52 protein-coding genes are annotated in these 55,796 nt (G+C 71.6%); 25 read left to right on the top strand and 27 right to left on the bottom strand.

Going from position 1 to position 55,796, the window contains the following annotated elements; all coding sequences use genetic code 11:
* From ACFFRH_RS41010 to ACFFRH_RS40995, 4 genes are all read right to left on the bottom strand, one after another.
* Positions 1-941, bottom strand: a 941-nt coding sequence (locus ACFFRH_RS41010; RefSeq protein ID WP_386163280.1) for a hypothetical protein, incomplete at its 3' end; no start/stop codon positions are given.
* Positions 942-1,617: 676 nt separating this feature from the next.
* Entirely contained in the window at positions 1,618-1,803 is a 186-nt protein-coding gene (locus ACFFRH_RS41005) for a hypothetical protein (RefSeq protein ID WP_386163277.1), read from the bottom strand.
* 99 nt (positions 1,804-1,902) lie between these two features.
* Positions 1,903-2,703: a hypothetical protein gene (locus ACFFRH_RS41000; RefSeq protein WP_386163275.1), complete on the bottom strand. Its 801-nt coding sequence runs from the start codon at positions 2,701-2,703 to the stop codon at positions 1,903-1,905.
* Positions 2,700-3,014 (bottom strand): PadR family transcriptional regulator, encoded by a 315-nt coding sequence (locus ACFFRH_RS40995; RefSeq protein WP_386163272.1) that lies wholly within the window; start codon positions 3,012-3,014, stop codon positions 2,700-2,702. Before ACFFRH_RS40995 ends, ACFFRH_RS41000 begins: the two co-directional genes overlap by 4 nt.
* A 488-nt stretch (positions 3,015-3,502) precedes the next feature.
* Between ACFFRH_RS40995 and ACFFRH_RS40990 the strand changes: the two genes are divergently transcribed.
* Positions 3,503-3,922: a PPOX class F420-dependent oxidoreductase gene (locus tag ACFFRH_RS40990; protein WP_344747805.1), complete on the top strand. Its 420-nt coding sequence runs from the start codon at positions 3,503-3,505 to the stop codon at positions 3,920-3,922.
* 126 nt (positions 3,923-4,048) lie between these two features.
* Here ACFFRH_RS40990 and ACFFRH_RS40985 read toward each other — a convergent pair whose 3' ends face one another.
* The 3 genes from ACFFRH_RS40985 to ACFFRH_RS40975 form a co-directional block, all read right to left on the bottom strand.
* Positions 4,049-4,768 (bottom strand): spermidine synthase, encoded by a 720-nt coding sequence (locus ACFFRH_RS40985; RefSeq protein ID WP_344747804.1) that lies wholly within the window; start codon positions 4,766-4,768, stop codon positions 4,049-4,051.
* A 342-nt stretch (positions 4,769-5,110) separates the two neighbouring features.
* A complete protein-coding gene (locus tag ACFFRH_RS40980; protein WP_344747803.1) occupies positions 5,111-5,998 on the bottom strand; it encodes an LLM class flavin-dependent oxidoreductase in 888 nt (295 codons plus the stop codon).
* Between the two features lie 194 nt (positions 5,999-6,192).
* Positions 6,193-6,738, bottom strand: a complete 546-nt coding sequence (locus ACFFRH_RS40975; protein ID WP_344747802.1) for a MarR family winged helix-turn-helix transcriptional regulator — start codon at positions 6,736-6,738, stop codon at positions 6,193-6,195.
* Between the two features lie 183 nt (positions 6,739-6,921).
* On the opposite strand from ACFFRH_RS40975, the gene ACFFRH_RS40970 reads away from it, so the two are divergent.
* Positions 6,922-8,547, top strand: coding sequence for an LLM class flavin-dependent oxidoreductase (locus ACFFRH_RS40970; protein ID WP_386163267.1), 1,626 nt, complete (start codon positions 6,922-6,924; stop codon positions 8,545-8,547).
* A gap of 172 nt (positions 8,548-8,719) precedes the next feature.
* Here the strand turns inward: ACFFRH_RS40970 and cydB are convergent, their stop codons facing one another.
* Together cydB and ACFFRH_RS40960 are read right to left on the bottom strand one after the other, a co-directional pair.
* The gene (gene cydB / locus ACFFRH_RS40965; protein ID WP_344747812.1) at positions 8,720-9,661 is read right to left on the bottom strand and encodes a cytochrome d ubiquinol oxidase subunit II; all 942 of its coding nucleotides are present in this window, start codon (positions 9,659-9,661) and stop codon (positions 8,720-8,722) included.
* An 11-nt stretch (positions 9,662-9,672) separates the two neighbouring features.
* A complete protein-coding gene (locus tag ACFFRH_RS40960) occupies positions 9,673-11,118 on the bottom strand; it encodes a cytochrome ubiquinol oxidase subunit I (RefSeq protein WP_386163264.1) in 1,446 nt (481 codons plus the stop codon).
* 663 nt (positions 11,119-11,781) lie between these two features.
* Between ACFFRH_RS40960 and ACFFRH_RS40955 the strand changes: the two genes are divergently transcribed.
* Positions 11,782-12,306 carry a hypothetical protein gene (locus ACFFRH_RS40955; RefSeq protein ID WP_344747800.1) on the top strand — a complete coding sequence of 175 codons (525 nt, stop codon included), beginning with the start codon at positions 11,782-11,784 and terminating at the stop codon, positions 12,304-12,306.
* 88 nt (positions 12,307-12,394) lie between these two features.
* Here the strand turns inward: ACFFRH_RS40955 and ACFFRH_RS40950 are convergent, their stop codons facing one another.
* Positions 12,395-14,644: a P-loop NTPase fold protein gene (locus ACFFRH_RS40950; protein WP_344747799.1), complete on the bottom strand. Its 2,250-nt coding sequence runs from the start codon at positions 14,642-14,644 to the stop codon at positions 12,395-12,397.
* A 109-nt stretch (positions 14,645-14,753) separates the two neighbouring features.
* Positions 14,754-15,728: a polysaccharide deacetylase family protein gene (locus ACFFRH_RS40945; protein WP_386163260.1), complete on the bottom strand. Its 975-nt coding sequence runs from the start codon at positions 15,726-15,728 to the stop codon at positions 14,754-14,756.
* A 228-nt stretch (positions 15,729-15,956) separates the two neighbouring features.
* On the opposite strand from ACFFRH_RS40945, the gene ACFFRH_RS40940 reads away from it, so the two are divergent.
* The 9 genes from ACFFRH_RS40940 to ACFFRH_RS40900 all read left to right on the top strand — a co-directional run bounded on the left by ACFFRH_RS40940 (position 15,957) and on the right by ACFFRH_RS40900 (position 25,693).
* Positions 15,957-17,039 (top strand): fatty acid desaturase family protein, encoded by a 1,083-nt coding sequence (locus ACFFRH_RS40940; RefSeq protein WP_386163257.1) that lies wholly within the window; start codon positions 15,957-15,959, stop codon positions 17,037-17,039.
* Between the two features lie 191 nt (positions 17,040-17,230).
* Positions 17,231-18,013: an SRPBCC family protein gene (locus ACFFRH_RS40935; protein WP_386163254.1), complete on the top strand. Its 783-nt coding sequence runs from the start codon at positions 17,231-17,233 to the stop codon at positions 18,011-18,013.
* 257 nt (positions 18,014-18,270) lie between these two features.
* Entirely contained in the window at positions 18,271-21,060 is a 2,790-nt protein-coding gene (locus ACFFRH_RS40930; RefSeq protein WP_386163251.1) for a Na+/H+ antiporter subunit A, read from the top strand.
* Entirely contained in the window at positions 21,057-21,878 is an 822-nt protein-coding gene (locus ACFFRH_RS40925) for a Na(+)/H(+) antiporter subunit C (protein WP_344747807.1), read from the top strand. Before ACFFRH_RS40930 ends, ACFFRH_RS40925 begins: the two co-directional genes overlap by 4 nt.
* Before the next feature lie 118 nt (positions 21,879-21,996).
* Complete coding sequence (locus tag ACFFRH_RS40920) at positions 21,997-23,628, top strand: Na+/H+ antiporter subunit D (RefSeq protein WP_344747794.1); 1,632 nt, start codon at positions 21,997-21,999, stop codon at positions 23,626-23,628.
* A gap of 14 nt (positions 23,629-23,642) precedes the next feature.
* Complete coding sequence (locus tag ACFFRH_RS40915) at positions 23,643-24,185, top strand: Na+/H+ antiporter subunit E (protein ID WP_344747793.1); 543 nt, start codon at positions 23,643-23,645, stop codon at positions 24,183-24,185.
* On the top strand, positions 24,182-24,442 hold the full coding sequence (locus ACFFRH_RS40910; protein ID WP_344747792.1) for an MrpF/PhaF family protein: 261 nt from the start codon (positions 24,182-24,184) through the stop codon (positions 24,440-24,442). Before ACFFRH_RS40915 ends, ACFFRH_RS40910 begins: the two co-directional genes overlap by 4 nt.
* Positions 24,439-24,768, top strand: coding sequence for a monovalent cation/H(+) antiporter subunit G (mnhG, locus tag ACFFRH_RS40905; protein WP_344747791.1), 330 nt, complete (start codon positions 24,439-24,441; stop codon positions 24,766-24,768). The genes ACFFRH_RS40910 and mnhG overlap by 4 nt, the downstream gene beginning before the upstream one ends.
* A 25-nt stretch (positions 24,769-24,793) precedes the next feature.
* On the top strand, positions 24,794-25,693 hold the full coding sequence (locus tag ACFFRH_RS40900; RefSeq protein WP_344747789.1) for a hypothetical protein: 900 nt from the start codon (positions 24,794-24,796) through the stop codon (positions 25,691-25,693).
* A 34-nt stretch (positions 25,694-25,727) separates the two neighbouring features.
* Here the strand turns inward: ACFFRH_RS40900 and ACFFRH_RS40895 are convergent, their stop codons facing one another.
* Both ACFFRH_RS40895 and ACFFRH_RS40890 read right to left on the bottom strand, forming a co-directional pair.
* Positions 25,728-26,708 carry an MBL fold metallo-hydrolase gene (locus ACFFRH_RS40895; protein ID WP_386163244.1) on the bottom strand — a complete coding sequence of 327 codons (981 nt, stop codon included), beginning with the start codon at positions 26,706-26,708 and terminating at the stop codon, positions 25,728-25,730.
* Positions 26,709-27,032: 324 nt separating this feature from the next.
* Positions 27,033-27,914, bottom strand: a complete 882-nt coding sequence (locus tag ACFFRH_RS40890) for a serine hydrolase (RefSeq protein ID WP_386163241.1) — start codon at positions 27,912-27,914, stop codon at positions 27,033-27,035.
* 145 nt (positions 27,915-28,059) lie between these two features.
* Here ACFFRH_RS40890 and ACFFRH_RS40885 point away from each other — a divergent pair, with 145 nt between their 5' ends.
* The 4 genes from ACFFRH_RS40885 to ACFFRH_RS40870 all read left to right on the top strand — a co-directional run bounded on the left by ACFFRH_RS40885 (position 28,060) and on the right by ACFFRH_RS40870 (position 31,374).
* Positions 28,060-29,058 (top strand): LysR family transcriptional regulator, encoded by a 999-nt coding sequence (locus tag ACFFRH_RS40885; protein ID WP_386163238.1) that lies wholly within the window; start codon positions 28,060-28,062, stop codon positions 29,056-29,058.
* Positions 29,059-29,567: 509 nt separating this feature from the next.
* Positions 29,568-29,762: a DUF5999 family protein gene (locus ACFFRH_RS40880; RefSeq protein WP_386163235.1), complete on the top strand. Its 195-nt coding sequence runs from the start codon at positions 29,568-29,570 to the stop codon at positions 29,760-29,762.
* Positions 29,759-30,211, top strand: a complete 453-nt coding sequence (locus tag ACFFRH_RS40875) for an ATP-binding protein (protein WP_386163232.1) — start codon at positions 29,759-29,761, stop codon at positions 30,209-30,211. The genes ACFFRH_RS40880 and ACFFRH_RS40875 overlap by 4 nt, the downstream gene beginning before the upstream one ends.
* 464 nt (positions 30,212-30,675) lie before the next feature.
* Positions 30,676-31,374, top strand: coding sequence for a DsbA family oxidoreductase (locus ACFFRH_RS40870; RefSeq protein ID WP_386163229.1), 699 nt, complete (start codon positions 30,676-30,678; stop codon positions 31,372-31,374).
* 97 nt (positions 31,375-31,471) lie between these two features.
* Here the strand turns inward: ACFFRH_RS40870 and ACFFRH_RS40865 are convergent, their stop codons facing one another.
* Together ACFFRH_RS40865 and ACFFRH_RS40860 are read right to left on the bottom strand one after the other, a co-directional pair.
* The gene (locus ACFFRH_RS40865; RefSeq protein WP_386163227.1) at positions 31,472-32,104 is read right to left on the bottom strand and encodes a thymidine kinase; all 633 of its coding nucleotides are present in this window, start codon (positions 32,102-32,104) and stop codon (positions 31,472-31,474) included.
* Between the two features lie 337 nt (positions 32,105-32,441).
* Positions 32,442-33,080 carry an SRPBCC family protein gene (locus tag ACFFRH_RS40860; protein WP_386163224.1) on the bottom strand — a complete coding sequence of 213 codons (639 nt, stop codon included), beginning with the start codon at positions 33,078-33,080 and terminating at the stop codon, positions 32,442-32,444.
* Between the two features lie 304 nt (positions 33,081-33,384).
* Between ACFFRH_RS40860 and ACFFRH_RS40855 the strand changes: the two genes are divergently transcribed.
* The 5 genes from ACFFRH_RS40855 (at position 33,385) to ACFFRH_RS40835 (ending at position 38,907) form a co-directional block, all read left to right on the top strand.
* Complete coding sequence (locus ACFFRH_RS40855) at positions 33,385-33,831, top strand: hypothetical protein (protein WP_386163221.1); 447 nt, start codon at positions 33,385-33,387, stop codon at positions 33,829-33,831.
* A 222-nt stretch (positions 33,832-34,053) separates the two neighbouring features.
* Entirely contained in the window at positions 34,054-36,258 is a 2,205-nt protein-coding gene (locus tag ACFFRH_RS40850) for a hydantoinase/oxoprolinase family protein (RefSeq protein WP_386163218.1), read from the top strand.
* Between the two features lie 108 nt (positions 36,259-36,366).
* The gene (locus ACFFRH_RS40845) at positions 36,367-38,268 is read left to right on the top strand and encodes a hydantoinase B/oxoprolinase family protein (RefSeq protein WP_386163215.1); all 1,902 of its coding nucleotides are present in this window, start codon (positions 36,367-36,369) and stop codon (positions 38,266-38,268) included.
* Positions 38,269-38,298: 30 nt separating this feature from the next.
* Positions 38,299-38,475 carry a hypothetical protein gene (locus ACFFRH_RS40840; RefSeq protein WP_386163212.1) on the top strand — a complete coding sequence of 59 codons (177 nt, stop codon included), beginning with the start codon at positions 38,299-38,301 and terminating at the stop codon, positions 38,473-38,475.
* 228 nt (positions 38,476-38,703) lie between these two features.
* Entirely contained in the window at positions 38,704-38,907 is a 204-nt protein-coding gene (locus ACFFRH_RS40835) for a cold-shock protein (RefSeq protein WP_049562746.1), read from the top strand.
* Positions 38,908-39,136: 229 nt separating this feature from the next.
* On the opposite strand, the gene ACFFRH_RS40830 is transcribed toward ACFFRH_RS40835, so the two are convergent.
* The 6 genes from ACFFRH_RS40830 to ACFFRH_RS40805 form a co-directional block, all read right to left on the bottom strand.
* Positions 39,137-39,676 (bottom strand): DUF1062 domain-containing protein, encoded by a 540-nt coding sequence (locus ACFFRH_RS40830; protein WP_386163207.1) that lies wholly within the window; start codon positions 39,674-39,676, stop codon positions 39,137-39,139.
* Positions 39,677-40,112: 436 nt separating this feature from the next.
* Positions 40,113-41,276 carry a glycoside hydrolase family 68 protein gene (locus ACFFRH_RS40825; RefSeq protein WP_386163204.1) on the bottom strand — a complete coding sequence of 388 codons (1,164 nt, stop codon included), beginning with the start codon at positions 41,274-41,276 and terminating at the stop codon, positions 40,113-40,115.
* A 158-nt stretch (positions 41,277-41,434) separates the two neighbouring features.
* Positions 41,435-42,337 (bottom strand): ROK family protein, encoded by a 903-nt coding sequence (locus tag ACFFRH_RS40820; RefSeq protein ID WP_386163202.1) that lies wholly within the window; start codon positions 42,335-42,337, stop codon positions 41,435-41,437.
* Positions 42,338-42,342: 5 nt separating this feature from the next.
* The gene (locus ACFFRH_RS40815; protein WP_386163199.1) at positions 42,343-43,167 is read right to left on the bottom strand and encodes a carbohydrate ABC transporter permease; all 825 of its coding nucleotides are present in this window, start codon (positions 43,165-43,167) and stop codon (positions 42,343-42,345) included.
* Entirely contained in the window at positions 43,164-44,090 is a 927-nt protein-coding gene (locus tag ACFFRH_RS40810) for a carbohydrate ABC transporter permease (RefSeq protein ID WP_386163196.1), read from the bottom strand. Before ACFFRH_RS40810 ends, ACFFRH_RS40815 begins: the two co-directional genes overlap by 4 nt.
* 8 nt (positions 44,091-44,098) lie before the next feature.
* Positions 44,099-45,457 (bottom strand): ABC transporter substrate-binding protein, encoded by a 1,359-nt coding sequence (locus ACFFRH_RS40805; RefSeq protein WP_386163193.1) that lies wholly within the window; start codon positions 45,455-45,457, stop codon positions 44,099-44,101.
* 147 nt (positions 45,458-45,604) lie between these two features.
* Here ACFFRH_RS40805 and ACFFRH_RS40800 point away from each other — a divergent pair, with 147 nt between their 5' ends.
* The 3 genes from ACFFRH_RS40800 (at position 45,605) to ACFFRH_RS40790 (ending at position 49,706) form a co-directional block, all read left to right on the top strand.
* A complete protein-coding gene (locus tag ACFFRH_RS40800) occupies positions 45,605-46,678 on the top strand; it encodes a LacI family DNA-binding transcriptional regulator (RefSeq protein ID WP_386163190.1) in 1,074 nt (357 codons plus the stop codon).
* Between the two features lie 318 nt (positions 46,679-46,996).
* Positions 46,997-48,160, top strand: coding sequence for a CaiB/BaiF CoA transferase family protein (locus ACFFRH_RS40795; RefSeq protein WP_386163188.1), 1,164 nt, complete (start codon positions 46,997-46,999; stop codon positions 48,158-48,160).
* 49 nt (positions 48,161-48,209) lie between these two features.
* A complete protein-coding gene (locus tag ACFFRH_RS40790; protein WP_386163185.1) occupies positions 48,210-49,706 on the top strand; it encodes a carboxyl transferase domain-containing protein in 1,497 nt (498 codons plus the stop codon).
* 234 nt (positions 49,707-49,940) lie between these two features.
* Here ACFFRH_RS40790 and ACFFRH_RS40785 read toward each other — a convergent pair whose 3' ends face one another.
* Entirely contained in the window at positions 49,941-50,129 is a 189-nt protein-coding gene (locus ACFFRH_RS40785; protein WP_344749109.1) for a type II toxin-antitoxin system Phd/YefM family antitoxin, read from the bottom strand.
* 23 nt (positions 50,130-50,152) lie between these two features.
* On the opposite strand from ACFFRH_RS40785, the gene ACFFRH_RS40780 reads away from it, so the two are divergent.
* A complete protein-coding gene (locus ACFFRH_RS40780; protein ID WP_344749110.1) occupies positions 50,153-51,394 on the top strand; it encodes an RNA-guided endonuclease InsQ/TnpB family protein in 1,242 nt (413 codons plus the stop codon).
* A gap of 43 nt (positions 51,395-51,437) precedes the next feature.
* On the opposite strand, the gene ACFFRH_RS40775 is transcribed toward ACFFRH_RS40780, so the two are convergent.
* From ACFFRH_RS40775 to ACFFRH_RS40755, 5 genes are all read right to left on the bottom strand, one after another.
* A complete protein-coding gene (locus tag ACFFRH_RS40775; RefSeq protein ID WP_344749111.1) occupies positions 51,438-51,869 on the bottom strand; it encodes a hypothetical protein in 432 nt (143 codons plus the stop codon).
* Entirely contained in the window at positions 51,866-52,327 is a 462-nt protein-coding gene (locus ACFFRH_RS40770; protein ID WP_362680827.1) for a hypothetical protein, read from the bottom strand. Before ACFFRH_RS40770 ends, ACFFRH_RS40775 begins: the two co-directional genes overlap by 4 nt.
* A 10-nt stretch (positions 52,328-52,337) precedes the next feature.
* Positions 52,338-53,132, bottom strand: coding sequence for a carbon-nitrogen hydrolase family protein (locus ACFFRH_RS40765; RefSeq protein WP_344749114.1), 795 nt, complete (start codon positions 53,130-53,132; stop codon positions 52,338-52,340).
* On the bottom strand, positions 53,129-54,019 hold the full coding sequence (locus ACFFRH_RS40760) for a DUF418 domain-containing protein (protein WP_344749115.1): 891 nt from the start codon (positions 54,017-54,019) through the stop codon (positions 53,129-53,131). The genes ACFFRH_RS40765 and ACFFRH_RS40760 overlap by 4 nt, the downstream gene beginning before the upstream one ends.
* Positions 54,020-54,471: 452 nt before the next feature.
* Positions 54,472-55,437, bottom strand: a complete 966-nt coding sequence (locus ACFFRH_RS40755) for an SWIM zinc finger family protein (RefSeq protein ID WP_344749116.1) — start codon at positions 55,435-55,437, stop codon at positions 54,472-54,474.
* Between the last annotated feature and the right edge of the window lie 359 nt (positions 55,438-55,796).

The raw sequence follows: 55,796 nt of genomic DNA, 5'->3' as shown, positions 1-55,796 counted from the left end.
TAGGCGGAGAAGGTGGGCTGGGTGGAGGGCAGTGTCCACAATCCCGATGTCTGCTGGCCTGGGTAGGCCGAGAGTTCCGACACCACGGGTTTGGAGGCATCGACTCGTCCGGCTTGCCATTCTGACCACGGTCCGGCTATTGCGGTGGAGGTTGTGGTGCGTACTCGCCAGCGGATCAGCCAGCCGTCCTTGAGCTTGCCCGCTGTCACGGCGGGGGTTTGCAGCCAGCATCTGGTGGTCGGGTGACATCCGCTGTTCGACAGGTCGCTGTTTCCCGACCAGATCAGCCCCGAGCCTTGTCCGGCGGCTGAGGGGTCGTGTTCGATTTGGGCTTCCAGGCGCAGCGGTCGTGACTCCGAGTCACTGCCATAGGCGGAGAAGGTCGGCTGGGTGGACGGTAACGTCCACAACCCCGACACCTGCTGGCCTGGGTAGGCCGAGAGACCCGACACTGTCGGAAGTGCGGCTGTGACAGCCGGCACAGCCTGCGTCCGGGTTGCCTTCGCATCCCCCCGCACCGCGCTTCCCTGGCCGTTGAGCGTCGACAGAGAGACCTTACGGATATCAGCGCTCTCAGCGCGAACACGGGCCTGTCGTCCGTCGTTCTTCACTCGCACTGATCCGGTGGCAGCGGGTGATGGTTGCCATGTCAGCGGCGGCGGACTGTTCAGCCCGTTCGTGGCCGGCTCGTCCACCATCTCGTGCGGCTTCTCCAGCGGAAGCGCACCCTCGGGTCGCTTGCTGTCGCTACTCGCCTTGTCCTTTGTCTGCGGCTGAGTGGCGGCCGGGCCGACGAGGTGCGGCAGATTCGCCGCGGACCCGGAATCCTGGACAGGGGCACTGCTGACGGAACCCGAAGATGGGGAACCGGGGATCGTCAGCCGTTTCGGAGAGGGATCGATGGCGAACGCCTGCGCCTCCAACGCGAGAGCACCCGGCATGAGAGCTACGGTCAGGACCAAGGCGACGTGGCTCACCCACCTTGGTGGTCCGTTTCGTCCGAGCCCGAACCGGCTCCGACCCAGCACACTCGTACCTGCCTGAGCACGCCGCATGGCCACGCCCACACTCCCCGTAGACCAGAAACCCTTAAGGGCTTCAAGCGCATCCCCATAAGCGCCGCATAAAGAACGCCATAGATATACACAGGTGAGACGAACCAGGAATAGATCTTGACAAGCTGGTCAGAGTTGGTGCAGGAGGTCGGCGAATTGAAACGGTCCAACGGTTTGGACAGCTCACGTACCTTCAACGTCGGCAAACCCAAAAAACCTTGTGACGGACATCACAGAGGAATTCTTAATTACCCGAAAGGGGCACGCGGATCCTGTGACTTCTTCGTCACAATGAGCCTCGTGTCGCCGATGCATCTGAAGTAATGCCAACTCCCAGCTCGCCAGGAGAGGACGTTTTCGGCTCCGTTTCTCTTTCGACGGTGACGTAGTCCTAGGTCGGGAGGATGCGGTGGCGGAGCAGCGTTGAGCCGTAGCGGCCGTGTATTTCGTCCATCACGCCCTCCCGGACCAGTGGCGCCACCCCTGAGAACGCCGTGCCGAGAAGCTCATCGAGAATATGTATGACTCAGAATGATGCCTTCAGACGCCCTGGGATTTGCGGTCAGGTCGGGCACGTAGAGCCGCCCGGAGCCGTCGGGGATCTCACCGGCGCAGTTGATCCGGGCCCGGGGGCGGTGGCGTTGCTGGCGGGGATGGTGACGAACTCCTGCAAGGTGACGCCGAGGCCGGTGACGACGGGGTCGCCGGGCAGCGGGTCGGGCAGCGGCAGGTCGCTCGTGTCGGGCACGCCGCAGGAGTCGGAGGAGCCGTCCGGCACCCGCAGGTCGACCCCGCCGGTGTCGACCGCGACGTCGTCGAAGTAGAGGGCGGTGCGCGTCCCGGAAGGTCACGCGTGGAGGTTGTGGCCCTCCGGCGACGGGATGGGGTGGTTCCGGGGCGCCGCGCAGGCGAGGAGCATGAAGGCGCAGCAGGTGTAGAGGACCGGGTAGTAGACGAGCGCGCCGTCGACCCCGGGCGGGGCGTACGAGGACATCACCAGCCAGTACGACTGCCAGGGATGGGCGAGGTGTCCCAGGGCGGCGAGCAGCGTGGTCGCCAGCGACGGCAGCGCGAGCACCGCGACGGCCCCCGCGGCCACGGTCGTCCGGCGGCCGGGCCGGCGACGCAGCAGCGGGGCGGCCAGGGCGAGGGCGACGCCGAACGCGACCGTGCTGACGAGTTCGGGCGCGCGGCCCGCCTCGCCGCTCACCGACTCCCACAAGTGCGGCAGCAGGTAGATGAACAGCAAACCCGAGGTCACGAGGAGGGTCAGCCGCAGCCTGGCCGCGCACCGGTGGGTGAGCATGAGGCCGACGGCCGCCCCGACCACCGGGACGGCCCACGGCACCGTACCGGACAGGGCCAGCGGCGCCCCCTCCGCCGCGACCACGGCCGCCGAGGTCGTCATCCACCGCAGGGTCCGCTGCGAGGAATGCCGGGATGAGTGCCGCGACGAGTGCCGCGCCAGCGCCGACGTGGCGCGCTCCCGCACGCCGGAGCGCGCCACGTCGGCCAGATCGCGGATCGGGGTGGACGAGGTCTCCAGGAGTTCGAGGATCTCGGGCCCGTAGCGGTGCCGGAGGTCGTGCGGGTACAGCCGGAGGACGAGGGCGTGCAGCCGGCCGGTCCGGCGCTCCCGGGCGGTCATGCCGTGGCCAGGCGGCGCAGGCCGGTGTGGGCCACGGTCCGCAGGCGTTCCAGCTCCGCCTGCAGTTGCCGGCGTCCCAGGGAGGTGAGCTCGTAGGGCCGGCGGCGGGCGTCGTCGGTTTCGTGCGGTGTGATCAGCCCGAGCTCCTCCAGCCGCCGCACGGCGCCGTAGAGGGTGCCGGGCCCGGGACGGCCGCCGGTCAGCTCGGCGATGTCGTGCTGCATGGCGTAACCGTGCTTCGGACCGTCCGCGAGGCTGATCAGCACCAGCAACGCCGGTTCGGAGAACCGGCCCAGCTCGGACAGACCCATGGCGACCTCCTGACAACTAGTACGTTTCACGTAGTATCGCAGAACGTAGTAGTCGAGACAATCGCCCTGGCCGTCGGTCTTCGCCGGATTCTCCGCGCCCTGATCGCCGGGCTCGCGGCGCGTACGGGCGCTCGCGGTGAGGCCGGCCTCGCGGTGGCGGTGATCCGCGGGCCGGTGCGCGTGTTCGGGCGCGAACGCCGGAGTCTCGTCCTTGATCGCGAAGTGGTGCCGGGCATTCTCGTGGACACGCTCACCTTCGCCGCCCCCCCCGCGGGCTGACGGCGTCCGGCCCGTCCCTGTCGGTGGCCGATCCGGCAAGGCGGTGCGCCTGTATGGCGGAGGGTGTGAGTTGCGGCGGGGGTCGTCAGAGGTGTTCACGGAGGGTCGCTGAACCGTCACCGTTCGGGATGTGACACCGTGGATGTACATCTTGTGAACCGCACGCGCCACCTTCACCGCAGGGGACGCCGGGGCGAAGAGGAGCGATCATGTCAAAGCCGCCGCTTCCCGAAGAAGCAGTCGCCATGCTGAAGAAGCCCAACCACGCCGTCATCACCACGCTTCGGCCCGACGGCCAGCCCGTGTCCACGGCCACCTGGTACCTCTGGGACGACGGCCGGATCCTGGTCAACATGGACGAGGGCCGAAAGCGGCTGGAGCACCTGCGCGACGATCCCCGGGTCTCCCTCACCGTGCTCGACGCGAAGGACTGGTACACCCACGTCAGCATCGTCGGGCGTGTCGTCGAGATGCGCGACGACAAGGACCTGACCGACATCGACCGGCTGGCCCGCCAGTATCTCGGGAAGGAGTATCCGGATCGGAGCCGCGCCCGGGTCAGCGCCTGGATCGAGGTCGAGTGCTGGCACGGCTGGGGCGCGCACAAGGACAGCAACCAGCCCGGCTGACGCGCCCGCCCGGCGGCCGTCGCCGGCCCGCCGGTCCGCCGTCCCCGCCGGTCCGCCGGTCGCGTCCGTCGGCCGGGATCGGATCTCGACCGGCCGGACGCCGGGGAGGCGGGCGGTGCCGGGCTGTCAGGTGGCGTTCGTCGCGACGTAGACGGTGTTGGCCGACTCCCCGCCCCGCAGCGGGTTGGGGAAGGTGACGACGTGCGCCCGCGAGTTCGCGAAGACCTCCGCGAGCACGGCGGCGAAGTCCGGGTCCGGCGGGTCGTCCGACCACAGCGCGAAGACACCGCCCGGACGGAGGCGCCCGGCGAGCCGGCGCAGGCCCTCGGGGGTGTAGAGGGCGGCGTGGCTGGGGTGCAGCACGTGGCGCGGCGTGTGGTCGATGTCCACCAGGACGGCGTGGAAGCGCCGGTCCGGGGTCTCGGGGTCGAGGCCCGGACCGGCGGCGACCATCGCGAAGAAGTCACCGTGGACCAGGCGGCAGCGGGGGTCCGACATCAGCCGGGCGCCGACCGGCAGCAGCTCCCGCTCGTGCCACTCGATCACTTCGGCGAGCGCGTCGATCACGACGAGCGAGCGTACGCGGGAGTCTTCGAGCACGGCCTGGGCGGTGTATCCGAGCCCGAGCCCGCCCACGGCGACGTCGAGGTCCGTGCCCGGCAGCGCCGCCAGCCCGAGCCGGGCGAGCTCGATCTCGGCCACCGTGAACAGGCTCGACATGAGGAAGTCGTCGTCGAGTTTGATCTCGTAGACGTCGATGCCGAGCGAGGGCTCCCTCCGGCGCCGCAGGCTGATGGCGCCGATCGGCGTCGGGCGCCAGTCGATCTCCTCGAAACGCGCGCTCATCGCGGCCGTCCGTCCATGGCGAGGGAGGCGGCCGGGCCGATGCCCGGGTCGGCCCCGGTGGTACCGGGCCTGAATCTATCTTGCCGGTGGACAGGTCTCGCCGGTGGACACGTCCCGCGCGTGCCGCGTGCTACTCCGGCCCTTCCCCCCCCGGGGCCTTCTGGCGAGGACGCCTGGTTTCCCGTGAGGACGGCCTGGCCTGTTGTGAGGACGGTCCTGGCGTGCGTACGGCCTGGTTCCGGGTGAGGTGGTGGCGCCTCGGGCGGGAGAGACGGGTGTGTACCTCTCCTCGCCGAGGCGGGGGAGGCGGGAGAGGCGTGTGAGGCGGAGGTGCCCCGGCGGTCAGGCCAGGAGCGCGCGGGCCTCGGCGAGCAGGTCGCACTGCTCGCGCCAGTCGCCTCCGGCGAATCCCAGGACCACGTGACGAGCCCCGGCCTCCCGGTAGGCGGCCAGCTGCTCGGCCGCCCGTGCGGGCTCGCCGGTGACGGGGAGCCTCGTCGCCTCCTCCAGCGGGATGCCGTACCCGGTGATGCCCGAGGCGATGGAGGCGCGGGTGGGCAGGCCGGGGGCCGAGCCGAGGACGCCGGTGGCGCCGACGGCGACGACCGGCTCCGGGCGTCCGTGGGCGGCGGCGAGCTCGGCGAGCCTGATCCTTCCCGAGGCCACCGCCGCCGGGGGGACCATCGAGGGGAACCAGCCGTCCCCGTGGCGTGCCGCTCGTCGTACGGCCACCGCCGAAGCGTTGCCGACCCAGATCGGCGGGGGTGGCACGGCCGGTTCGAGCCGTATCTCCGCCGCCTCGTCCACCAGTGTGACGGCCTCCCCGGCCAGCAGGCGCGGGAGCAGTTGCAGCGCGGTGTCGGTGCGCCTGCCGCGCTCGCCGTACGGCACCCCGGCCGCCGCCCACTGCCCGGCGCCGCCGCCGGACCCGACGCCCAGCACCAGCCGCCCGCCCGAGACGTGCTGCAGGCTCGCGATCTGCTTGGCCGACCACGCCAGGGGACGGATCGCCGGGACGAACACGCTCGCCCCGATCCGGATCCGTGTCGTCGCCCCCGCCGCGACGGCCAGTGCCACGGCGCAGTCCAGCGAGGCCGCCCCGGTGGCCAGGTGGTCGCCGTGCCAGACGCCGTCGAGCCCGGCCTCCTCCGCGTGCCGCGCGGCGGTGCCCAGGTCGAGCCGCTGCTCCCGCTGTACGGCGACGGAAGGCAGGATCACTCCGATGTCCATGGAGGCCATCCTTCAACCTCAAGGCTTCTTGAGGTCAATCCGCGGCGGGCAGGTCGATCCGCGGCGGGCAGGTCGCCGATCCGCTGCGGACGGCCGGGCTCGGGGAGAACGCCTCGGGCGGCCCGGGGGAAGACCTGGGCCGGCCGGAGGGGGCGGGCGGCGTCGGGCGAGGGGGCGCTCGCGACGGCCGGTGGTCAGCCGCGGGCGGAGCGGCGCGGTTTGGGAGGGACGCCTTCGGGGTCCAGCTCCTCGACGAGCCGGCAGGTGTTGTGCTCCGGGTCCAGGCTGTTGGCCCGGACGGCCAGCTTCCGCAGCAGCTCCCGGAACAACGAGCGGTCGGCCGGGTCCAGCGGTGCCAGCACGTGGTCCTCGGCGTGTTCCAGCCGGGACTGCGTGTCGGTCCAGGCCGCCCTGCCCCGCTCGGTGGCGACGACGCGCTTGTTGCGCCGGTCGGCGGGGTCGGGGCGGCGCTCGACCAGGCCGGCCTTCTCCAGGTCGTCGAGCAGGTAGGTCATCACCGTCTTGTCGACGCCGAGGCGCTGTGCCAGCGCGCCCTGACCGCCGGGCAGCCCCTCCACCGCGGCGACGAGCACCTGGTAGCCGCGCGGACCACCGGGAAGGTGGCTGACCAGCGTGTTCGCGGTCCTGACGTAGGAGCGGAAGACCACTCCGAGCGTCCAGCCCAGGTCGGTGTCCAGGGCGTCCGGGGTCTCGGCGCCGGAACGTGAGGTTGCGGGCATGTCACGAGATTACCAGGATCAACGGTCAATAAGACCTTCTGTTTGACAATTCATCTGCTTTGCATACGATCTGTCGTGCCGCACCATCGCGGGGCCGCGCGTCCAGGTGTCCGGGCGTCTCCGGGCACCCGGGCTCCGGGAGGGCGCGTGCCGCGCGGCCGAGATGACGCACCGAGGAGAGACATGGCCGACTACGGGCACGAGCTGCTGTTCGGGACCTTCCTGACCCCGAGGGCCGACCAGGCCGAGAGGGTCGTCGCGCTCGCCCGGCTCTCCGACCAGGCCGGTCTGGACCTGGTGACCGTGCAGGACCATCCGTACCAGGCGCGGTTCCTCGACACGTGGACGCTGCTGTCGGTCGTCGCGGCCGTCACCTCGACGGTGCGGGTGTCGCCGAACGTGGCGAACCTGCCCCTGCGCCCGCCCGCGGTGCTCGCCCGCAGCGTCGCGACCCTGGACATCCTCAGCGGGGGCCGCGTCGAGCTCGGGCTCGGCGCGGGCGCCTTCTGGGACGGCATCGCCGCCGTCGGCGGACCCCGGCTGACCGCCGCCGAGGGGGTCGACGCTCTGGAGGAGGGCATCCAGGTCATCCGGGCGATGTGGGCGGAGGGAGGCGGAACCGTGCGGGTGGACGGACGGCACCACCGCGTCTGGGGGGCGCACGCGGGCCCGGCGCCCGCCCACGACGTCGGCATCTGGCTGGGGGCCTACAAGAGGCGCATGCTCGACATGACCGGCAGGCTCGCGGACGGCTGGCTGCCCAGCCACGCCTACGCCGCCCTGGACGCCCTCCCGGCGATGAACGCGATCATCGACGAGGCCGCTCTCGGCGCGGGGCGCTCACCCGCCGACGTCCGGCGCCTGTACAACATCGCCGGCACCTTCACCGGTTCCGGCCGCGGCTTCCTCCAGGGACCGGCGGGCGTGTGGGCCGAGCAGCTCGCCGAGCTCACCCTGGAGCAGGGGATGAGCGCCTACATCCTCGCGAGCGACGACCCCGACGACATCCGGCGTTTCGCCGCCGAGGTCGTTCCCGGCGTACGCGAGCTCGTGGACGCCGGGCGCGCCGGTTCGGGCGCGCCCGCCGCCGAGGACCGGCCCCGGCCCGCCGAGACGGGCGCGGAGGCAGGTGGGCGAGGCGCGTCACCGGCCACCACGACGGGCAGCGCGCCGGTCACCGTCACTCCCGCCCGTACCGGGGGCGGGGTCCCCGCGCTGGGGTTCCTGCCGACCCCGGACGACGGCACCCGGCTCGCCGACGTCCAGGTCTGGGACGAGAGCACCCGTCCCACCGGCCCGGCCCCCGACCCGGCCCGCACCTACACCCCCGGGGAGCAGGCGGCCGGACGCCACCTCGTCGACGTCCACGACCACCTCCGCCAGGAGCTGGCCGAGGTCCGGCGGCTCGTCGAGGAGGTCACCTCCGGAGCCATGGACCCCGGCCTCGCGCGCTCGCACATCAACACGATGACGATGCGCCAGAACAACTGGACGGTCGGCGTGTACTGCGAGTCCTACTGCCGGGTCGTCACGACCCACCACACCATCGAGGACCAGACCCTCTTCCCGCGTCTGCGCCGCGCCGACCCCAGGCTGGTGCCCGTCGTCGACCGCCTGGAGCAGGAGCACCACGCCATCCACGAGGTCCTCGAAGGCGTCGACCGGGCGCTGGTCGCCTTCGTCGCGGAACCCGACGGACACAAGGCCCTGCGGGCCGCGATGGACCTGCTCACCGACACGCTTCTGTCGCACCTGTCGTACGAGGAGAGGGAGCTCGTCGAGCCGCTCGCCCGGCTCGGTCTCCACTGAGGCCTCCACCACTGAAGCCTCTGCTGAGGCATCCGCTGAGGCGTCGGGTCCGAAGATCCAAGCGTCCGGTCGAGGCGGCCGGTCCCGAGTGTCCGGCCGGGGCCTCCGGTGGCCCCGGCCCCGGTCGCAGCCTCGGCCCCGGTCGCGGTCCCGGCCGGGGCGGCCGGTGTGCTCAGGAGACCCCGGCGACCAGGCGCCTGCGGAAGACCCAGTAGGACCAGGCCTGGTAGCCGAGCACGAACGGCAGCGCGATCAGGCCGATCCAGGTCAGCACCCCCAGCGTGTACGGGCCCGAGGCGGCCTCGGCGACGGTGAGCCCGGGGAACGGGGCGGGCCACAGGGCGCCGAACAGGGCGGCGCCGCCCAGCGCGATGGACGAGGCCGTGGCGGCGAACGCCCAGCCGTCCCGGCCGCGCCAGGTCAGCGCGACCCCGGCGGCCAGCGCGGCCATCGAGGCGAGCGCGCCCGCCCACAGCCACGGGGTCGCCGACCAGGCGCCGGCCGCCGTACCCGTGACGGGGATGTGCGACAGGGCCGCCACCGCGGCGGGCAGCGCCACCGCGGAGGCGATCATCGCGGCGCGCCGGGCGCGGGAGCGCACCGGCCCGGTGGTCTTGAGCGCGACGAACACCGCCCCGTGCAGCACGCACACCGAGAGCGAGAACGCCCCGCCGACCAGGGCGGCCGTCGCGCTGCTCCGCAGCAGGTCGGCGAAGACGGCGCCCCACAGGAACGCGGGCAGGGCGCTGCCGACCAGCACGCCCAGGTCGCACCAGACGCGGTCGGAGGCGTGCCGGACCTTGCCGCGCCACTCCAGGCCGACGCCGCGCACGATCAGCCCGACGAGGACCAGCACGATCGGCAGGTAGAACTCGCTGAGCAGCCCGGCGTACCAGGCGGGGAAGGCGGCGAACATGGCGCCGACCGCGGTGATCAGCCAGACCTCGTTGCCGTCCCAGACCGGGCCGATCGTGCCCAGGACCTGCTTGCGTTCGGCCTCGTTCCTGGCCAGTGCCGGTGCCAGCATGCCCACGCCGAAGTCGAAGCCCTCCAGCACGAAGTAGCCGGTCCACAGGAACGCGATGACCGCGAACCAGAAGGTGGTGAGTTCCATCGTCGTCGCCTTCAGTACATGAGGGTCGGCTGGAGCCGGGCGTCCGCGCTCTCGTCGTCGCGGGAGGGCGGCGTGCGGGGAGCGGCGGGGGCGACGGGCTCGGGGCCCGCCTTGACGTGGCGCGTGAGCAGGACCGCCTCGGCCAGCGCGAGCGCGCCGTACAGCGCCGTGAAGACCGCGAGCGAGACGGCCACCTCGGCCAGGCTCACGCCCGGCGAGACGCTCGCGGCCGTGAGCAGCTCGCCCTGGACGGTCCACGGCTGGCGGCCGATCTCGCTGAGCAGCCAGCCGGAGATCATCGCGACGGCCGGCAGCGGCAGCGCGAGCACGCAGGCCCTGGCGAACCAGGCGGGGATCTCCCGTGGGACGCGGGCGGTCACGGGGGTGCCGCGGCGCCGGCGGCGGGTCAGCCAGAGGCCGAGCACCGACAGGCCCACCGTGGACAGGCCGAAGACGATCATCACGCGGAAGGACCAGAAGACCACCGGGAGGTTGGGCCGGTAGTCGCCGGGGCCGAACCGCTCCTCGTACCGCGCCTGAAGGTCCTCGGTGCCCTGGACCACGGCGTTCGGGTCGTCGGTGGCGAGGAAGCTGAGCAGCATCGGCACCTCCAGCCCGGGGACGGGGGAGAACGGCGCGCCGGCGGTGTCGTACCTGAGTCCCTCGGCCGAGGCGAGCTTCATGGGCTGCTGTTCGTACAGCAGCTTGGCCGACATGTCGCCGCTGCCCGCGACCAGGGCACCGGCGATCGCCGTCATCAGCAGCGCGGCCCGCATCGGGGTCCGCCAGATGCTCGCGCCGCCGGTCCCGCCGGTCCCGCGACCACCGGAACGGCGTTCGCGCAGGAGGTGGTGGCCGCAGACCGCCAGGACGAAGCCGCCCGCCACGACGAAGGCTCCCGCGATCACGTGGGGCACCTGGGCGAGCGCGGTGGAGTTGGTGAGCACCGCCCACAGGTCCGTCATCCTCGCCTTGCCGTCGACCACCTCGTACCCGACCGGGTGCTTCATCCAGGCGTTGGCGGCGAGGATGAAGTACGCCGACAGGTTGGATCCGATGACCGCGGCCCAGATGGTGGCGAGGTGGACGCGCCGGGGAAGCCTGTCCCAGCCGAAGATCCACAGGCCGATGAAGGTCGACTCCAGGAAGAACGCGAGCAGCGCCTCCAGCGCCAGCGGGGCGCCGAAGACGTCGCCCACGAAGATCGAGTATTCGCTCCAGTTCATGCCGAACTGGAACTCCTGCACGATGCCGGTCACCACGCCCATCGCGAAGTTGATCAGGAAGAGCTTCCCGAAGAACTTCGTGAGCCGCAGGTAGTGCTCCTTTCCCGTGCGGTACCACGCGGTCTGCAGCCCGGCCACGAAGACGCCGAGCCCGATCGTCAGGGGTACGAACAGGAAGTGGTACACGGTGGTCACCCCGAACTGCCACCGGGCCAGGTCTAGCGCGTCCATCGTCCCCTCGTGTTCCCTTCGCGGGCCTTGTGACTGTGGGCCTTGTGATTGCGGGCCTCAAGTCGGCAGGCCCTGAGCCGGAGGGCTTGGAGCCGGTGGGCCTCGAACGCGCGGGGCCCTGAGCTCGTGAGCCTGTAGCTCTACAGCTTGTAGTTCTACTTTTAGTAGTACTACGACTTGTAGAGCAATGGGCGCGAGGGGCGCCGCGAGCTACTGCGATCTTCGTCACATGGTCCGGTGGGAGACCGCACTTCTCCGCCGGACCGAGATCGTCTTCCGCGGCCCGCGGCGCCGGCTCTCCCGTACGCCACCGGGGATCCCTCCCCGGGTGCCCCCGCTCCGAAGGGAGGTCCGGGAAGGGGCGTCCGGGGAAGAGGTTTCCGCCCTGTCACGCAGGACGACCCCCGTACCCGCCTCCCCCGGGGCGTGACTCCATGGTGGGCCGGGCACCCCCCGCGCGGCGTCCGCCTCCGGAGTGATTTCCGGGTACGCCGGGCGGAGGACCCGCCTCCCTTCCATGACCGACCGGGGCAAGCCCCTGCAAACGGCTCGCAAGCGCTCGGTAAGGAGCGGTACGGGAATCTGCAAGCCCCTCCCCATACAAATGAGTCACTCCAGGGGGAAATCGGCAAAGGCCGGTTCGGGGAGACAAGGGGAGAAATCATGATCAAGCGAATTGCCACCGGCCTGCTGGCCACGGCCGCCCTCGGCGCGATCGCGCTCGCCGCGCCCGCCACCGCGCTCGCCGCGACCACGGCGGCCACAGCGGCCCCGGCGGCGACCACCGCCGGGACCGGCTACGACTACAGCGAGAACTGGGGCCCCTACTTCTCGTCCAACCACCGGGCCAAGAGCCACGGCTGGATCGGCGTCGAGTGGGACGGCCAGCAGAAGTGGAACCGGGTCGACGTCAAGGGCAAGCTGTACGACCTCGACCACCGCACGTACAAGCAGGGCGGCAAGTGCGCCTACGTGAAGTTCGCGGTCCACCACTTCGGCGACGGCGGCAACCAGTGGTACGACGGCAAGTCGTACACGTACTGCGGCGCCGGGGGCGCCAAGCACTTCGCCTTCAGCAAGCACAAGGTCGACAGCGTCCGCGTCAAGGTCTGCCAGATCGGCCAGCACAGCTCCTACCCCACCCGGTGCGGCGACTGGGAGTACCTCTACACCGCCGAGAGTGAGTGACCACATATCCCCGGACGGCCCGCCCCCGCGCAGGGGGCGGGCCGTCCGTCGTCCGGCCCGAGGCTTCCGACGCGGCGGGGCGAGCGGTTCACCGCGCCGGTGCGACGGGCGGCAGCGGGGGCAGAGGCGGGAGAGCCCACGCCTGCCTGATCTGCTGCAGGGTCGATCTGGTCAGCGTGCCGGTCGTGCCGAGTTCGCGCTGTGCCCGGGCCAGGGCCGAGAAGGAGCCGGGGAAGCCGGGATCGGACGCCTTGACGACCAGTTCCCTGGACAGGTCCGCCGAGAAGATCCTCGACAGGGTGTCCATGTAGTAGGCGCGGTTGGCGAGTGTCGTCCCCAGCTTCGCGCCGTCCGCGGTCACGGCGGCGTGCCGGGTGACGCGGTCTCCGAGCTCGCCCAGCCCGCCGTGCGCGTGGACCAGGTCCGCGTGGAAGAACCGGAGGAGTTCCTCCGGCGCCTCCGCGCCGGTGCCGGCGCTGCCGGCGATCCGGGCCAGTTCGCGGTCGATCAGGGCGGCGGTGACCTCGGCCAGCGGAAGAGGCCGGTCCGGCGTGACGAGCGCGACCGCCGCCCGTGCCGTCCGGAGCAGATCGCGCGGGATGCCGCCGGACAGGCAGTAGAACAGTGCCGCGAACGGCGCGGGCAGGCCGATGACCCTGGTGTCGAGCAGTTTCACGGCGGTGGGGTGGTCCAGCGGCTCGACCCGGACGACCTCGTCGATGGCGCTGTCGAAGGCGTCGCGCCGGCCCGCCGGTGCGAGATCCGCCTCTCTGAGCGCCTCGTCGGAGACCGACAGCACGAACAGGCAGTGCGGTACGTCGAAGACGGCCTTGAGCTCGTTGAGGAAGTCTCGCGCGCCGGTCGCGGGCACGATCCGGTCGAGTTCGTCGATGCCGATCACCAGCCGGCGCCCGGGCCTGGTCTCGTCGAGCTCTTTCGCCACCACGTCGAGGAAGTCCGTCAGCGCCTGGACGATCTCCGGGTAGGTGAGCGGCTGGCGCGAGTAACCCGTCCCACGTCTGGCCGACAGACCCCAGCCGCCCCAGCCCGCGTTCGCGCTCGTCTCGGCCGACCGCGTCTGCAGGTAGCGGATCTGCCGCAGGTTCCTCGCGGCCTCGTTCGACGCCTTGAGGCCGGCGGCCATCACGCGCACGCAGAGTTTGGCGAACAGGTGCAGCATGAACTCGCGCCGGTCGTAGACGACCGGCGCCGTCACCTCGACGCTCAGCTTGGCCACCGCGCCCCGGGCCGCTCCGTCGCCCTCCGCGCAGAACGTCCTGAGCAGCTCGGTCTTGCCCACCCCGCGCGGTCCGGACAGCGCGATGCTCCCGCCGTCCATCCCGTCGCTGATCATGATCAGCCTGCTCTCCGCGGAGGTCGGCACGTGGTAGTCAAGCGCCCGTATCCGGCGCAGGCCCGGAGCGGTTCCGATGTCGAGCGTCGTGGCGTACCGGCGCGCGACCCGCCTGCCGATCCGGCCGCTGATCTGCGCGCGCATGAAGCCCAGCAGGCTCTCGTGGAGCGCCTCCCGCCACGCGCTCTCCAGCCGGGCGGCCTGGTCCCTGTCCCCGCCGGAATCGATGTACTCGGGCATGAGCTCCACGAACGCGGGGAACTGCTCCCTCCTCAACGACAGGAGTGCCGCGGCGTAGACGGCCAGGGCGCCGAGGAACACCCACCACCACCAACCGTAGGATTCGCCCGGCCCCTGCAGGCGCCGGTAGGTGAGTTGCCAGGCGAGTGCCTGGGCGGAGTAGGCGAGATTCGAGGCCGCCAACAGTGCGATGACCCAGGTCGTCACCGTCACCGTCACCGTCGTGCGCCGCTCCTCGGCCGAGGGGGTTCCCACCCGTACGGCGGGTGACAGGAGCCAGAAAAGCCACCGGGTGGCGAAGGCCGCGAACGCGCCGAGAACGACGAGCCCCAGGGCGAAGACGAGCCCGGTGGCCGCGGCGTGGCCCAGAGAGAGGGGACGGCGTTCGGTGATCGCCGCCGCGAGCTCGGCGCTCCAGCCGCTCAGAACGCACATCGCCAGTGTGACGAGCAGGGCCGCTCCCCACGCGACGCGGTGCAGAATCCAGGTCAGGCGCCGGGTGCCCCGCCCGGCCCGCTCCCGGGTGGTGGCCCGATACTCGTCCTCCGCGGCGGTGGCCCGGCGGTACTCCTCCTCCGCGCTCCTGACCTGCCCCAGGATGGACGTTCGCTCGTCCATCGCGGCTTCGCGCAGTTCGCCGGCCGACGGGACGTCGGCGTCGTTCGTGCTCGCGGTCAGCTCCGGCTCGTCCAGAACGCGGGCCAGGACCTCCGCGAAGACCTTCTCCCGCTCGTTGTCCGTCATTCTCCAGCGCCCTCCGTGCCCGGTCTTCGCCACAGAATGACCCGGTATCGCGCCGGTCGTCAGGGACATTCACGAAAACGCGCGAGAACCGGGCGGGCCGGTCACCGCGTCAGCGGGCCGCCGCCTTCAGGTACGCGTCGAGGTTGCCGAGCTCGAACCCCCGGCGCTTGATCTTCGCGACGAGGATCCTGAAGTCGCGCGCGAGGTTCGGGCGGAAGTGCAGCAGCAGGATGTCGCCGGGGCGGAGCTTCTTGTCGGGCACCTGGTAGGCGATCTTCCCGCCCGGTTGCACGGTCGCGGTCCAGAGCAGGAGCGCGTCGATGCCGCAGGCCTTGGCGGCCCTGCGGGTCAGGGTGTTGTGGTTGCCGAACGGCGGGCGGAACAGGGTGGGCGCGGTGCCGGTGTGCCTGCGGATCAGCTTGGAGGTGCCGCAGATCTCGGTCTTCTGCCCCGCGTAGCCGAGCGCCGGGAGGTTGGGGTGGGTCAGCGTGTGGTTCTCGATCGTCGCCCCCGCGTCGCGCAGGTCGCGCACGTACCTCCACTTGCCCGCGCCCAGGAACCTGCCGCCCTGGGCGGTCGGGTCGGCCGTGCCCCTCGCCTCCACGGCGTCGCGGGTGACGAAGGCCGCCACCGGGATCCGCTGGTCACGGACCTGGGCCACGAAGCCGGGGTCCTGCTCCCAGCCGTCGTCGATGGTGAGGAAGACGACCTTCCGTTTGGTGGGAATGGAGCTGATCACCGGAGGCAGGCCGTCGCCGGGGCGGGGGAACCTGCCCACCTCACCAGGCCTGGGCGTCACTCCGGGAGGTCCGGCCGGTCTCGCCGCCCGGTCGCCCGCGCCGGAGGGGGCCTTCGACGCGCGGGAGGCGCCCGGCGCGGGGGTGGCGCCGTCACCGGCCCCGCCCGTTCCGCCGTCGAGGCCCGTGGCGCACCCGGCGCTCACCGCCAGGGCCGTCGCGGCCGCCGTTCTGATCGTCCAGTATGTCCCCGATGCCATGGGCGACCATCCTGCCAGCAGCCAGCAGCCAGCAGCCAGCAGCCAGCAGCCAGCAGCCAGCAGCCAGAAGCCCGGCGCGGCGGGCACTGTAGGGGAGGCTAGGGGTTGACTCCAGGGGCTTTCTGGTCATCGTCCAGGAATCATGGAGTCTGCAGGGGTAGGGCCAGCACTACTACAAGCTGGGGTGTGAGCGGGGGTTTGGGATTACGGCGACCACGGAATCCTGGGATGGTTGGCTTGCTTGGTTGACGTCGATCTGTGGCGCTACCGGCTGACGAGATCATGTCGAGTGATCCGGCCCATCTGAGGAGAACCGTGACCAACTCCACCGCGATCGATGACGCGGATTCCCCCGTCGTCCCGGAAAACACCGTCCGAGGGGACGGGGAGCGGGGCAGTGATTTCGCCCGCCTGTCGCGGCGGATCGCCCAGGCGGGACTGCTCGACCGGCGCTTCGGTTACTACGCCGTGCGGCTCGGCCTGGTCGCGGCGGCCTTCGTCGGCGGCTGGGTGGCCTTCTTCGCCCTCGGCGACTCGTGGTACCAGCTGCTGGTGGCGGTCTTCCTCGCGGTGGTGTTCGCCCAGATCGGTCTGGTCGCCCACGACCTGGCCCATCGCCAGGTCTTCCGCTCCCGCCGCTCCAGCGAGATCGCCGGGCTGGTCGCCGGAAACCTCGCCATCGGCATGAGTTACGGCTGGTGGATGGACAAGCACACCCGCCACCACGCCAATCCCAACCACGAGGACCACGACCCCGACGTCAATCCCGACTTCCTGGTCTGGTCGCGTGAGCAGGCCGCCGAGAGCAAGGGGCTGCCCAGGTTCCTGGGCCGCTGGCAGGCGTTCCTGTTCTTCCCGCTGCTCACGCTCGAGGGGTTCAACCTCCACGTGTCCAGCGTCCGGGCGCTGAGGCGCCCGACGATGAGGCACCGGGCCGTGGAGGCGTCGCTGCTGGCCGTGCACGCCGTCCTGTACGTGGGCGCGCTGTTCGCGGTGCTGTCGCCCGGCAAGGCCGTGGTCTTCCTCCTCGTACACCAGGCGATCTTCGGCGTCTACCTGGGCTGCACCTTCGCCCCCAACCACAAGGGCATGCCGATGCTCAGGGGCGAGGACAAGCTCGACTTCCTCCGGCGCCAGGTGCTGACCTCGCGCAACGTGCGCGGCGGTGTGGTCCTGGACGTCGTGCTCGGCGGGCTCAACTACCAGATCGAGCACCACCTCTTCCCGAGCATGCCGATGCCCAACCTGCGCCGCGCCCAGCCGATCGTCCGGGCGTACTGCGAGGAGCTGGGGGTTGACTACCTGGAGTCCGGGCTCGTCAGCTCGTACGCGCAGGCGTTGCGCCACCTGCACGACGTGGGCGCGCCGCTGCGGTCCGGAAGTCCCGCGGCCGGCTGATCCGCGAAGTCGTCTCCCGGCCGTCCCTCGCCGTGCCGAGGGGGCCGCGTGCCGGTGGTACGCCGGGGTCCGGTTCGAGGGCGCCGGGGCGGCAGCGGGGAGCACTGGGGCAGCACTGACAAGGGCGGGTCCGGGCGGCGGGCAGATGTTGCTGTTATCCGCCCGCCCGGCGATTGCCTAGGGTGCTTGGTGTGAAGCTCGCAGGCAGTGCCGTGCTCGGCATCGACAGAGATCGTGTGTGGTCAGCGCTCCAGAACCCGGCCGTGCTCGTACGCACGATCCCCGGGTGCGAGCGCCTGGAGGAGACGGGGCCGGACACCTACCGGATGACCGTCACCGCGGGAGTGGCCTCCATCAAGGGCGTCTACCAGGGGGAGGTCGCCCTGTCGGAGCCCGAGGCGCCGGAACGGTTCGTGCTCAGGGCACGCGGTCAGGGCGCCCCCGGCACCGTGGACGCCACCGTGGAGATCCGTCTCAGCGAGGTCGAGGGCGGCACCCGGATCGACTACGACGCCGAGGCCGTGATCGGCGGCATGATCGGCGGGGTCGGCCAGCGCATGCTGGGGTCGGTCGCGAGGAAGACGGCGGGGGAGTTCTTCTCCGCCGTGGAGAGCCACCTCGCCGCCGGGGAGACTCCCGTTCCGGTCTCCGTCCCGGTCTCCGTCCCGGTCTCCGTTCCGATCCCCGTGCCCGCCTCCTCCGGGCCCGCCTTCGCCCCTGTCTCCGCTGACGGCGTGCTCACCCCGGCCGCGCCAGGGGGCGGCGATCCGTCGCTCGCCGTTCTCGCCGCGCCGGGATCGCCGGTCGCGGCCGGCCAGGCCGGATCCGCGCACGTCTTCGAGCGCCCGGCCAAGCGGCCCGGACCCGGGGTCCCCGCCTGGTCGATGCTCGCCGCGTTCGGGATGGGCGCGGGCGTCGCGCTCGGCAGCGCGGTGATCGGCTGGCTGCTCGGCCGCACCGGCAGAAGGCGTTGACGCGCCGCTCCGTGGCGGGACGGCGCCCTCCGGTGAGCGGTGCCGGGAAGGGGCGGGGGACGGCGGGGAAGGGGCGGGAAGCGCTGACCGCGCTCCGTGGTGGGAAGTGGTGACCGTGCCCGCGCGTTCGGGGCGCTGATCACGCCTCGGTGAAGAACCGGCGGTGTTCGGGTCAAGCGGCCCGCGTGCTTGACCGGTGAAACGTATGCCTCCCGGCATTTTGGGATACGTCGGCCACGACGGGTGCCCGGGGGGACATGGAGCCGCTGCTGATCCTGCACGCCGTGGCGGCGGTACTCGCCCCGGCTCTGGTGCGCCGTTTCGGCCGGGACGCGTTCTTCGCGCTCGCCGTGCCGCCCGCCTGCGGGGTCGCCTACACGGTCCGGATCGCCCTGGACGGCGTCCCGGTCGAGTCGCACCACGGCTGGGCGCCCGCCCTCGGCCTGGGACTGTCCTTCCGCGCCGACGCGCCGGCCGTGCTCATGATGGCGCTGGTCACCGGTGTGGGCGCGCTGGTCGTGCTGTACTGCTCGCGCTACTTCGCCGCCACCGCCGAGGGGCTCGGCCGGTTCGCAGGGGTGCTCGTGGCCTTCGCCGGGGCGATGCTCGGCCTGGTGGTCGCCGACGACCTCCTGCTGCTGTACGTGTTCTGGGAGCTGACCACGCTCTTCTCCTACCTGCTGATCGGCCACGACCCCGCGAGCAGGACCGGCCGCAGGGCCGCGATGCAGGCGCTGACCGTCACCACGCTCGGCGGGCTGGCGATGCTGGGCGGCATGGTCGTGCTCGGCGAGGCCGCCGGGACGTACCGCATCTCGCGGATCGTCGCGGACCCGCCGTCCGGCGGCCTGGTCCCGGTGGCGGTGGCGCTGGTCCTGGTCGGCGCGCTGTCGAAGTCGGCGATCTTCCCGTTCAGCATGTGGCTGCCCGCCGCGATGGCCGCGCCGACGCCGGTCTCGGCCTACCTGCACGCCGCGGCGATGGTGAAGGCGGGTGTCTACCTGCTCGCCCGCCTGGGCCCGGCCTTCGGGGACCTCGCCGCGTGGCGCTGGACGGCCGTACCCCTCGGCCTGCTCACCATGCTGCTCGGCGCCTGGCGGGCACTGCGCGAGTACGACCTCAAGAAGCTGCTCGCCTACGGCACGGTGAGCCAGTTGGGGTTCCTCACCGTGCTGTTCGGCGCGGCCACCCGCGACACCGCGATCGCCGGGGCCGGGATGCTGCTCGCGCACGCGCTGTTCAAGGCGTCCCTCTTCCTGGTCGTCGGCGTCGTCGACCACGCCACCGGAACCCGCGACCTGCGCGAGCTGAGCGGCCTGCGGCGCTCGGCGCCGTGGTTGTTCGCGACCGCCGCCGGGGCCGCCGCCTCGATGGCGGGCATCCCGCCGTTCCTGGGGTTCGTCGGCAAGGAGGCCGCCTTCGAGTCGCTGCTGACCGGGCGGCCCGCCGACACGGTGGTCCTGGCGGGAGTCGTCCTCGGCTCCGCGCTCACCGCCGGGTACAGCGCGCGTTTCCTGTGGGGCGCCTTCGGTAGCGAACCCGGCCGGGAGCCGGTGCCGGTGCGCCGTACCGGCGCCGCGATGTTCCTGCCGCCCGCGCTGCTGTCGGCGCTCGGGCTCGCCGCCGCCCCGCTCGCCGGGCGCTACGGCGAGGCGATGGAGGGCTACACCGGCACCTTCCCCGGTCCCGGCCACGGCACCCACCTCGCGCTGTGGAGCGGCGCCCCGGTGCCGCTGCTGCTGTCGGCCGCCGCGCTGGCGGGAGGCGCGCTCCTCTTCCTGGTCAGGGAACCGCTGGTACGGGTGGGGACGGCGCTGCACGTGGTCGACTCCGGCCGGGTCTACTGGGCGCTGGTCCGCGGGCTGGGCCGCTTCTCCCTGCAGCTCACCGGCGTCGTCCAGCGTGGCTCGCTGCCCGACTACCTCATGATCGCGTTCGTGTCGCTGGCGGGGGTCGCGGCCTTCTCACTGCTGTACGGGCCCTCGCCCGGCCTCCGCCCGGACGTGGTGCTCTGGGAGCGCGTCGAGCAGCCCGTCATCGGAGTGCTCCTGATGGCCACGGCCGCCGTCGCGCTCAGGGTGCGCTCGCACATCGTGCTGGTGCTGGTGGCGGGCCTGACCGGGTACGGCACGGCGCTGCTGTTCCTCGTGCACGGCTCTCCCGACCTGGCCCTGACCCAGTTCCTCGTCGAGACGCTGAGCCTGGTCGTGTTCGTGCTGGTGCTGCGCAGGCTTCCCCTCGGTCCCCGGGAGGACCGGCCCCGGGTGCCGTTCGGCGCGCGACTCGTCCTCGGTGTCGTGAGCGGCGCGGTGGCGGCCGGAGCGGGGGGGCTCGCGATGAACGCGCGGCAGGCGACGCCGGTCGGCACGATGATGGCCCCGGCCGCGAGGGAGTCGGGAGCCACCAACGTCGTCAGCGCGATCCTGGTCGACATCAGGGCCTGGGACACCATGGGGGAGACCTCCGTGCTCGTCGTCCTCACCCTCGGCATGACCGGCCTGATCTTCCTGCGCAGCCGGTCGTACGCGCTGCGGGCCCCGCGGGACAGGAACGGCGACGACTCCCGGACGTACTGGCTCGCGGCCACCCTGCCCCCCGGGCAGCGGGCGGTCATCTTCGAGCTCGTGGCCCGGCTCACCTTCCACACGGTGATGGTGGTCTCGGTCTTCCTGCTGTTCACCGGGCACGGCGCGGTGGGCGGGGGGTTCGCCGGGGGCATGGTCGCCGGTCTCGCGCTGGTCATGCGCTATCTCGCCGGAGGCCGGTACGAGCTGGCCGCCGCCGCGCCGGTCACCGCCGGGGTGCTGATCGGCCTGGGGCTCCTGCTGTGCGCGGTCACCGCGTTCTGGGGGCTGCTGGCCGGTTCCGGGCCGCTGGACATGCTCGCCGCCGACCCGCACGTCCCGCTCGTCGGCGACCTGCACCTGTCGACCGTGCTGCTGTTCGACGTCGGGGTCTACGTCACGGTGATCGGCATGGTGCAGGACGCCCTGCGCGGCCTGGGCGCCGAGCTGGACCGGCGGATCGACGAGGGGGAGGACCGGTGACCGCCCCGCTGCTGCCCCTCCTGGTGGCCGGCACGCTCGTGGCCACCGGGGTCACGCTGCTGCTGGAGAGGAGCCTGGTCCGGCTGCTGGCCGGTGTCATCCTGCTCGGCAACGGGGTGAACCTGCTGATCCTCACCGCGAGCGGCCCGCCCGGAAGGCCGCCGATCCTGGGCACGGCCGCCCCGGAGCGGATGGCCGACCCGTTGCCGCAGGCCATGGTGCTCACCGCCATCGTCATCACGCTGGGCGTCACCGCCTTCCTGCTCGCCATGGTCCACCGTTCCTGGCAGCTCACCGGGGCCGACGAGGTGCAGGACGACACCGAGGACCGCTGGGTGCGGCTGCGGGCCAGGCGCGGCGAACTCGGCCAGGACGTGCTCGAACGCCGGGAGGCGTACCAGCGGCTGGTCAGGGAGCAGCGCGCCGAGCTCGCCCGACTGCGGGAGGCCCGCCACGAGCGGGAGCGCAGGGAGGCCGCGGAACTGGAGCAGCGGATCCTCGACGTCAACATCGACCTGGGCCGCTGGCTGCAGGAGCACAAGGACGAGGGACTGTCCGCCGAGCAGCTCGCCGAGCGGTTCGCCGAGGCGCGGCGCGCGGAGGAGGTCTCCAAGGAGAAGCGGCGGGAACGCGTACGGGAGATGCGCGCCGAGTTCGCCCGCAGGGAGCGGGAGCAGGTCGCGCGGGAGCGTGAGATCCGCAGGCGGCTGCACGCCCGCCGTCGCGACGCCCTCCGGCAGATGCGCGCCGCGATCCGCGCCGACCGGGTACGGCAGGCCAGGGCTCAGGACGACACCGACCTGGAGGGGGAGGACTGATGCGGGATCGCGTCCCGCGCGGTGCGGGAGGGAGGTCCGTGAGGGGCGGGGAGTCTCTGAGGGGCGGGGAGTCTCTGAGGGGCGGAGAGTCTCTGGGGGGCCGGTGGAGGGGGTGCCGGTGGAGGCGCTGATCCCGGTGCCCGTGGTGCTGCCGCTGCTGGCCGCCGGGCTCAAGCTGGCCATCGGCCGGAAGCTGGTGCGGCTCCAGGCGCTCATCAGCGTGGGCACGCTCGCGGTGGTACTGCTCGTGTCGCTGCTCCTGCTGCCGGCCGCCGACCGGGAGGGGCCGCTGGTGGCCCACGCCGGAGGCTGGGGCGCGCCGATCGGCATCGCGCTCGTCGCCGACAGGCTCTCCACGCTGATGCTGGCGGTCTCCTCCGCGGTGACGCTCTGCGTGATGGTCTACTCGCTGGCCCAGTCACGCGCCGACCAGGAGCACAGGGCGCCGCTGTCGATCTTCCATCCGGCTTATCTGATCATGGTCGCCGGGGTGTCGGACGCCTTCCTCTCCGGCGACCTGTTCAACCTCTTCGTCGGGTTCGAGATGCTGCTCGGCGGCTCGTACGTGCTGCTGACCTTCGGCGGGACCGAGGCCCGCATCCGGGCGGGGGCCACCTACACGGTGGTGGGGCTGGCGTCGTCGCTGCTGTTCCTCGTCGCGATCGCGGTCGCCTACGCCGCGACCGGCACCGTGTCGATGGCGCAGCTGGCCGAGCGGTTCTCGGTGCTGCCCCAGCACATCAGGCTGCTGGTCGAGCTGACGCTGCTGCTGGTCTTCGTGGTCAAGGCCGCGATCTTCCCGATGTCGGCGTGGCTGCCCGACTCGTACCCGACCGCGCCCGCCCCCGCGACGGCGCTCTTCGCGGGGCTGCTCACCAAGGTCGGCATCTACTCGATCATCAGGCTGGAGGCGCTGCTGTTCCCCGGCGGCCCGGTGAGCGGCCTGCTGATGTGGGCGGCTCTGCTGACCATGCTGATCGGGGTGTTCGGGGCGGTGGCGCAGACCGACATCAAGCGCATGCTCTCCTTCACCCTGGTCAGCCACATCGGCTACATGGTGTTCGGGGTCGCGTTGTTCAGCGTCGTCGGCATGGCGGGCGCCATCTTCTACGTCGCCCACCACATCACCGTGCAGACGAGCCTGTTCCTGGTGACCGGCATGATCGAGCGTCGTACCGGCACCACCTCCCTGAACCGGCTGGGCGGCCTCGCGGGGGCGGCTCCCGCGATCGCGGTGCTCTTCTTCGTGCCCGCGATGAACCTGGCGGGGATACCGCCGATGTCCGGCTTCCTGGGCAAGCTCGGGCTGATCCAGGCGGGGGTCGCGGACGGCCGTCCGATCGCCCTCACCCTGGTCGCGGGAGGGCTGCTGACCAGCCTGCTCACCCTGTACGCGGTGGCCACGACCTGGAGCAGGGCCTTCTGGGGGGCGCCGGTCCCGCCCTCCCCGGAAACGACCACGAAGGAGGGAAGCGTGCGGGAGAACGGGGAAGGCGAGAGCGGCGCCCGGGAGGAGCCCGGCGCGGCCGGTGCGGGCGGGGCGGGGGGCACCGGAGGGATCACCGGCGAGGCCGTCGTCACCGCCGTCACCATGCCGGCGCCGATGCTCGCCGCCACGGCGGCGCTGGTGGTGCTCGCCCTGTCGTACACCGTGCTGGCCGGGCCGCTGTCCGCCCTGGCCGAACGGGCCGCGGGCGAGCTGCTGGCCCGCGAGCCGTACGTCTCCGCGGTGCTCGGCGGTGGGCGGTGAGGGGGCCGGGCCCGGTGATCCCGGTGCCCCGGGTGCTGGGCAGGTCCGTACCCCTGCCGCTGGTGGCCTGGCTGACGGTGGTCTGGCTGCTGCTCTGGGGAGACCTCGGCGTGGGCAACGTGCTCGGCGGCCTGCTGGCCGGGCTGGCCGTCGTGTGGCTGCTGCCGCTGCCGGTCCAGGATTCCGGCATCCGGCTGCACCCCGTCGGGATCCTCCTGTTCGTCGTCCGCTTCGCGGGGGACCTGATGGTCTCCAGCTTCCGGGTCGCCTTCTGGGCGCTGCGCCCGGGGGCGCCGCCCCCGGTCCGGATCGTCGAGGTCGGGCTGCGCTCCTCGTCGGAGACGGTGGCCGTGCTGATGACGGTGGCGTTGTCGGCGCTGCCGGGCAGCCTGGTGCTGGAGGCGAACGTCCGGCAAAGGCTGCTCGTGCTCCACGTGCTCGGCGTCCCGGGCGACGCGCAGACCGTCACCCGGGTCACCCGCGAGGACGTGACGCGGCTGGAGAACCGCATCGTGGCGGCCTTCGGCACCCGCGCCGACCGGGAGGAACTGCGATGACGACGACGTACCTGACCGTTCTGGTGCTGCTCGCCGCCGCCGCGGCGATGACGCTCTACCGCCTGGTTCGCGGCCCCACGATGCTGGACCGGGCCGTCGCCCTGGACGTGCTCACCGCCGTCGTCATGTGCGCGGTCGGGGCGGAGGCGGCGACGTACCGGGAGTATTCGGCGCTGCCCGTGTTGCTGGTGCTGTCCCTGCTGGGGTTCGTCGGCTCGGTCTCGCTGGTGAGGTTCTTCGCGGGACGTGCCCGTTGACCGCGCTGGATGTGGCCGCCGGAGCGTGCCTGTTGCTGGGGGCGGTGCTGGCGTTCGCGGCGGGGGTGGGGCTGGTCAGGTTTCCCGGCACCCTGTCCCGCATGCACGCGGCGACCAAACCCCAGGTGCTCGGCCTCCACCTCGTCCTGCTCGCCATGTGGTTGCGCCACCCCCACTGGGCGGTCGCCGGGACCCTGCTGCTCATCGCCGTCTACCAGGTGGTGACGGCGGCGGTGGCCGCCTACATGGTGGGAAGGGCGGAGCATCTCGCCGGGTCGCCGCGGGACGACGGCACGGCCGTACCGCCCGGTGACGCTCGCGCCTAAGGATCTCCCGGCGTACGGTGTCGGTATGCGTGATGCACGTGCGGAGGATGCAAGGACCGAGGCCAGACGACTGATCCACGATCTGCTGGGCGAGGAGCGCCCGGATGCCGCCCTGCTGCTGAGCGAGGCGGAGGCGGCGCTGGGCGCCGACCGCGTCGCGCGTTCCGTCGAGCTCGCACGCGGCGCCCCCCTCACCCGCAGGTCCACCGAACTCGCCGCGCTGGCCGGTCTGCTGGTCGGCACCCGCGAGCTCGGGGGCGAGTGGTGGCGGCGGGAGCGCGGCGGCAAGCTGCCCGCGCCCGACGAGGTGCTCCAGACCGCCACGGCGATCGATCCGTGGACCGACCTGACCGTCCTGGAGATGCTCGCCGCCTGGATCGCCGACGACGCGGCCGACGAGACCTGGGGCCGTCCGGCCGCGGTCACCGACCTCAACTCCTGGCAGGCCGAGGACCGGGTCGAGCTGCCCAAGGACGCGCACCCCGGCCAGCGGATCGTGGTCTCCTTCGACGCGGGCGGCCGCCTCGACGCGGTGGTCCTGCGCCGCTCCGACGACGAGCTCGGCTCCAACCTCGACTTCGACTCCCTCCGCTACTCCCGCCCCGCCGAGGCCCAGTGGAGCTGGGGCGTCGCCGCCGGGCTCGGCCCCCACCGGCTGGACGAGCACCCCGACCCGTACGAGCGGCCGGTCGACGCCATGGCCGCCGCGACCCTGCACGCCTGGGCGTTGAGCAACGGCGCCTCCGCCGAGCAGGCCGGTGAGGTGTGGCGCGTCAAGGGCGACGTCGTCGCCGCCATCGAACGGATCGACTGGATGTGGCGCAGCGGCGAGTGGTTCGCCTGGTGGCGCGGGGTGTCCGCCCTGATCGACGGCGAGCCAGATCAGCTGGCCGCCCGCCTCGAGGAGATCGCCTCCGCTCCCTAGCGGACCTGCGAGCGCGGGCCTGCGAGTGCGGGCGTCAGGCGAAGGTGTGCGGTGTCAGATAGTCCGGGATCACGACCTTTGTCCTGGGGCTGACCTTGCGCACCGCCGCGACGAACTCCGCGAGGCTCTTCCTCGACTTCTCGTCGGTCTGCGGCGGGTTCCGCAGCGCCACCTCGAAGTTGTCCCAGTGCACCGGTACGACCACGCGGGGCATGTCCAGGGCCCGCAGGAGGCGCGGCACGTAGTCGTACGTGGACGACGAGGAGGTGGTGGGGATCATCGCGACGTCCGGGGCGAGATCGGTGAGGTTGCGCTCGACGAAGTCACTGCCGCCCATGAAGAAAACCGACGGGCCGCCCTTGACGGTCACCTGGAACGCCAGGGTGTCGCCCTCGGGCAGGTCGGAGATGGTCTCCGGTTTGCGTTCCGGCCTGGTCAGCCGGACGCCGGGGAAGGCCATGGAGTAGTCGGCGTTGCGGCTGTGCAGCGACGCCACCACCTCGACGACGTAGTCGCCGAAGTCCAGGACCTCCCCGCCCTTCACCGGGCTGAGCAGGCCGCTCTTCACGTCGAACGCCAGCGCCAGGTTGCACGTGGTGGCGGTGCCGACGACCCGTGCCCCGGTCGACGTCGCGATGTGCGGGACGTCGTTGAAGTGGTCCCAGTGCGAGTGCGTCACGAGCACCACCTTCGGCGTGCCCGCGTGCCTGCCGACCGCCTCGGTGTCGACCGTGAGCCGTGTCGCGGGCTTGAACGCGCCCGCCGCCAGGCCGGCGTCGAACCGTGTCACGTACGGGTCGACGAGGAACGTCGACGACCCCACGTCCACGCGCCAGCCCGACGTACCGAGCCAGCGGAACGTCGCGGCGGTCCTCTTCCCGCCCGGACGCGCCGTCGCGGCCCTGGTGGGGGACGGGGACAGGAGGTCTCCGGCCGCCGGTGCCAGCGCGGCCCCCGCCAGCGCCGCCCCCGCCGTCGCGGTGCGCAGGAAACCTCTTCGATCGAATCGGGACATGTCTCCCCCTTGGTACGGATGAACGCGCGGCCGTCACCGGTTGTCCGGGTGACGACCGCCGGCCGTGTGCGGCCCGCTGAGGACCCAACCACCACCGGACCGTCCACGTCCAAGATCCGCGACCCTCGCCTCCCATAGGCGAACGCGTATCAGAGCAGGTGGGACGAGGGATCACCCGGTCCGCGAGGAGGCGGAACCCGTCCGGTGCGCGGGGAGGGCATGACTCATCCGGCCGGCCGCGCGCCGACGGCCGAGCCCTCGTCCCACCTGGTCGTGATCCAGGGGCGAGAGGCGGAACTCACCCGGTGCGCGGGGAGGCGTGACTCATCCGTTCCGTAGCGCGTCGACGGCGGTCCGCGCGGCCTGGCCGATCGCCAGGTCGACGTCGACGCGCCGGGTGGGCAGCTGCCCGGTCCGGGCGAAGACCGCCACCGCGTAGCTCTCGCCGGAGGGATACCCGACGACCCCGGCCTCCATGTGCAGGCCGGGCAGCGTCCCCGTCTTGGCGGCCACCCGCGTCCCCGGCGGGAAGCCCGAGGCGATCCGCGTCCAGAAGATCTGCCGTGTCATGTAGTCGCGGACGGCCGCGCACGCCTCCGGCGGCCCGGCCTCGTCCCGCCAGATCAGCCCGAGCATCCGGGTCATGTCACGCGCCGTGCTGGAGGTCGTGTGATCGGGATCGAGGACCCTCAGTGCCCGTACCCGCTCGGGAGACAGTGCCGGGAAGATCCGCGCGAACTCGGCCTCGTCCCGCGCCCCCACGTCCGCGAGCATCGACTCCAGCACCTGCCTGGGCCCGCCGACCACGCGCGTGCGCGCCAGTCCCAGCTCCGCCGCCAGCATCCGCACGGTGTCCAGTCCGACCCTCCGCATCAGCAGGTCGGCGGCGGTGTTGTCGCTGACCTGCATGGCGAAGTGGGCGAGGTCGCGCAGCGACATCTCCACGTCGTCCGCGCATCCGGCGGTCCCCCACCCGCCGAGCCTGTCCCGCGCCGTCACGAGAACGCGCTCGGCCGGGTCGAGCTGGCCGGCCGCCGCCTGGCGGGCGAACTCCAGGACCAGGAGCACCTTGAAGATCGAGGCGATCACGACCTGCTCGTCGGCGCGCACGGCGATCTCGCGGCCCCCGGTGACGTCCAGCGCGTGCAGGTGCCCCTCCACCCCGGCGACCGTGAAGATTCCCGCTATCCGTTCCTCTGCCGACATGCCCGCAACGCTATCCAGGCCCGCCCCCCGATCGTGACGCGCGGCGGGTCTGCGGGCCTGTGTGTGCCGCGGGCCTGCGGGGCTGTGCCGTGCCCCGGGGTTGTGACGTGCCGCGGGGCCGCGGGCGATCGCCTATCGTGACGCCGTGGACCTTTCCCGGCATCTGCGGCATTTCATCGTCGTCGCCGAAGAACTGCACTTCGGCCGCGCCGCCGAGGTGCTGGGCATCGCGCAGCCGCCGCTCAGCCAGTCGATCCAGCGGCTGGAGCGCGAGCTCGGGGCCGAGCTGTTCGACCGCTCACGCCGTCAGATCGAGCTCACGATGGCGGGCAGGCTCCTCGTCGGGGAGGCCAGGCGTTTCCTCGCCGGTGAGGAGCGCCTGCGGGCGACGATGCGCCAGGCGGGCGACGGTGAGCTGGGAACCCTCCGGGTCGGGGTACCCCCGGAGATCCCGGCCGTGACGCTGCACGCCCTGCTGCGGCATGTCACCGAGGAGACCCCGGGGCTGCGGCTGGAGCTCCACGAGCTGACCACTCCGGAACAGCTGCGCCGCCTGACCTCCGCCCAGCTCGACGCGGGCCTCGTGCACCACCCCGTCGGCGTTCCCGGCCTGCGGTCCGGGCCGGTCGTGGAGATCCCGCTGGGCGTGGTGCTGCCACGCACCTCCCCCCTGGTGCTGACCCGGCCGGGGGCGCGGCCGGGGTCACGGTCGTGGGAGATCGCGCTGGCCGACCTCGCCGGGCACGATCTCGTCGTCTTCCCGCGCGAGACCTCCCCGGCCTGGTACGACCGCATGCTCGACGCCTGCCGCGCGGGGGGTTTCTCGCCCGTACGCCTCCAGCACGCCCGCAACCCGGAGTTCCTGCTCGGACTCGTGTTGGCGGGGCACGGGGTGGCGTTCGAGCAGGAGGCGATAGCCCGCAGGGAGCCTCGGCTGGCCTGGCGTCCCCTGGCCGGAGCTCCTCTCCGGCGAGGGATCTGCGTCGCCTGGCCGGAGCGGCCGGCCCACCCCGCGGCCGCCAGGTTCGCCGCCCTGGCGGCCGGGGTCCTCGCCCGGGACGTCACCGCCGGGACCTCGCAGGCGGCGCCCGGGACGTCCCCGTCGCCCACGCCCCGCCCCTGGTCCGTCGTCTACGCCCCGTAGTCCCCTGGTTCGTGGCCCATGTCTCCCGGGGCGTCTGGGACTCCTCGGCATCCCCCGCCTTTACCTGGCGAAGGGAGAACCAGCACCGCAAAGAATGCTCTACCAGGACAAGACCATGGCTCTATCGACGTTCAACACACACGGGTGTAAACACAGATGAATCCACATTAAGTGGCGATAAATCAACACCGTGTTCGTTTCGGGGAGCGTGGCAGAAGATTTTGCGTCACGCGCAGGTCATCGAACGGGTGAATGCAGGTACCGGCAGCGGGTTTCCGGTTACCACCGGAACCGTCCGCCGTGAATCGTCCGCCGTGAACCGGCCGCGCTGAGCTGTACGCGGGCGCGGGCGAAGGACCGGCAGGGGAGGGAAGCGAGACGGCTCCCTCGCGTTCGGAAGGGGAACCGGTCTCGTCGCCGACGGGCCGGAGGCGAACCGGTGAGGACGATCGCCCGCTCGGGGGTTCCGTGAGCGTCTCTCCGTAGCCAATCAAGATCGGAGTAGGACCGTGTGCCAGCACATGCCCGCCTGTCCGTCCGCGGATGCCTTTGATCATGAGGCGGCTCGTCTCGTGGTCTCCCATCCCGAGCAGGGATGGGGGCTGCTCTGCAACGGTGTGGTGGTCTTCGAGGACACCGGGGAACTCCTGCCCGACGGGCGTTGCGTTCCCGCCCATCGCGCTCCCTGCGGGAGGGCGGCATGAGACCGTTCGCCCTCGCCTTCCGCGCGGTCGCCGTTTCGCTTCCTCGTCCCGGTACCAGGAGGGCGTCCTGGCAGCTCGTGCCCAGCGCGGTCTCGGTGCCCAGAGCCCGGCGGCTGGTGTGCGGGCAGCTGGCCGAGTGGGAGATCGACGAGCAGGACGAGATCGCCCGGCTGCTCGTGAGCGAGCTCGTCACCAACGCGTTGTGCCACGCGTGGGGGCCGATCCGGCTCGCCGTCTCCTGTGAGCGGGGAACGCTGCGCTGCGAGGTGTACGACGCCAATCCCGTCCTGCCCCGCGTGCGCGACATCCGCCAGGACGACGAGGGAGGGCGCGGACTGTACCTGCTCGACCTGCTTTCCGACCTCTGGGGCAGCGAACGCACGCCCATGGGGAAGGTCAGCTGGTTCGAGCTGGCGGTGCACACACATCTCGACGGCACCGTGGCCTGAGGGGGCCGAGGGGGGAGCCTCACCGCGACCCGGCTCACCCGGCCACGACATGACTGACAGGACGGCCTCTCCTCAGCGAGGACAGAGAGGATACGGGGGACGTAGACGACATGGACCATCCGCGCCGCCCGAACGGCGGCACACCACAGGAATCGGCAGGCCAGGCCCGTACGCGCACACGACAGGAGTCCCGGAGCATGCGTCGGATACGAATCCGCAAGCGCTCGCGACATCCCGCCCGGGACGTGCTGGACCTGCGGAGCCCGTCCGGAAGACCGCTGCCGTACTGACCTCTGACCGACCTCGGGCCGACCTCGGACGCCGGGTGCGGACATCGCGCCGGTCACCGCGTGCACCGCCGGTCGGGTGGCTCGCGTCAGGGCGCCACGTGTCCGTCTCCACGCCCACGGACCGCGGGGCGAGCCCGTGGAATCAGCGGGTCCCCGTGCCGGTTGCAACGTGGTGTGAAGGTTGAAATCTACTCAGACGTTGTCTGCCCGTGGTGCTACATCGGCCACACCCGCTTCGCCCGCGCCGTGGAGCGCTACCGGGCCAAGGGTGGTGAGGTGGAGGTCGAGTTCAGGCCGTTCCAGCTCGCGCCGGACACGAAGTCCAACGGCGAGCTCACGCTCACATGGGCCGCGGCGAGGTTCGGCGGGGCCGAGCAGGCCGCCCAGATGTTCGGGAGGGTGACCGGGGTCGCCGCCGAGGACGGGCTCACGCTGGACTTCGATCACTCGATCCAGGCCAACACCTTCGACGCGCACCGCCTCATCCGGCTCGCCGGAGAGCAGGGCAAGGGGGAGGAGGCGCTCTACGCCCTCTTCCGCGCCCACTTCACCGACGGCCTCGACGTCGGCTCCCGCGAGGTCCTCGCCGGACTCGCCCGCGACCTCGGCGTACAGGCCGACCTGGACGGGGAGGACGGCGTGGCGGCGGTGAGGGAGGAGCTGGCCCAGGCCCGCGCCATCGGTGTCAGCTCGGTGCCGCTCTTCCTTTTCGAGGGCCAGTTCGCCGTCTCCGGCGCCCAGCCCGAGGACACCCTGCTCGCCGCCCTCGAAGAGGTCGCCGAGCGCACCGGCCGGTCTCCGGCGGCCAGGGCCGTCAAGGCCGCCACGAACGGCGGCGACGCCTGCGACGACGAGGGCTACTGCGCGGTCTGAAATCACCCGGGCGGGGTCTCCCCGCCCGGCTGTTCCCCTGTCCGGTTGTTTTCCGCCCGGTTTGTTCGCCCGGTTGTTCCCCCCGCCCGGCGAGAGGTCAGACGGGCAGGCCGAGCTCGCCGGAGCGGTAGTGGCGGCGGCACAGCACCTGGTAGCGGATCGGGTCGGCGCCCGTGTCACCGATGACGACCTGCTCGCCGGTACGGACCATCCTGCCGCCGACGACCCGGGCGTTCAGGCGTCCGGGACGCCCGCACCAGCACAGGACCTCGACCTGCAGGCGGCTGATCTCGTCGGCCAGCTCGAACAGCCGCTGGGCGGCGGGGAACATCTGCGAGCGGAAGTCCGAGGCCAGGCCGAAGGCGTAGACGTCGATACCGAAACCGTCGGTGAGATCGGCGAGCTGCTCGATCTGGGCGACCGTGTAGAAGCACGCCTCGTCGCAGATGACGTAGTCGATGGGCTCGTGCGCGCGGACCAGGGCCACCAGGTCGAGGTCGTCGACGACCTCGACGGCCTCACTGCCCAGGCCGATCCGGCTGGTGACCTGCGGGGTGCCCGAGCGGTCGTGCTTGGTGAGCACCAGGCCGCGCCTGCCCTGGCGGCCGTGGTTGTAGTTCATCTGCAGGGCAAGGGTGGACTTGCCGCAGTCCATCGGGCCGAAGTAGAAGCGCAGCACTCCGTCCCGGGAACCGGTGGGAACGGCGGAGAGGGCAGACAATTCGGTCACGGGGGGCCAGCCTAGTACTCCGGCCGTGTTCCGCGATCTCCACCCCTGGTGATCGGGTCCGTCGCCCTCACCTGCATGTCGGGGCGTACGGGATCGCCCGCCGCGCCCTCCGTGTCCGGCGGGGTCGCTCTCGGAGGCGCCGATGGGAGCCGACGAAAACCGATGGGAGCCGACGCGAACCGATGGGAACGGGTGAGAGCCGACGTGAACCGGCGGGAAAAGGCTGAAATGGGCAGGATCAGGCTGAATTAGATATGAAACGGCGTGAACGACACGAACCGGGAAGAGGGCCGCGCCCGATGAACGGCGGGCGCGGCCCCTTCGCCGGTGGCTCGGCTCAGAGCTCGCCGCTCTCGATCGCCGCCTTGAGGCCCGCCTGCGTCGCCTGGTGGGAGGAGACGCCGTTCGTCACGGTGAAGTCGATGAGCAGGACGCTCGCCTCGAAGGTGAGATGCTCGGTGACGTGCGTCCGTCCGTCGCCCAGGTCCTCGAAGACGATCTTCTGGTGCGTGACGACGTTCGGCAGCGTCCAGGAGTCGGTCTCGTAGTAGAACTCGTCGCGGTGGATGCGCTGCTGCGCGTGCGTGTTGGAGGTGACGGGCAGGCCGGCGACCGGGATGTCCTCCACGGCCGTGAAGTCGACGTAGCGCGTCCCGGCGTCGGTCCGGTCCGCGTGGGTGACGACCCGCTTCAGGAACGAGTGCATGCCGAGGTGGTTGTTGATGTTCGAGTAGGCGTCGAACACGTGCTCCACCGGTGCGTTGATATCGATGGAGATGTCGCGCTTGACCTGGCTTCGTCCTGTTATCGGGAGGGGGGCGGTCAGGCACTCGTAGAACCGGTAGGTGTCCCACGCGATCTGCCACCGGGCGGCGAGCACGGGGTCGGTGTCGGCCCGGGCGGGGGCCGAGAACACGCTGAGGAGGAGGGCGGCGGCGGACAGCGGCGCTACGAGGAGCCGGAGGAGCTTTGTCACGGATACCTCTGAAAAAACAGATGAGAGTAGTGAATGTCCTCTATCTCATCTGGGTCCTGTTTTGCCGTGCCGATCCTGGATTGTGATCTTCATGTTTCGTGGACGGCCCGCCCTCGTGTGTCCGCGCGAAAGATAACGATCTACAACTGGTAGTGAGCTGTGGGGGATATGAGGGCGGTTGGGTATGAGATGCCCTGGTAGAAGGGGGTGATCTCCGGTTGACAAGCCATGACATGGCCTGACTTGGCTTGGTGGCGAGAACCGTGGGAGATTTCTTTTGGTACACCGAAAAGTGGGAGAACCTGTGACGACCACCAACAACTCCGCTCCACCCCTCGGCAAGACTCCGGCCGTCGTGACCCCCGGTCCCTCCGGCACGGAGGCCACGGAGATGCCCACGGCGCTCGCGGCGATGATGACCGAGGACGAGGCCGTCGCCGCCCAGGCCGAGGCGGCTCGCTGGCGGTACGGGTTCTACGTCGTCGTCATGGGGCTCGTGGTCATCCTGATCGGCTTCGTGGTGATCGCGCTGCGCGAGGGCGACACGGCCGCGCCGTTCGCCGGGCTCGTCGGGGTCTCGGGCGCGGTCATCGGCGCCTACTTCGGCGTGCAGGTCGGCCAGTCCGGCAAGGACCGGGTCGAGGCCGAACTGCGCCGGACGAACGAGATGGCCATCCGTCTCGCCGCCAAGATCCACGCGCACGACGCCGACGCGGTGATCAACACCACCATGGGTCCCCGCCGCCGCTAGGGTCCGCCCCGCCGGCCCTCCCCGCCGCCTTCAGGGTCCGGCTCTCGCCGTTCCCCGCCCTCCGCCGCCCCGGTCGTGACCGAGGCGGCGGGATCGTTTCCGGCGGGGTCGTTTCCCAGCCGTTTCCCGGCCGTTTCCCGCCAACACTGCCCAAGGACCGGGCACAGCTTCGGCAGGGTCCGCCGATTTGCGGACTCGCCGGAACTGGGTAGACACGGGGGCATGCGCAGCGTCCGTATCGGGGTCGACACCGGAGGCACGTTCACCGACGTGGTCGCGGTGGACGAACAGACCGGTGAGATCACCACGACCAAGACTCCCTCCACCCCCGCCAACCCGGCCGACGGGTTCATGGAGGGGGTGCGGAAGGTCCTGCGCAAGGCGGCCGGAGCGGAGGACGCGGACGGTGCGGCCGACGTGGGCATGGACGCCGTGTCGGCCGTCGTGCACGGCACCACGGTCGCCACGAACCAGCTCCTCGAAGACCGCATCGCCGACCTGGGCTTCGTCACCACCGAGGGCTTCGAGTTCATCCTGGAGATCGCCCGCCAGAGCGTGCCGGACGGCTACGGCAACTCCTACTTCTGGGTGAAACCGCCCCGCATCGTCCCGGTACACCGGATCAGGACCGTCGGCGGGCGCCTGGACCACACCGGGGCCGAGGTGCGGCCGTTCGACGAGGAGCAGGCCGTCGCGGCGGCCCGGTGGTTCCGCGACCGCGGCGTCACCGCGATCGGCGTCTGCTTCCTGCACTCGTACGCCAACCCCGCCCACGAGCTGCGCATGCGGGAGGTCCTCGAACGGGAGCACCCGGACGCCGTCGTCTCGATCTCGTGCGACGTGCTGCGCGAGTACCGCGAGTACGAGCGGTCGGTCACCACCCTGGTCGACGCCGCGGTCAAACCGACCATGCGCCGCTACATCGCCAACCTGGCCGAACGCCTGGAGGCGGCGAGCCGCGCGCAGGACGCGGCCGGACCGGCGTACGAGGGGGGCTCGGGCGGCCGGGCGTACCGGGAGAGCGTCGCGGGCGCGGAGCCGTCCGCGCCGGACGGCACGCCGGACGTCGCGCGGGCGGCGCGGGGGAGCGGCATGCCGTTCTCCGTGATGAAGAGCAACGGCGGCGTGCTGTCCGCGGCCGAGGTCGTGCACCAGCCGATCACCACCGTGCTCTCGGGACCGGCCGCGGGCGCGCTCGGCGCCGCGCTGATCGCCGCCACCGCCGGGCACCCCTCGGTGATCACCCTGGACGGCGGCGGCACCTCGACCGACGTCGCGGTGGTCGTCGACGGGGAGCCGTCCCTGACCACCGAGGGCAGCATCGGCCGCTACCCCTGCAAGATCCCGATGATCGACATCGTGACCGTCGGCGCGGGCGGCGGCTCCGTCGCGTGGATCTCCCCCGAGGGCACGCCGAAGGTCGGGCCCCGATCGGCCGGGGCCGACCCCGGCCCGCTCTGCTACGGCCGGGGCGGCACCGAGGTCACCGTCACCGACGCGCACGTCTTCCTCGGCCGGGTCCCCCCGCACCTGCTCGGCGGGGAGATCCCGCTCGACGCCGACGCCGCCCGCGAGGGGATCGAGGCGCTCGCGGGCAAGATCGGGCTGTCCCCGGAACGGACCGCGGCGGGCATCCTGGAGATCAGCGCGTTCAACCAGTCGAACGCCATCCGCCAGATCACCGTCAAACGCGGCCTGGACGTGCGCGACTTCCCAATGGTCGCCTTCGGCGGCTCGGGACCGCTGCTGGTCTGCCGCCTGATCGACATCCTCGGCCTGCCGTCGGTGATCGTCCCGCCCGACCCGGGCAACGTCTCGGCCTTCGGGCTGCTCACCGTGGACGTCAAGAACGACTACGTCCGCACCTTCGTCACCCGCGACCTCTCCCTGGAGACCGCCGGGGAGATCTTCGGTGACCTGGAGGGACAGGCCGCCGCGGCCCTGGACCGCGAGGGCTTCGCCACCGGCGCGCACGTCTACGCGCGCAGCGCCGACCTGCGCTACTACGGCCAGGCCTACGAGGTCAGGGTGCCCGCGCCGTCCGGCCCGCTGGACGAGGACTGGCGGGCCGAGGTGCTGGACCGCTTCCACACCGAGCACCACAAGCTCTACGGGTACGGCTACCGCGACGACCCCCGGCACGGCGTCGAGTGGGTCAACCTCCGCGTCTCCGGCATCGGCCCGATCACCCGGCCCGCCATCGGGCGCAGGCCCCACGGCGACCCGAGCCCCGAGCCGGTCGCCTCCCGCGACGTCTTCTACGACGAGTGGGGCGCCGCCCCCATCCACCACCGTCCCGGCCTGGCCGCCGGAGCGACGATCACCGGTCCGGCGGTCATCGAGGAGTACGGCTCCACGCTGCCGCTCCACCCCGGCTTCACCGCGACCGTGGACGAGTTCGGAAACCTGGAGGTACGCCGTGGGTGACGCGCGGCGACCGGCGAGCATGGAGCGGGCGAGGGGCGGGGGGCGACCGGTGAGCGCGTCACGGGCCAGGCACGGTGAACGGAGCGGGCGAGGAGCGGTGAGCGACCGATGAGCACGGAGCGAGCCCGGCGTGACGAGCGACCGGCGACCACGGACGGGCGGCCGGTGAACGGGGCCGACCCGGTGCTGGTGGAGATCGTCGAGGGAACGCTCGCGTCGGTGGAGATGGAGGTGGAGACGGCCATCGCCCGTACCGCCCGCTCACCCATGATCCGCGACGCGCACGACTTCCGCGCCGGCATCCATGACGTACGGCTGCGCAAACTGACCGGCAGGTCCTACTCGGCGCTGGTCCAGCCGATCGTGAGGGACTTCCCGATCGCCGAGATGAGGCCCGGCGACGTGTTCTTCCACAACGACGTCTACCTGTCCGAGGGCGGCATCGGGCACCTGCCCGACCTGTGCGTGACGGTCCCGGTCTTCCACGACGGGCAGGTCGTCGCTTTCGTACAGGCGTTCGGACACCACGACGACATCGGCGGGGCGGTACCGGGCTCCATGCCGAGCAACGCGCGCAGCGTGTTCGAGGAGGGGCTGATGGTCCCGCCAATCAAGCTGTGGGACGAGGGCGTGCCCAACCGGGCGGCACTCACGATCATGACGCGCAACTCCCGGATGCCCGACTCCCTCGCCGGGGACCTGGACGCCGAGTGCTCGGCCTGCCTGATGGGCGCGCGGCGGCTGGGAGAGCTGTTCGACCGGTACGGGCGCGAGGCGGTCGAGGCGTGCTTCGACGCGATCATCTCCAACACCACCGAGACGTTCCGCAGGGAACTGCTGGCCAAGATCCCCGAGGGCACGCACGTGTGGGAGGACTACGCCGAGCACGACGGCGTCGACGAGCCCCGCCTGCACACCCAGCGGATGACCCTCACCGTCGACCACTCCGCCGAGGTGCCGCTCGTCATCGACTTCACCGGCACCTCCCCGCAGGCCAAGGGGCCGATCAACCACGCGGGCGACTACGCCGACGGGGTGTTCCTGAAGAAGTGGCTGGCGCCGATCCTGCGCAACCTGGCCGACACCCCCGAGCGGATGGCCGAACTCGACGTCAACGAGGGGGTCGTCCCCCTCATCGAGATGCGGTTCCCCGAGAAGGGCACCCTGCTCACCCCGATCTTCCCCGCCCCCACCAACGCCCGCACGTTCGTGATCCTGCGCCTGCTGGGCGTGCTGGCCGGGGTGCTGGCCAAGGCGACCGGCGGCCGGATGCCCGCCGACCAGGAGACCATCCGCTACACCGGCGTCTACGGCGACGGCCTCGACGGCACCCCGTACCTGATGCGGGAGGTCCTCGGCGGCGGCTCCGGCGGCCGGTGGTACGCCGACGGAGAGGACACCATCCACGTGGTGCCCGACTCGCGCAACATCCCGGTCGAGTTCGCCGAGTCCCGCTGGCCGTTCCGGGTCGAGCGGCTCGGCCTGGCCCGCGACTCCGGCGGCCCCGGCCTCTACCGGGGCGGCCTCGGCTACGACAAGCACCTGCGGATGCTCCGCGACGCCTCGTTCATGTCCATCGCCGACCGCTCGATCCTGTCGTGCTGGGGCGTGAACGGGGGCCGCGCCGGGCGGCCCTTCGTCGTGGAGATCGAAGGCAGGGAGATGGAGGGCCTGGTGGACGACTCGCCGGTCCGGGCCGGTGAGATCATCCGGGTGCGGACGACGGGCGGAGGCGGCTGGGGCTCCCCGCTGGACCGCGACCCCGCCCTGGTGGCCGCCGACGTCCGCGACGGCAAGGTCTCCGCCGACGGCGCCCGCGACGACTACGGGGTCGTCCTGTACGGCGACCCCGACGATCTCCAGGTGGACACCGAGGCCACCGAGACCCGCCGGGCCGGCCTCCGCGCCCTCCTCCCGGCCGATCCGGCGGGGAGCCCCTTCTTCGACCGAGGTCCGGGCTTCCCCACCCTGTCGGGGGGCCTGCCGTACGCGGAGGTAGATCTCATCTGACGCTCATGTGACGGCTCGCGGGGCGCTCATGTGACGGCTGGGGCGCCCGCGGGGCGCTCGTACGGCGGCTCACCTCCGGCGGCGGAGGGCGCGGGAGGCGGGTTCTTCCGCGCGGGCGCGACGATCGCCGCCTTCGCCGTGATCGTGTTCCTGGAGGCCGGGCACAGGCGGGCATCGGCGCGCGAGGAGCGGTCGGGCGGCGGGTGATCGTGGCCGGTTCCGGGTTCCGGACGGGTGGGCTCGTGTGTTGGTCCAGAGAGGTGCTAGCCTGAACGTAGTTGCGGTTGTGGTACCCATGAAACTTTGTGTGCACCTGACGGATAACCCTTCAGGTGCATTTTGTTTTCCCGGTCATCTCCGGATGGGCTCATCGCGGCGACGCGAGATCCACGCGGTGTGGATCTCGGCTCTGCCCCCTATCGAAGGAGAATGATCATGGCGACTGGAACCGTTAAGTGGTTCAACGCTGAAAAGGGCTTCGGCTTCATCGAGCAGGACGGCGGCGGCGCCGACGTCTTCGCTCACTACTCCAACATCGCCGCCCAGGGCTACCGTGAGCTGCAGGAGGGCCAGAAGGTCTCCTTCGACGTCACGCAGGGCCAGAAGGGCCCGCAGGCGGAGAACATCGTTCCCGCCTAGTAGCAGGCGTATCACGGGCCAGGGCCCGCACCTCCAAGGTGCGGGCCCTGGCTCGTTTCGCGTCCCCGTCCGTACGCCGGGATCCACGGGGTGCCGGGGGCGGGAACCCCGCTAGAACGCCCCATCGAGCCGGAGCTGCCGCTGGACGAGGCGTATTTCGCACGGACGTCTCACGGATGCGTGAGGAACGCGCGCCGCGGCCCCATCCCCGCCATCCCCGCCATCCCCGCTAGTCTCCGGCCATCACGGTGAAGGTGAACCCGGCGTTCGTCGAACGGCGCAGTGGAATGTCGCACTTGATCCGGCGCAGCACCTCGTTCCTGCTGAGGCCGAGCCCGTGTGCGATGAGCCGCTCCGGGCGCACCGGTACCGGATCCTCGAAGACGACCTCCACCTGGACCGGCCACGCCTCGTCGAGCCGTGCCGACGGGGTGTCCAGGCGCCAGGCCCTCTTCCAGTCAAGGGTGAAGCGGTTGCGCCGGGCGAGCAGCGGATCCAGCAGCCTGGACGCCACCAGTCCCGGATCGTTGGTGTGATAGCCGTCGAGCTCTGCCGGATCGAGGGATCCGACCGGCGCTCGCTCATGCACGGTGATCTTGCTCGTCCGGTCGCAGGACACGCATCGGACCAGCAGCCACACATCCAGCAGATTGCCGTTGGCGTTGACGCGGAACCTGCCCGCGCCGGTGGTGGCCGACTCCGACCGGCAGTTCACGCACCGCGACGACAGCAGAGGCAGCCTGGTCCGGCGAACGACCCAGGGCAGCACGATATGAGGTTGTGAAGACATGATCTCTCTAGACCTGACACGAGGCCGATTGCGCGCGGCCTCAAACGCCGTATGACCGGGCGCGCACGGGCAGCCCGGCAGAGCCGACGGAAGGGTCGGCTTGAAGGTGAGCGGAAGAAGGTGTCAGATCTGAAGAGCAGGCGGGGTCACGCGGTTTTGTCCTCTGTCCTCACTGCGACGGGGCCGCAGGCAATCTACGGGACGAGGAAGGAGGGCTCAAACGGTTTTCCGGCGGCGGTGTCCGGGGTGAGGGGCGGTGAGGACGGCGACGCGGACGGCGACGGGGGCGGGACAGACGAACACGCCCCGGGACGGCGGGGAGCGCCCGCCGCCTGACGCGACGGCGCTCCCCGGCGTCCCTTGTGTCCCTGGTTTCCCAGTGCCCCCTGGTTTCCCTGGTTCCCCTGGTTCCCCGTCAAGAACCGGTGGGAATGGTCCGCGCATCCGCCTCGGCCGGGACGACGGAGGTGGTCGTGCCGTTCAGGGTGAGCCTGAGCGTCGGGGCGATGGTGCCGCCGAAGCCGGCCCGTGCCTGCGCGGCCTCCGCGTGCCGGAGGTTCACGCCCCGGTGGGGGCGGTAGTTGGCGAAGCTGACCACCTGGAGGTCCGGCAGCACGAGCCAGGCGTAGGCCTGGTCGGGTGCGGGGGAGGGGTTCTGGAGCACGAGCCCCGATCCGTTGAGCGGCTGGTAGGGGCCGGTCAGGCTGGGCGCGGCGAAGCCGTACAGGCCGGTGGGCGCGCGGCCGGCCGGGTGGAAGGTGTGGCGCTGGGTGCAGAAGAAGAGGTAGTACCAGGAGTCGTGGACGATGACGTGCGGTCGTTCGAGCTCGTGGTTGACGCCTTCGGCGACGAGGAGGGGCGGGAGCAGGGACCAGGCGTCGCCTCGCGGCTCGGCGAGGGCGATCGCGCCGGTGAAGCCGCCCTCCCAGGCGGTGGACGCGGCGACGAGGAGACGGTCGCGCCCGTCGGCCGGGTCGCGGAACCAGCCGGGGTCGCGGAAGGCCCTGATGCCGCCCGGTGATCCGTCGGTCTCGTCGGCCGGCAGGTACATCCGGCCGTCGGAGCACAGGACCTCCCGATGCTCGGCGTCGTGTCGCAGCAGGATCCGGCCGTGGTCGGCGACGAGGAGGGGGCGGGTCTCGACGACGCTCTGCCGGTAGGTCGGGCGTGGCTCGCCGCGCCGTCCGGCGGCCGTGTAGAAGACCGACACGGTGCCGTCGGGCCGGCGGACCGCCGACCCCGACCATTCGCGGCTGCCGGGTGAGGCGCCGTCGGCGAAGGCGTCGCCCAGGTCCCTCCACTCCTCGCCGTTCTTGCCGAGCAGGCGGATCCGGGCCTGGTCGTGGCGCTCCTCGGGGTGGCCGAGGGCGGGCGCCGACAGGGCCATCCACAGCTCGTGTCCGCCGGCCACGCTCGTCGAGCCGTCCTCCTCCTGGATCGGCCACAGGTCCCACAGGTCGTGGTCGGGCAGGATCCGAGGCACGGCCGTGGGGTCGATGACGGGCGCGGTGGTCAGGTCGCTCTCGGCGAGCAGATCGAGGTGCCGGCGGGTCCAGTACGCCGGTCGGCCCCCGCTCACGCGACACCCTGCCGGCGGAGGTGGCTCTCGGCCCGTCCCGCGAGCGTGCCGGATCGGCTCGCCGCTCCCCGTGCGGTGCCTGACTGTCCTCCTGAGAGCATGGGTGATCTCTTCTTTCACTCGTTGGGTGTGATGTGAGCGGTCGCGGGGCCCGGTGGTCAGGCGAGGGCGAGACGGCGCACGCCGAGCTCGACGGCCCCGGTGATTCCGGAGTGGTCGCCGAGCGAGGGGCCGACCACGTACCCGTCCATGGCGGCGGGGTCGGTCAGCTCCGGTATCGCCGGATAACCGGCGGCGAGGTCGAGCGCGCGCGCCCGGATCCGGGCCATGAGCCCGGGGTGCTTGGCGACGCCGCCGCCGATGACGATCCGCTCGGGCGACAGCGTGTAGGTCAGGTTCATGACGGCGTGGGCGAGGTATTCGGCCTCGAGCTCCCAGGCCCCCGGGTCGTCCAGCTCCTCGGCACGCCGCCCCCACCGCCGGCGCATCGCCTCGCCGGAGGCGAGCCCTTCGAGGCAGTCGCCGTGGAAGGGGCAGCTGCCCGCGAACGGGTCCCGGGTCCGGTCGTGCGGGACGCGGATGTGGCCGAACTCCGGATGCAGGAGACCGTGCAGCAGCCGCCCGTTCGCCACGGCTCCCACGCCGATGCCGGTGCCCACGGTCATGTAGGCGAGCGTTTCCAGCCCTCGTCCGGCTCCGCGCCGCCACTCTCCCAGCGCGGCGGCGTTGACGTCGGTGTCCAGGCCGACGGGGACGCGCAGCGCGGAGCGCAGCGGGGAGACGACGTCGGTGTGGGCCCAGCCGGGCTTGGGCGTGGCCGTGATGTGGCCGTACGCCGGTGAGCCCGTTCGCAGGTCGAGGGGGCCGAAGCTGCCCACGCCGATCGCGGTGAGCGTCCGGTGCTCCTGGAAGAAGCGCACCGCGCCCGCGATGGTCGTCCGCGGGGTGGTGGTCGGTATCACGGTGGTCGCGATGATCCGCCCCTCGGCGTCGGCGACCGCGCACACCCACTTCGTCCCGCCCGCCTCGATCCCGCCGTAGAGCGGCGGCGTCGCGCTCATCGCCGTCACCCCTTCAGGGAGCCCTGGAGCAGGGCCTTGACGAAGTGACGCTGGAAGATGAGGAAGATCACGAGCGTGGGTGTCAGGATCAGCAGCGATCCGGCGCACAGCAGCGGGATGTCGGTGCCCCACTGGCCCTGGAAGGCGCCCAGGGCGCCGGACATGGTGCGCTGGGTGGGGTCGTCGACCAGGACGATGGCGAGCAGGAACTGGTTCCAGGTCCACAGGAACAGCAGGATGCCCAGGGACGAGATCGCCGGCATGGCCAGGGGGACGTGGATGCGCCGGAACAGCTGCCACACGTTGGCGCCGTCCATCCGCGCGCTCTCCGACAGCTCGGCGGGCATGTTGACGAAGTGGGCGCGCATCCAGAAGACGCTGAACGGCATGAACAGGCCGATGAGCGGCAGGATGATGGCCCAGCGCGTGTTCAGCAGCCCCATGTCGCGGATCTGGTAGTACAGCGGGGTGATGATGCCCTCGAAGGGGAGGGTGAGGCCGAGCACGAACAGCAGGAAGAAGACGCGGCCGCCGATCACGCGCAGGTGGCCGATGGCGAAGCCGGCCATCGTGCCCAGCAGGACGGAGATCGGGACCACGCCCAGCACGATGAGGGCGCTCGACTTCAGCAACTCGCCCATGTTCGCGGCCTGGAAGGCCCGCAGGAAGTTGCCCCACTGCGGGTCGTCGGGCCAGGCCAGTCCTGCCGGGTAGGTGCCCGAGGGGTGCAGGGCGGTGACGAACAGGCTGAGGAACGGCAGGAGCGTGACCGCCATCATGAGGATGAGCAGCAGCCGGCCGGTCCAGGCCTCCCGTCCCGCGGTGATCATCGGTTGCCGTCCTTGGTGAACCACTGGATGGGAAGGGCGCAGGCGATCACCAGGAGCATGAGCACCACGGCCAGGGCCGAGGCCATGCCCACCTCGCGCTCGGAGAAGGCCAGGTAGAAGATCTGCAGGCCGGGGACCATGGTCGTGTTGCCGGGGCCGCCCTGGGTGGAGATGTAGATGATGTCGAAGCTGGCCAGGGCGGCGATGACGGTCAGGGTGACGCAGACCGCGATCTCCTGGCGCAGGCTGGGGACCGTGATGGAGACGAACTCCCGCCACGCGCCGGCGCCGTCGAGCCGGGCCGCCTCGTACAGTGCCGGGTCGATCTTGCTCATTCCCGCCAGGAGCAGCAGCGTGCACAGGCCGAGCAGGACCCACGCGCCGATCATGCCGACCGCCGGCAGGGCGGTGGCGAAGTCGCCCAGCCAGGCCCGGGTCACCTCGCCGAGGCCGACGAGCGTGAGCAGCTGGTTCACCACTCCGGTGGAGGCCAGCAGCCAGCTCCACGCGATTCCGGCGGCCACCAGCGGGATGACCTGCGGCAGGAAGAGCACGGTCCGCGCCACGAGGGCGAGCCTGGTCTCGGCGATGCGCCGGATCGTCGCGGCGATCGCCAGGCCCAGCACGACCGGGATCGCGCTGAAGAACACGATCAGCTTGAAGGCGTTGACGAGCGAGTCGGACAGGTCGGGGTCGGTGAAGACCTCGCCGTAGTTGGCCAGTCCCACCCAGGTGGAGGCGCCGATGCCGTTCCACTCGTACAGCGAGTACTGGAACGTCGAGGCGATCGGGCGCAGGACGAACACCGCGTAGAAGGCGAGCGCCGGGGCGACGAACAGCCAGCCGACCAAGCCGCGCGGGTCGCGCAGCCTGGTCGCGACCGGCCGCCGGTGCGCGGATCGGGCGCCGGCGGGGCGGGTCATCACCTGCCTCAGTTCCCTTCGGTCTGGTCGGCGTAGTCGGCCTGGACCTTCTTCAGCAGCTCCGGCGCCGTCTGCTGCCCGGCGACCAGCTTCTGCAGTTGCGGCGTCCAGCTCTTGGCGTAGATGGAGCCGGTGGCGTTGGCGATGAAGTCCATCGAGCCGTTGTCCTTGGCGAGGTCCGCCCCGGCCGTCAGGGTGCTCGCGGTGACCGTGTCGGACGCCACGTCCGGCATGTAGGCGTCGGCCGGTCCCATCGGCCGTGATCCGCCGACCTTGACGCCGATCTCGCGGGCCTGCTTGTCGGTGGCGACCCAGTCGAGGAAGAAGGCGGCGCAGTCGGCGTTCTTGGCGTTGGCGCCGATCCCGAAGGTGAGGGGCGCCGACATGGCGGCGAGCTTGCCGCCCTGCTGGGCCGGCGGCATCAGCAGGAAGCCGACGTCGCCCGGCATCTGCTTGTCGAGGTTGCCCGACTCCCAGTCGCCGTTGAACATGAACAGGCCCTGGCCGTCGATGAAGCGGCTCATCATGGTGGCGTAGTCGAGCGCGTTCGCGTCCTTCGGGAAATATCCCGCCTTGACCCACTTCTCCAGATGCTGGGTGGCCTGCAGGTTCGACGGGGTGTCGATGGTGGCGCCGGGCTTCTGGAAGATCCAGTCGTTGATGGGCCCGGTCGGGCCGTAGGAGGCCATGAGGTTCTGCAGCGGGAACGCCAGGCCGCCGGTGGCGCCGCCGTTGAACTGCAGGATGGGCGTGATGCCCGCGTCCTTGGCCTTGGCCAGGGCCTCGTCGAGCTCGGCCAGCGTGGTGGGCGGCGTGGACATCCCGATCCGGGCGGCGAGCTTCTTATTGTAGAAGACGCCGGTCACGCTGACGTTGAGCCCCAGGGCGTACAGCGAGCCCTCGCCGCGCGGCCGGCCGCCCGGCCCCAGGCGCAGCTGCTCAAGCTGGGAGGCCGGCCACTTGTCCCAGCCGAACGCCGCCGCGTAGCCGTCCAGGTTCTTCAGCAGGTCGTCCTTGACCAGCTCGGAGACCTGGGGCAGGCGCATCAGGTCGGGCGGGTTGTCCACCAGCACCCGCGGGGCGTTCTGCGTGATGACCGCGAACTGGTCCTCACGGATGTTCCAGGTGACGTTCGGGTGCTGCTTGGTGAACTCGGCGGTCAGCGCCTTGGGCAGCGGGAAGCCGGTCTCGAAGTAGCCGTTGAGCGTGACCGGCGCCGTGCCGCAGGTGGGCGCCGCGGACACCGGCGTGCTGCTGGCCTGGGGCTGCGGGTTGTTGGCGCCCGGAGCCGCACAGGCGGCGGCCAGCGTCCCCATGGCGATCACAAGCGCGGCTCCGGACCTGCCGGAGCGGACTCGACGAGCCATGTGCATCTCCTTTGCTGCCTGGGACCATCGGCACCCGGCTGACGTCCCAATCTTGTTGCTAAATCGGGTTAGCGCCCGATAGTCTCACCATGCGCGTCACGCGATGTCAACCCCCCGTAACACACTCTTGACGAACGGAGATTCTGGGTGAGCCCACGACGGGTCACGCTGGTCGACGTGGCCACGGCCGCCGGCGTCTCACGCACGACCGCCTCGCTCGTGCTGTCAGGCCGCGGCCGCGAGCTGCGCATCTCCCGGGACGTCGAGCAGCGCGTCCTGCGCGCCGCGGAGGAGTTGCAGTACCGGCCCAACATCGTCTCCGTGGGGCTGCGTACCGGCACCACCCGGACGATCGGCTTCGTCTCCGACACCGTCGCCACCTCACGGCTCGCCGGTGACATGATCAAGGGGGCGCTCGAGGCCGCCCGCGAGCGCGGCTTCATGCTGTTCATCGGTGAGACCGAGGGCGACGCCGAGCTCGAACGCCTCCTGCTGCAGGCCATGCACGACCGCCAGGTCGACGGGATCATCCTGGCCTCGATGTTCACCCGCACCATCAAGGTACCCAAGGCCGTCACGGCCGCGCCCGCCGTGCTGCTCAACGCGCTGCCCAAGCAGCCCACCCCCCTGCCCGCCGTCCTGCCCGACGAGGTCGAGGCCGGCCGCCGCGCGGCCCGGGTCCTGCTCGACGCCGGCCACCGCGAGGGCATCTACCTGATCGGCGCCGGTCCCGGCCTGCGCGACGTGCAACCGGAGGGCTTCGCGGCGGTGGAGCGGCTCGTCGGCATCCGTGAGGCGCTCGGCGAGGCGGGCGTCGAGGTGGCGGGCGCCCGCACCTGCTTCGACTGGCTCCCGGAGTACGGCCTCAGCGCGACGCAGGACCTCCTGCGGACCGTCCGGCCGCGTGCGCTGATCTGCTTCAACGACCGGATCGCGATGGGCGCCTACCAGGCGCTCGACGACTTCGGGCTCAAGGTGCCCTCGGACGTCTCCGTCGTCTCCTTCGACGATCACCCCATCGCCTCGTGGGTCCGGCCCAAGCTGACCACCGTGGCGCTGCCCCACTACGAGCTGGGCCGCAAGGCCGTGGACGTGCTGTTCACCGAGATCGAGCGCGACCGTGAGGACACCGAGCGGGTGGGCCAGGTGCACCGGGTCCCGATGCCCGTCCGCAGCCGCGAGTCGGTCGCGCCGTCACCCGGTGCGGAGCCCCTCGGCTGACCTCCTCGGCCGAACCCCCCGGCCGAACCCCCGGCTGAACTTCCCGGCCGGACTCCTCTGCCGGACTCCCCGGCCGAACGCCGCGCCTGGGGGAGCAGGTACGTGAGTGACCCGGGTTCCTCCCGGCCGGAGCCGCGAGGGAGATCGTGACGAACACGTCCTCTCGATCTCGCCCCCTCCCGTCCCGCTCGGTGATGGTATGGGAGATCATGGGGGTTCCCCCGTCCGGATGCCGTGCCGAGTGGTCTCATGGCGAACGGGCCGGGAGCGGGGGAACCCTCGCCGGCCGGGCCGGCCGCCACGCACCGGAGGTTGATCTTGCAGGGAGCACTCGGCGACATCGTCGTCCTCGATCTCTCTCGCGCGCTCGCGGGCCCGCACGCCGCGCAGATGCTCGGTGACCTGGGCGCCCGGGTGATCAAGGTGGAGCATCCCGCGGGGGGTGACGAGTCGCGGGGCTGGGGGCCGCCGTTCGTGGGCCCCGGCCATGACATCTCCACGTACTTCCTGGCGGCCAACCGCAACAAACAGTCGATCGCCGTCGACCTCAAGTCCGCCGAGGGCAGGTCGCTCGTCGAGCGCCTGGTGCGGCAGAGCGACGTGCTGGTGGAGAACTTCCGCACCGGCGTGATGGACCGGCTGGGCTTCTCCGTCGAGCGGCTGCACGAGCTCAACCCCCGCCTGGTCATCCTGTCGATCACCGGTTTCGGCCACGACGGCCCGGAGGGCGGCAGGCCCGGGTACGACCAGATCGCGCAGGGCGAGGCGGGGCTGATGAGCCTGACCGGCCCGTCGCCCGAGGAGCCGTACCGGGTGGGCGCCTCGGTCGCGGACCTGCTCGGCGGCATCCACGGCGCGTACGGGGTGGTCGCCGCGCTCTACGAGCGGGAGCGGACCGGGCGGGGCAAGGTCGTGCGGACCTCGCTGCTGGCCGCGGTGACCGGGGTGCACTCCTACCACGGCACGGCCTGGACGGTCGGCGGCCAGGTGTCCCGGGCGGGCGGCAACCACCACGCCTCCATCGCCCCGTACGGCGCCTTCCGCTGTGCCGACGGCATGATCCAGATCGCGGCGGCGAACGACGCGCAGTGGCGCAGGGTCGCCGCCCTGCTGGGGCTGGACGTAGACCCATATGTCGCTAAATATGCGAACAACAGGGAAAGATTTACGCATCGGGACGAGCTGATCGCCGACATGGAGCGGACGCTCACCAAGCACGACAGGGCGCACTGGCTCGCCGCGCTCGGCGAGGCCGGGGTGCCCGCCGGGGCCATCAGGTCCATCGACGAGGTCTACGCCTGGGACCAGACCCGTTCCCAGGGTCTGGTCGTCGAGGTGGACCACCCCGTGCTCGGCACCATCGAGCTGCCGGGACCGCCGCTCCGCTTCGACGGCGACCCGCCCGTGCGCCATACCGCCCCGCCCGCGCTCGGCGAGCACGGCGACGAGGTCCTCGCCTGGCTGGAGGCTCGCGAGCGATGACAGGCACACCCCCCTTCCACGGCCGGACGCCGTTCCGGGGAGCGCGGGCATGACCCCGGCGCGGCCCGACGCGCGCACGCTGATCGACACCTTCCTCGACCCGGGAACGTGGCGGTCGTGGGACGAGCCGCCCGCCGACCCCGCCGCGTCCGGTTCGGGGTACGCCGAGGAGCTGGCCGCGGCGCGGACCAAGACGGGATACGACGAGTCGGTGATCACCGGGGAGGGCCTGCTCGACGGGCGCCGGGTGGCGATCGTCGTGTGCGAGTTCTCCTTCCTGGCCGGTTCGATCGGGGTGGCCGCCGCCGAGCGGCTCACCGCCGCGGTCGAGCGGGCCACCGCCGAGCGGCTCCCGCTGCTCGCCGCCCCCGCCTCGGGCGGGACCCGGATGCAGGAGGGCGCGGTGGCCTTCGTCCAGATGGTGAAGATCACCGCTGCCGTGGCCGCGCACCGCGACGCGGGACTGCCGTACGTCGTCTACCTGCGTCATCCCACCACCGGTGGAGTCTTCGCCTCCTGGGGGTCGCTCGGGCACGTCACCGCCGCCGAGCCGGGCGCGCTGATCGGGTTCCTGGGGCCGAGGGTGTTCGAGTCGCTGCACGGCTACCCGTTCCCCGAGGGCGTCCAGGTCTCCGAGAACCTCTTCGCCCACGGCCTGGTCGACGCCGTCGTGTCGGCGGAGGACGCCCGGCGGGTCGCCATCCGGGCGCTCGCCGTGCTGTGCGCCCCCCGCCGGGACCTGGATCCGGGGCCCGAGCCGGACGAGCGGGTGCCGACGGTCCAGGCGTGGGACGCGATCAGCCGTTCCCGCCGCGACGACCGCCCGGGGGTGCGGGCGCTGCTCAAGCTGGGCGCCTCCGACGTCACCCCGCTCAACGGCACCGGCGTGGGCGAGAACGACCCCGGGCTCGTCCTCGCCCTGGCCAGGTTCGGCGAGGCTCCCGCGATCGTGCTCGGCCAGGACCGGCGGCACCAGCGGATCGACGCCCCGCTCGGCCCGGCCGGGCTCAGGGTCGCCAGGCGGGGCATGCGCCTCGCCTCGGAGCTGGGACTGCCGCTGGTCACCGTGATCGACACCGCCGGGGCCGCGCTGTCCAAGGCGGCCGAGGAGGGCGGCCTCGCGGCGGAGATCGCCCGTTCGGTGGCCGACCTGGTGATGCTCGACGCCCCGACCGTGTGCCTGCTGCTGGGGGAGGGGGCGGGCGGCGCCGCGCTCGCGCTGCTCCCCGCCGACCGGGTGCTGTGCGCCCAGCACGGCTGGCTGTCGCCGCTGTCTCCCGAGGGGGCCTCGGCGCTGCTGTACCGGAGCGTCGACTTCGCCCCGGAGATCGCCGCGGCGCAGGGGGTGAGGTCCACCGACCTGCGCAGGGACGGCCTCGTCGACCGGATCATCCCGGAGTTCCCCGACGCCGCCTACGAGCCGGAGGCGTTCTGCGCCCGGGTCGCGCGCACCCTGGAGCACGAGATCGCGGGACTGCTGGGCCAGGCTCCCGCCGACCGCCTCGCCGCGAGGCTGGCCCGTTACCGGAGGCTCGGCACCGGCTGAGGGACGCGGGCCCCCGCGGCCCGCCGGCGTCGTTCGCACGGACGCCGGACGCCTCCCCGGAGGTTGCCGGCGGTTGACCTCGACTTTGGTTGAGGTCTCATCCTGATGACCATGACCACACCGACCGAACCGGCCACGCCGGTTACGGCCGTCCGGAGGCCGGGGGCGCTACCAGAGTGCGGGCCGGTGCTCCGGCCTTCAGGCCGGGGGTGAAGGCCCGCGCGGGAGTGCCCGCTAGGGCGCGAGCGTGCCCTGACCTTCCTGGTCGTGCCGCTCGGCCCACCAGGTAGAGGAGACGAGCACGGCGCGTGGTCGCCCGTGTCGCTCCACGATCGTGGGTTCGCCGCTGAAGCGGGCGACGTCGAGGCGTCGCCCCAGGTGGTCGTGGTCACGGAGTTGTCGAATACTCGGGCGTTCCGCCATGAGCTCATGCAACCATGAGGGCCGTGCGGCTTCGTTACCGGTACCGGCTCTATCCGGACGCCGCTCAGCGCCAGGCGCTGGCGCGGGCGTTCGGGTGCGCGCGGGTGGTGTTCAACGACGGGTTGCGCGCCCGCACCGACGCCCACCGGGCGGGCCTGGCCTACCTGTCCGACGCGGAGTTGTCCCAGCGGCTGAGCGCCGCGAAGGCGACACCGCAGCGCGCATGGCTGGGCGAGGTGTCCAGCGTGGTTCTTCAGCAGGCTTTGGCCGATCTGAACACCGCGTACCGTAACTTCTTCGCTTCGATCACCGGTAAGCGCCAGGGGCCGAAGGTCGGCCCGCCCCGGTTCCGGTCGCGCAAGGACAACCGCCAGGCGATCCGCTTCACTCGCAACGCCCGGTTCGCGGTCACGGCGGGCGGGAGGTTGCGCCTGCCGAAGATCGGGGAGGTGGTGGTGCGCTGGTCGCGTTCGCTGCCCGCCGAGCCCTCGTCGGTGACGGTCATCAAGGACGCGGCCGGCCGGTACTTCGCCTCGTTCGCGGTCGAGACCACTGAGGAGCCGCTGCCCCAGGTCACCGCCGAGGTCGGCATCGACCTGGGCCTCACTCATTTCGCGGTCACCTCCGACGGCCGGAAGATCGACAACCCTCGCCTCCTGCGCCGGGCGGCCAAAAAGCTCCGCACGGCGCAAAAGGCCCTCAGCCGTAAGGTGAAGGGGTCGAACAACCGTGCCAAGGCCGTCGTCAAGGTCGCCCGCGCGCACGCCCGGGTGACCGACGCGCGCCGGGACTTCGCCCACAAGCTCTCCACGAGCATCATCCGCGAGAATCAAGCGGTGTATGTGGAGGACCTGTCGGTGAACGGCCTGGCCCGCACCCGGCTGGCCAGGTCGGTGCACGACGCGGGTTGGTCACAGTTCGTGAACCTGCTGGAGTACAAGGCGAAACGGTACGGCCGCACCTTCGCCAAGATCAACCGGTGGTTCCCGTCCTCGAAGATGTGCTCGCGGTGCGGCACCGTCGCCACCGCCATGGCGCTGGGCGTCCGGGAATGGGCCTGCCCGTGCGGCGCCGCCCATGACCGCGATGTCAACGCCGCACGCAACATCCTGGCCGAGGGCCGACGGACCGTCGCCGCTGGGCGGAAACCCGCCGCCGGGAGGCGGCGGGAGGCGGAGACGTCAAACGCCTGTGGAGGTGACGTAAGACCACCGCTTACGGTGGCGGACGCCGATGAAGCAGGAAGCCACAGAGGTGCCGCATGACGCGGCACGGACTGAATCCCCGGCCTTCAAGCCGGGGAGCGCGTCAAGGTTCGGCGCCCTCCGGGGCGAGCGGGACGGGCAGGCGCTCGATCCTGATGGAGAAGACCTCGTCGCGGGGGACGACGACCTCGTACGCCCCGTGGTCGACCATCCAGTAGCCCAGCGCCTCGGCCTTCATCCCGCTGTGACCGGTGTAGGCGATGTGCAGGCTCTCCTCGCCGTTCTCCTCGGAGACGTCGAGGACCAGGCACGGCTCCCCGCCGAACGCGCCGACCGTGCGAACCAGCACCAGCCAGTCGAGGTCCTCGCGGGCGACGACGAGCCGCCAGTAGCCCGAGGCCGCCTCGAAGCCCTTCTGGGCCTCCTCGTTGAACAGCACCACCTCGGAGCCGCCGGGGCCGAGGGCGGCGGCGTACGTACGGCCCAGGTAGCGGGCGGCGAACCCCGAGGCCACGGGCTCGATCTCGGCGCTCATGAGGCGGGCCGCCAGCTCAGGCCGTCGTAGAGGCCGAAGAGGCGCTCCTCGCCGGGGACCACGTGGATGATCTCGGCCCCCGCCGGGATCGGCATGGGCGTGGTGTGGAACTGCGGCACGACGTGCTCCCGCGAGGTGGTGAAGCCGTTTCCGGTGAAGGGGGGTGAATCGTTCCAGTCACCACCCATGTGCGGGCCGTACGGCACGACGTAGGCGTCCATGTCGCGGGCGAACCAGCGCATCAGGTAGATCTCCGGGACCGTCGCGGACAGCTCCGAACCCTCGAACCCAAGGTCGAGTCCGGCGAAGAGCTGCGCGGGGGTGGTCAGCCGCGCGCAGTCCTGAACCCGGTAGACGTACCCGGAGATCACGGTGCGTCTGCCGGCCAGATAGGGCACGAGCAGCCGAGGCGGTATGACCTTCTGCATCTGCGTTCTACGCCCAGGTGGCTCACTCACGGTCGGCATTTTACGATCCGCCGACCTGGAGCCGCCGGTGTTCCAGGCATGGCAGGGCATTCCGGGTGGCAATCGTGATCTGCGAGTCGATTTCGCACATCTGGACGGCGGCTGTAGGCCCCATATCGGTGCGTACTACCCCCATCGGATCGACCAGCATGCTCCGCCCGATCCCGAAGCCGTCGCGGGCCTCCGGGTTCGGTGCCTGGCCGACGGCCGCGACCCAGGTGGTGTTCTCGATCGCGCGGGCCTTGACGAGAGTGGTCCAGTGCTCCTCCTTCATCGGCCCGGAACCCCACGCGGCGATCACCGCGAACATCTCGGCCCCCAGGTCGACCAGCGCCCGGGTGAGCTCGGGGAAGCGGATGTCGTAGCAGGTGACCAGGCCCACCCGGATCCCGGCCAGCTCCACCACGACCGGGGTGTCGCCCGGCGCGACCAGCTCGGACTCGCGGGCGCCGAAGGAGTCGAACAGGTGGATCTTCCGGTAGGCCGCCTCGATCGCGCCCGAGGGGCCGATGGCGACCGCGGTGTTGTGGACCCGGCCCTCGCCGGGCTCGAACACGCCCGCGATCACCGACAGGCCGTGCTCCCGCGCCGCCGCGGCGAGCCCGGTGACGAACGGCCCGTCCAGCGGCTGGGCGAGGTCGGTGACGCGTTTGCCGTACCGGGTGAGGGCGGCCTCCGGGAATATCGCCAGCTCGGCGCCGCCCTCGGCGGCCTCGGCGAGGGCGGCGAGGGCACGGCTCAGGTTGGCGGAGGGGTCTTCGGCCACCGGGATCTGGCAGAGGGCGATGCGTGTCACGGGTGTGACCCTATCCGTCTGTTCGGCACTCGTTCCATCCACGTGAGGCTCCGCCACGCCCATTCCAGCGGTCCGTACCTGAACCTGGCGAGCCACGCCCGGCTGAACAGCACCTGGAGCACCAGGGTGACGACGGAGAGCGCCACACCGGCGAGCCGGGTCGTGTCCGCGACGAGCAGGGGGACGAAGAGCAGGATGATCGGGGTGCTCACCAGATAGTTCGTCAGCGCCATCCGGCCGAGCGGGGCCAGGACCGCCAGCAGTGGATCGCGCAGCCGGGTCCGCAGCAGGAGCAGCAGCCCGGTGCCGTACGCCGTGGCGGCGGCGAGCCCGGCGGCGGGGTAGACGGAGGCGTGGAAGAGGACGGGGTCCCTGGCGACGCGGACCCAGAGCCAGGTGAGCGTCACCCCCAGCACCGCGCTCGCCACGAACGCCGGTGGCAGCAGCCACCCGGGCGGCGGGCTCTCCATCAGCGCCATGCCCAGGAGGAACAGGCCGGGAACGAGGATGATCCCGCCGCCCTGGTACACCGCCCACGTGGTGAGGGCGACGCCCAGCACCACCACCGCGGGCCGGGGGAAGAACCAGGCGGGCAACAGGACCAACGCCCCGAAGATCGCGTACGGCAGGAGCACCTCGCCCGGGTTGAAGATCTGGTGGACCGCGCCGAGGATCGCGAGCACCGCCAGCCTGCGCAGCAGCACGGCCCAGGGGTGCCCGGTCCGCGCCGCCGCCGACCTCAGGAAGAGGACGAAGCTCAGCCCGAACAGGAACGAGAAGATCGGATAGAACCTGCTCTGCAGCAGGTTGTCGATCGCCCAGTCGACCGCGTTGCGATCGGACTCCCTCAGGTGCTCGCGCGTGTGCTGCCAGGTGTTGACCACCATGATCCCGCACACCGCGAGGCCGCGGAGCGCGTCGAGCGCGTGGAGCCGGGCCGCTCCGGCCGATCGGGCCGGATCGGCCGCTTGAGCCGGATCGGCCGGTTGGGCCGCTCCGATCGGCCGAGTCGGTCCGGTCGGTTGGGCCGCTCCGGTCGCCCCGGTCGGTCTGGTCGGATCGGCCGGATCCGTTGGATCGGTCGGCTGGGTCGGTCGGGTCACAGGAAATAGACGTACCACCCCATAATCACCTACGCATAGACGGCCCTGCCTCTTTACCGATGCCGGACGGCCGAAGCGGTGAGCCGTGTGCCGGGCGTTTACGTCCCTCCCCAGGTCTCCCAGGTCTCCCAGGTCTCCCGAGTCCCTCTGGGCCCCCGGGTCCCCTCGGGCCTCCGGTTCCGCCCGCGAGACCGGCACCGTCTTCCCGCGAAGGTCCGTCGCTCCCGTGAGGGCGGTCACCGCCCCTCGCGGGGGCGTCGCCGTTCCCCCGTGAGGGCGTCGTCGTCCCCGGGATGGGGGCCGCGCTCCTTCGCGGAGGTGTCGTCCGCAGAGAGGTCGTCCGCGGGGGTGTCGTCCTCCTCCGCGAGGGCCAGGTAGGCGGGGCGGAGCAGGTCCGGGATCGGGACGCGCCGCGCCGTGAGCGGAGGCGGTTCGAGGGCGCGCAGCAGCAGGTCGGGCGGACCGGTGGGCTGGCCGGTGGACGGCACCGCCCGGTCTCGCAGCCGGGCGAGGGAGGTGCCGGGCTCGTAGAAGTCCGTCAGCCGGTCGGCGAACGGCACGTCGGTCACGTCGAGCGGTCCCGGCCCTGCCGCGCCGTCCTCGGCCGCCGGGTCGCCGCCCGTCTGGCGGAGGGCGCCGAGCAGGGCGTCCCTCGCCATGCCCCGCCAGGCGAGGACCAGGAACGGGTCGTCGTCGAACGCCTCGGCCAGCACGTACAGCACGGCCGACAGGTGCTTGCAGGGGAAACCCCAGTCGGGACACGAGCAGTCCATGTCCAGGTCGCGCTGATCGGGGAAGAGCGGCAGCCCGCACTCGCGGAAGACGTCCTCGATCTGCGGTGGCATCTCCCCGGCGAGCAGCTTCGCGCGGTGGAGTGCCTGGGCGGCCAGCGCTCCGGTGAGCGTCCGCCACTGGCCGGTGTCGTAGGCCGTGATCGCGACGCCGACCCGGTAGGGGGTCTCTCTCGACCCCTGGACCCGCGCCGCGACCCGGCCGGGGCCGAGCTCCAGGTCGAGGACCTGGCCCGAGCGCGCGTACGCGCGCCCCCGGCGGAGCCTGCCGCTGTCGCAGACGCGTTCGAGGATGTCGATGAACCGCCGCGACCACCACCGCTCACCGATCGAGCCCCGCCTGCTGCGCACCCGCATGCCGCCCTCGACCCGGATCGGCCCCGAGGAGTCGAACCAGCCCTTCCCGCTCATCGGGCCACCCCCGCCACCGGTTCGCCGGAGGTCCGGTGAGGCACCTCTTCACGAGCGGTCCGGTGAGGCACGCCTTCATGGGCGGTTCGGTGAGGCGCGCGGCATCTGCCCGGATCGTGCCTGCCCGGCACGATCCGTCCGTCGATTCGCTCGGCGCTCCCCTCGCCGCTCCGTCTGCCGGTTCGCTCGGCGTTCCGTCTGCCGGTCCGCTCGGTGCCCGTGTTCACGAGACGACCTCCGTGTTCACGAGACGGCCTCCGAACCGAGCCGGAACAGCTCGCGCAGCTGGTCGGTGGACAGGTCGGTGATCCAGTCCTCGCCGGTGCCGACCACGCTCTGGGCGAGGGCCTTCTTGCGTT

The organism is Streptosporangium vulgare (genome assembly GCF_042428775.1).
Lineage (GTDB): Bacteria > Actinomycetota > Actinomycetes > Streptosporangiales > Streptosporangiaceae > Streptosporangium > Streptosporangium vulgare.
Note: the sequence above shows the minus strand (reverse complement) of the source record. Positions and strands in the feature narration are given on the sequence as shown.

Excerpts from the sequence above, each read along its gene's own strand:
- ACFFRH_RS40810 (WP_386163196.1), bottom strand. The coding sequence starts at position 44,090 with ATGACCCGCCCCGCCGGCGCCCGATCCGCGCACCGGCGGCCGGTCGCG.
- ACFFRH_RS40975 (WP_344747802.1), bottom strand. The coding sequence starts at position 6,738 with ATGCCCGCAACCTCACGTTCCGGCGCCGAGACCCCGGACGCCCTGGAC.
- ACFFRH_RS40850 (WP_386163218.1), top strand. The coding sequence starts at position 34,054 with ATGCGCAGCGTCCGTATCGGGGTCGACACCGGAGGCACGTTCACCGAC.
- ACFFRH_RS40970 (WP_386163267.1), top strand. The coding sequence starts at position 6,922 with ATGGCCGACTACGGGCACGAGCTGCTGTTCGGGACCTTCCTGACCCCG.
- ACFFRH_RS40955 (WP_344747800.1), top strand. The coding sequence starts at position 11,782 with ATGATCAAGCGAATTGCCACCGGCCTGCTGGCCACGGCCGCCCTCGGC.
- ACFFRH_RS40950 (WP_344747799.1), bottom strand. The coding sequence starts at position 14,644 with ATGACGGACAACGAGCGGGAGAAGGTCTTCGCGGAGGTCCTGGCCCGC.
- ACFFRH_RS40755 (WP_344749116.1), bottom strand. The coding sequence starts at position 55,437 with ATGAGCGGGAAGGGCTGGTTCGACTCCTCGGGGCCGATCCGGGTCGAG.
- ACFFRH_RS40820 (WP_386163202.1), bottom strand. The coding sequence starts at position 42,337 with ATGAGCGCGACGCCGCCGCTCTACGGCGGGATCGAGGCGGGCGGGACG.
- ACFFRH_RS40890 (WP_386163241.1), bottom strand. The coding sequence starts at position 27,914 with ATGTCGGCAGAGGAACGGATAGCGGGAATCTTCACGGTCGCCGGGGTG.
- ACFFRH_RS41000 (WP_386163275.1), bottom strand. The coding sequence starts at position 2,703 with ATGACCGCCCGGGAGCGCCGGACCGGCCGGCTGCACGCCCTCGTCCTC.
- ACFFRH_RS40805 (WP_386163193.1), bottom strand. The coding sequence starts at position 45,457 with ATGGCTCGTCGAGTCCGCTCCGGCAGGTCCGGAGCCGCGCTTGTGATC.
- ACFFRH_RS40930 (WP_386163251.1), top strand. The coding sequence starts at position 18,271 with ATGGAGCCGCTGCTGATCCTGCACGCCGTGGCGGCGGTACTCGCCCCG.
- ACFFRH_RS40980 (WP_344747803.1), bottom strand. The coding sequence starts at position 5,998 with ATGGACATCGGAGTGATCCTGCCTTCCGTCGCCGTACAGCGGGAGCAG.
- ACFFRH_RS40895 (WP_386163244.1), bottom strand. The coding sequence starts at position 26,708 with ATGTCCCGATTCGATCGAAGAGGTTTCCTGCGCACCGCGACGGCGGGG.
- ACFFRH_RS40875 (WP_386163232.1), top strand. The coding sequence starts at position 29,759 with ATGAGACCGTTCGCCCTCGCCTTCCGCGCGGTCGCCGTTTCGCTTCCT.
- ACFFRH_RS40990 (WP_344747805.1), top strand. The coding sequence starts at position 3,503 with ATGTCAAAGCCGCCGCTTCCCGAAGAAGCAGTCGCCATGCTGAAGAAG.
- ACFFRH_RS40775 (WP_344749111.1), bottom strand. The coding sequence starts at position 51,869 with ATGAGCGCCGAGATCGAGCCCGTGGCCTCGGGGTTCGCCGCCCGCTAC.
- ACFFRH_RS40960 (WP_386163264.1), bottom strand. The coding sequence starts at position 11,118 with ATGGACGCGCTAGACCTGGCCCGGTGGCAGTTCGGGGTGACCACCGTG.
- ACFFRH_RS40985 (WP_344747804.1), bottom strand. The coding sequence starts at position 4,768 with ATGAGCGCGCGTTTCGAGGAGATCGACTGGCGCCCGACGCCGATCGGC.
- ACFFRH_RS40835 (WP_049562746.1), top strand. The coding sequence starts at position 38,704 with ATGGCGACTGGAACCGTTAAGTGGTTCAACGCTGAAAAGGGCTTCGGC.
- ACFFRH_RS40845 (WP_386163215.1), top strand. The coding sequence starts at position 36,367 with ATGAGCACGGAGCGAGCCCGGCGTGACGAGCGACCGGCGACCACGGAC.
- ACFFRH_RS40790 (WP_386163185.1), top strand. The coding sequence starts at position 48,210 with ATGACCCCGGCGCGGCCCGACGCGCGCACGCTGATCGACACCTTCCTC.
- ACFFRH_RS40760 (WP_344749115.1), bottom strand. The coding sequence starts at position 54,019 with ATGGTGGTCAACACCTGGCAGCACACGCGCGAGCACCTGAGGGAGTCC.
- ACFFRH_RS40910 (WP_344747792.1), top strand. The coding sequence starts at position 24,182 with ATGACGACGACGTACCTGACCGTTCTGGTGCTGCTCGCCGCCGCCGCG.
- ACFFRH_RS40815 (WP_386163199.1), bottom strand. The coding sequence starts at position 43,167 with ATGATCACCGCGGGACGGGAGGCCTGGACCGGCCGGCTGCTGCTCATC.
- ACFFRH_RS40995 (WP_386163272.1), bottom strand. The coding sequence starts at position 3,014 with ATGGGTCTGTCCGAGCTGGGCCGGTTCTCCGAACCGGCGTTGCTGGTG.
- ACFFRH_RS40785 (WP_344749109.1), bottom strand. The coding sequence starts at position 50,129 with ATGGCGGAACGCCCGAGTATTCGACAACTCCGTGACCACGACCACCTG.
- ACFFRH_RS40900 (WP_344747789.1), top strand. The coding sequence starts at position 24,794 with ATGCGTGATGCACGTGCGGAGGATGCAAGGACCGAGGCCAGACGACTG.
- cydB (WP_344747812.1), bottom strand. The coding sequence starts at position 9,661 with ATGGAACTCACCACCTTCTGGTTCGCGGTCATCGCGTTCCTGTGGACC.